The sequence below is a fragment of the Winogradskyella eckloniae genome (assembly GCF_013249045.1).
GTDB lineage: Bacteria > Bacteroidota > Bacteroidia > Flavobacteriales > Flavobacteriaceae > Winogradskyella > Winogradskyella eckloniae.
In genome coordinates this window covers 230,685-288,355 of sequence record NZ_JABRWP010000003.1, presented here as the reverse complement: position 1 = coordinate 288,355, position 57,671 = coordinate 230,685, and the positions used below count along the sequence as shown (strand labels likewise).

The 57,671-nt window shown below is 33.5% G+C and carries 53 protein-coding genes (2 of these 53 cut by a window edge); 33 read left to right on the top strand and 20 right to left on the bottom strand.

Annotation, left to right across the window (positions count from 1 at the left end; genetic code table 11):
• Nucleotides 1-662: the beginning of a MoxR family ATPase gene (locus HNV08_RS06600; RefSeq protein ID WP_173280383.1), read on the bottom strand. The gene continues 793 nt to the left of window position 1, outside the view; the window shows 662 of its 1,455 coding nt (coding positions 1-662); its start codon is at nt 660-662; the stop codon falls past the left edge of the window.
• Nucleotides 663-776: 114 nt separating this feature from the next.
• Nucleotides 777-1,907, bottom strand: coding sequence for a vWA domain-containing protein (locus tag HNV08_RS06595; protein WP_173280589.1), 1,131 nt, complete (start codon nt 1,905-1,907; stop codon nt 777-779).
• Nucleotides 1,908-2,029: 122 nt separating this feature from the next.
• On the opposite strand from HNV08_RS06595, the gene HNV08_RS06590 reads away from it, so the two are divergent.
• A complete protein-coding gene (locus HNV08_RS06590; RefSeq protein WP_173280382.1) occupies nt 2,030-5,287 on the top strand; it encodes a WD40/YVTN/BNR-like repeat-containing protein in 3,258 nt (1,085 codons plus the stop codon).
• A gap of 112 nt (nt 5,288-5,399) precedes the next feature.
• On the opposite strand, the gene HNV08_RS06585 is transcribed toward HNV08_RS06590, so the two are convergent.
• A complete protein-coding gene (locus tag HNV08_RS06585; RefSeq protein ID WP_173280381.1) occupies nt 5,400-6,077 on the bottom strand; it encodes a Crp/Fnr family transcriptional regulator in 678 nt (225 codons plus the stop codon).
• Between the two features lie 106 nt (nt 6,078-6,183).
• On the opposite strand from HNV08_RS06585, the gene HNV08_RS06580 reads away from it, so the two are divergent.
• From HNV08_RS06580 to HNV08_RS06535, 10 genes are all read left to right on the top strand, one after another.
• Nucleotides 6,184-8,559, top strand: coding sequence for a heavy metal translocating P-type ATPase (locus HNV08_RS06580; RefSeq protein ID WP_173280380.1), 2,376 nt, complete (start codon nt 6,184-6,186; stop codon nt 8,557-8,559).
• 73 nt (nt 8,560-8,632) lie between these two features.
• Nucleotides 8,633-8,818 (top strand): cbb3-type cytochrome oxidase assembly protein CcoS, encoded by a 186-nt coding sequence (gene ccoS, locus HNV08_RS06575; RefSeq protein ID WP_173280379.1) that lies wholly within the window; start codon nt 8,633-8,635, stop codon nt 8,816-8,818.
• A gap of 10 nt (nt 8,819-8,828) precedes the next feature.
• Nucleotides 8,829-11,036: a cytochrome-c oxidase, cbb3-type subunit I gene (gene ccoN, locus HNV08_RS06570; RefSeq protein WP_173280378.1), complete on the top strand. Its 2,208-nt coding sequence runs from the start codon at nt 8,829-8,831 to the stop codon at nt 11,034-11,036.
• 5 nt (nt 11,037-11,041) lie between these two features.
• Entirely contained in the window at nt 11,042-11,227 is a 186-nt protein-coding gene (locus tag HNV08_RS06565; RefSeq protein WP_173280377.1) for a CcoQ/FixQ family Cbb3-type cytochrome c oxidase assembly chaperone, read from the top strand.
• Nucleotides 11,224-12,201 (top strand): cbb3-type cytochrome c oxidase N-terminal domain-containing protein, encoded by a 978-nt coding sequence (locus HNV08_RS06560; RefSeq protein WP_173280376.1) that lies wholly within the window; start codon nt 11,224-11,226, stop codon nt 12,199-12,201. The genes HNV08_RS06565 and HNV08_RS06560 overlap by 4 nt, the downstream gene beginning before the upstream one ends.
• A gap of 21 nt (nt 12,202-12,222) precedes the next feature.
• A complete protein-coding gene (ccoG, locus tag HNV08_RS06555) occupies nt 12,223-13,647 on the top strand; it encodes a cytochrome c oxidase accessory protein CcoG (RefSeq protein WP_173280375.1) in 1,425 nt (474 codons plus the stop codon).
• A 109-nt stretch (nt 13,648-13,756) separates the two neighbouring features.
• Complete coding sequence (locus tag HNV08_RS06550; RefSeq protein ID WP_173280374.1) at nt 13,757-14,203, top strand: FixH family protein; 447 nt, start codon at nt 13,757-13,759, stop codon at nt 14,201-14,203.
• A complete protein-coding gene (locus tag HNV08_RS06545; protein ID WP_173280373.1) occupies nt 14,204-14,905 on the top strand; it encodes a sulfite exporter TauE/SafE family protein in 702 nt (233 codons plus the stop codon). It abuts the gene before it with no gap.
• 47 nt (nt 14,906-14,952) lie between these two features.
• Entirely contained in the window at nt 14,953-15,480 is a 528-nt protein-coding gene (locus tag HNV08_RS06540) for a hypothetical protein (protein ID WP_173280372.1), read from the top strand.
• A gap of 90 nt (nt 15,481-15,570) precedes the next feature.
• Complete coding sequence (locus HNV08_RS06535; protein ID WP_173280371.1) at nt 15,571-16,062, top strand: hypothetical protein; 492 nt, start codon at nt 15,571-15,573, stop codon at nt 16,060-16,062.
• A gap of 79 nt (nt 16,063-16,141) precedes the next feature.
• On the opposite strand, the gene HNV08_RS06530 is transcribed toward HNV08_RS06535, so the two are convergent.
• Nucleotides 16,142-16,975, bottom strand: a complete 834-nt coding sequence (locus HNV08_RS06530; RefSeq protein ID WP_173280370.1) for a universal stress protein — start codon at nt 16,973-16,975, stop codon at nt 16,142-16,144.
• Nucleotides 16,976-17,030: 55 nt separating this feature from the next.
• A complete protein-coding gene (gene hemN, locus HNV08_RS06525; RefSeq protein WP_173280369.1) occupies nt 17,031-18,395 on the bottom strand; it encodes an oxygen-independent coproporphyrinogen III oxidase in 1,365 nt (454 codons plus the stop codon).
• A gap of 142 nt (nt 18,396-18,537) precedes the next feature.
• Between hemN and HNV08_RS06520 the strand changes: the two genes are divergently transcribed.
• The 3 genes from HNV08_RS06520 (at nt 18,538) to HNV08_RS06510 (ending at nt 20,605) form a co-directional block, all read left to right on the top strand.
• On the top strand, nt 18,538-19,158 hold the full coding sequence (locus HNV08_RS06520) for a YceI family protein (RefSeq protein WP_173280368.1): 621 nt from the start codon (nt 18,538-18,540) through the stop codon (nt 19,156-19,158).
• Between the two features lie 120 nt (nt 19,159-19,278).
• Nucleotides 19,279-19,809, top strand: coding sequence for an RNA polymerase sigma factor (locus HNV08_RS06515; RefSeq protein WP_173280367.1), 531 nt, complete (start codon nt 19,279-19,281; stop codon nt 19,807-19,809).
• A gap of 1 nt (nt 19,810) precedes the next feature.
• Complete coding sequence (locus HNV08_RS06510) at nt 19,811-20,605, top strand: anti-sigma factor (RefSeq protein WP_173280366.1); 795 nt, start codon at nt 19,811-19,813, stop codon at nt 20,603-20,605.
• A gap of 313 nt (nt 20,606-20,918) precedes the next feature.
• On the opposite strand, the gene HNV08_RS06505 is transcribed toward HNV08_RS06510, so the two are convergent.
• The 3 genes from HNV08_RS06505 to HNV08_RS16385 form a co-directional block, all read right to left on the bottom strand.
• Nucleotides 20,919-22,196, bottom strand: a complete 1,278-nt coding sequence (locus HNV08_RS06505; protein WP_173280365.1) for a tetratricopeptide repeat protein — start codon at nt 22,194-22,196, stop codon at nt 20,919-20,921.
• An 82-nt stretch (nt 22,197-22,278) separates the two neighbouring features.
• The gene (locus HNV08_RS16390; RefSeq protein ID WP_173280364.1) at nt 22,279-22,836 is read right to left on the bottom strand and encodes a DUF4331 family protein; all 558 of its coding nucleotides are present in this window, start codon (nt 22,834-22,836) and stop codon (nt 22,279-22,281) included.
• Between the two features lie 25 nt (nt 22,837-22,861).
• Nucleotides 22,862-23,515: a DUF4331 family protein gene (locus HNV08_RS16385; RefSeq protein ID WP_173280363.1), complete on the bottom strand. Its 654-nt coding sequence runs from the start codon at nt 23,513-23,515 to the stop codon at nt 22,862-22,864.
• Between the two features lie 144 nt (nt 23,516-23,659).
• Here HNV08_RS16385 and HNV08_RS06490 point away from each other — a divergent pair, with 144 nt between their 5' ends.
• The 3 genes from HNV08_RS06490 (at nt 23,660) to HNV08_RS06480 (ending at nt 26,092) form a co-directional block, all read left to right on the top strand.
• Nucleotides 23,660-24,850 (top strand): LETM1-related biofilm-associated protein, encoded by a 1,191-nt coding sequence (locus HNV08_RS06490; RefSeq protein ID WP_173280362.1) that lies wholly within the window; start codon nt 23,660-23,662, stop codon nt 24,848-24,850.
• Nucleotides 24,840-25,421 (top strand): hypothetical protein, encoded by a 582-nt coding sequence (locus tag HNV08_RS06485; protein WP_173280361.1) that lies wholly within the window; start codon nt 24,840-24,842, stop codon nt 25,419-25,421. Before HNV08_RS06490 ends, HNV08_RS06485 begins: the two co-directional genes overlap by 11 nt.
• 212 nt (nt 25,422-25,633) lie before the next feature.
• The gene (locus tag HNV08_RS06480; protein ID WP_173280360.1) at nt 25,634-26,092 is read left to right on the top strand and encodes a J domain-containing protein; all 459 of its coding nucleotides are present in this window, start codon (nt 25,634-25,636) and stop codon (nt 26,090-26,092) included.
• A 10-nt stretch (nt 26,093-26,102) separates the two neighbouring features.
• Here HNV08_RS06480 and HNV08_RS06475 read toward each other — a convergent pair whose 3' ends face one another.
• The 8 genes from HNV08_RS06475 to HNV08_RS06440 all read right to left on the bottom strand — a co-directional run bounded on the left by HNV08_RS06475 (nt 26,103) and on the right by HNV08_RS06440 (nt 31,224).
• Complete coding sequence (locus tag HNV08_RS06475) at nt 26,103-26,858, bottom strand: LytR/AlgR family response regulator transcription factor (RefSeq protein WP_173280359.1); 756 nt, start codon at nt 26,856-26,858, stop codon at nt 26,103-26,105.
• Between the two features lie 41 nt (nt 26,859-26,899).
• Nucleotides 26,900-27,247, bottom strand: a complete 348-nt coding sequence (locus HNV08_RS06470) for a 2TM domain-containing protein (RefSeq protein ID WP_173280358.1) — start codon at nt 27,245-27,247, stop codon at nt 26,900-26,902.
• A gap of 39 nt (nt 27,248-27,286) precedes the next feature.
• Nucleotides 27,287-27,631, bottom strand: a complete 345-nt coding sequence (locus HNV08_RS06465; RefSeq protein WP_173280357.1) for a 2TM domain-containing protein — start codon at nt 27,629-27,631, stop codon at nt 27,287-27,289.
• An 11-nt stretch (nt 27,632-27,642) separates the two neighbouring features.
• Entirely contained in the window at nt 27,643-27,957 is a 315-nt protein-coding gene (locus HNV08_RS06460; protein ID WP_173280356.1) for a 2TM domain-containing protein, read from the bottom strand.
• Nucleotides 27,958-28,014: 57 nt separating this feature from the next.
• The gene (locus HNV08_RS06455; RefSeq protein ID WP_173280355.1) at nt 28,015-29,367 is read right to left on the bottom strand and encodes a histidine kinase; all 1,353 of its coding nucleotides are present in this window, start codon (nt 29,365-29,367) and stop codon (nt 28,015-28,017) included.
• Nucleotides 29,368-29,378: 11 nt separating this feature from the next.
• The gene (locus HNV08_RS06450) at nt 29,379-30,002 is read right to left on the bottom strand and encodes a tetratricopeptide repeat protein (protein ID WP_173280354.1); all 624 of its coding nucleotides are present in this window, start codon (nt 30,000-30,002) and stop codon (nt 29,379-29,381) included.
• Nucleotides 30,003-30,020: 18 nt separating this feature from the next.
• Nucleotides 30,021-30,443, bottom strand: coding sequence for a DUF2141 domain-containing protein (locus tag HNV08_RS06445; RefSeq protein WP_173280353.1), 423 nt, complete (start codon nt 30,441-30,443; stop codon nt 30,021-30,023).
• Between the two features lie 361 nt (nt 30,444-30,804).
• Nucleotides 30,805-31,224: a nucleoside-diphosphate kinase gene (locus HNV08_RS06440; protein WP_173280352.1), complete on the bottom strand. Its 420-nt coding sequence runs from the start codon at nt 31,222-31,224 to the stop codon at nt 30,805-30,807.
• Between the two features lie 202 nt (nt 31,225-31,426).
• On the opposite strand from HNV08_RS06440, the gene HNV08_RS06435 reads away from it, so the two are divergent.
• The 3 genes from HNV08_RS06435 to HNV08_RS06425 are packed head-to-tail and all read left to right on the top strand — an operon-like array spanning nt 31,427 to nt 34,158.
• Nucleotides 31,427-32,461 (top strand): DHH family phosphoesterase, encoded by a 1,035-nt coding sequence (locus HNV08_RS06435; RefSeq protein WP_173280351.1) that lies wholly within the window; start codon nt 31,427-31,429, stop codon nt 32,459-32,461.
• A gap of 10 nt (nt 32,462-32,471) precedes the next feature.
• On the top strand, nt 32,472-33,005 hold the full coding sequence (gldI, locus tag HNV08_RS06430) for a gliding motility-associated peptidyl-prolyl isomerase GldI (protein WP_173280350.1): 534 nt from the start codon (nt 32,472-32,474) through the stop codon (nt 33,003-33,005).
• A complete protein-coding gene (locus tag HNV08_RS06425; protein ID WP_173280349.1) occupies nt 32,998-34,158 on the top strand; it encodes a peptidylprolyl isomerase in 1,161 nt (386 codons plus the stop codon). The genes gldI and HNV08_RS06425 overlap by 8 nt, the downstream gene beginning before the upstream one ends.
• Nucleotides 34,159-34,303: 145 nt before the next feature.
• Here the strand turns inward: HNV08_RS06425 and HNV08_RS06420 are convergent, their stop codons facing one another.
• Complete coding sequence (locus HNV08_RS06420) at nt 34,304-35,767, bottom strand: aminoacyl-histidine dipeptidase (protein WP_173280348.1); 1,464 nt, start codon at nt 35,765-35,767, stop codon at nt 34,304-34,306.
• 509 nt (nt 35,768-36,276) lie between these two features.
• Here HNV08_RS06420 and HNV08_RS06415 point away from each other — a divergent pair.
• The 4 genes from HNV08_RS06415 (at nt 36,277) to HNV08_RS06400 (ending at nt 42,300) form a co-directional block, all read left to right on the top strand.
• Nucleotides 36,277-37,344 carry a DUF3810 domain-containing protein gene (locus HNV08_RS06415; RefSeq protein ID WP_173280347.1) on the top strand — a complete coding sequence of 356 codons (1,068 nt, stop codon included), beginning with the start codon at nt 36,277-36,279 and terminating at the stop codon, nt 37,342-37,344.
• 185 nt (nt 37,345-37,529) lie between these two features.
• Nucleotides 37,530-40,511 (top strand): amidohydrolase family protein, encoded by a 2,982-nt coding sequence (locus HNV08_RS06410; RefSeq protein ID WP_241697190.1) that lies wholly within the window; start codon nt 37,530-37,532, stop codon nt 40,509-40,511.
• A 10-nt stretch (nt 40,512-40,521) separates the two neighbouring features.
• Nucleotides 40,522-41,835, top strand: a complete 1,314-nt coding sequence (locus tag HNV08_RS06405) for an amidohydrolase family protein (RefSeq protein ID WP_173280346.1) — start codon at nt 40,522-40,524, stop codon at nt 41,833-41,835.
• A gap of 111 nt (nt 41,836-41,946) precedes the next feature.
• A complete protein-coding gene (locus HNV08_RS06400; RefSeq protein WP_173280345.1) occupies nt 41,947-42,300 on the top strand; it encodes a hypothetical protein in 354 nt (117 codons plus the stop codon).
• 77 nt (nt 42,301-42,377) lie between these two features.
• On the opposite strand, the gene HNV08_RS06395 is transcribed toward HNV08_RS06400, so the two are convergent.
• The 3 genes from HNV08_RS06395 to HNV08_RS06385 all read right to left on the bottom strand — a co-directional run bounded on the left by HNV08_RS06395 (nt 42,378) and on the right by HNV08_RS06385 (nt 47,002).
• On the bottom strand, nt 42,378-43,178 hold the full coding sequence (locus tag HNV08_RS06395; protein ID WP_173280344.1) for a DUF6503 family protein: 801 nt from the start codon (nt 43,176-43,178) through the stop codon (nt 42,378-42,380).
• Between the two features lie 100 nt (nt 43,179-43,278).
• The gene (locus HNV08_RS06390; RefSeq protein ID WP_173280343.1) at nt 43,279-46,062 is read right to left on the bottom strand and encodes a DUF7619 domain-containing protein; all 2,784 of its coding nucleotides are present in this window, start codon (nt 46,060-46,062) and stop codon (nt 43,279-43,281) included.
• Between the two features lie 190 nt (nt 46,063-46,252).
• Nucleotides 46,253-47,002 (bottom strand): hypothetical protein, encoded by a 750-nt coding sequence (locus tag HNV08_RS06385; RefSeq protein ID WP_173280342.1) that lies wholly within the window; start codon nt 47,000-47,002, stop codon nt 46,253-46,255.
• A gap of 366 nt (nt 47,003-47,368) precedes the next feature.
• Between HNV08_RS06385 and HNV08_RS06380 the strand changes: the two genes are divergently transcribed.
• The 9 genes from HNV08_RS06380 to HNV08_RS06340 form a co-directional block, all read left to right on the top strand.
• A complete protein-coding gene (locus tag HNV08_RS06380; protein ID WP_173280341.1) occupies nt 47,369-48,166 on the top strand; it encodes a TrmH family RNA methyltransferase in 798 nt (265 codons plus the stop codon).
• Nucleotides 48,167-48,170: 4 nt separating this feature from the next.
• Entirely contained in the window at nt 48,171-49,403 is a 1,233-nt protein-coding gene (locus HNV08_RS06375; protein WP_173280340.1) for a M48 family metallopeptidase, read from the top strand.
• Nucleotides 49,404-49,471: 68 nt separating this feature from the next.
• A complete protein-coding gene (locus HNV08_RS06370; RefSeq protein ID WP_173280339.1) occupies nt 49,472-50,191 on the top strand; it encodes a 3-ketoacyl-ACP reductase in 720 nt (239 codons plus the stop codon).
• Nucleotides 50,192-50,303: 112 nt separating this feature from the next.
• A complete protein-coding gene (locus tag HNV08_RS06365; RefSeq protein ID WP_173280338.1) occupies nt 50,304-50,657 on the top strand; it encodes an SdpI family protein in 354 nt (117 codons plus the stop codon).
• A 98-nt stretch (nt 50,658-50,755) separates the two neighbouring features.
• On the top strand, nt 50,756-52,963 hold the full coding sequence (locus HNV08_RS06360) for a RelA/SpoT family protein (protein WP_173280337.1): 2,208 nt from the start codon (nt 50,756-50,758) through the stop codon (nt 52,961-52,963).
• Between the two features lie 116 nt (nt 52,964-53,079).
• Entirely contained in the window at nt 53,080-53,541 is a 462-nt protein-coding gene (locus tag HNV08_RS06355) for a Fur family transcriptional regulator (protein WP_173280336.1), read from the top strand.
• 2 nt (nt 53,542-53,543) lie between these two features.
• Nucleotides 53,544-54,824: an adenylosuccinate synthase gene (locus HNV08_RS06350; RefSeq protein WP_173280335.1), complete on the top strand. Its 1,281-nt coding sequence runs from the start codon at nt 53,544-53,546 to the stop codon at nt 54,822-54,824.
• A gap of 87 nt (nt 54,825-54,911) precedes the next feature.
• Nucleotides 54,912-56,708: an OstA-like protein gene (locus HNV08_RS06345; RefSeq protein WP_241697189.1), complete on the top strand. Its 1,797-nt coding sequence runs from the start codon at nt 54,912-54,914 to the stop codon at nt 56,706-56,708.
• Nucleotides 56,709-57,671, top strand: partial view of an aspartate aminotransferase family protein gene (locus tag HNV08_RS06340; RefSeq protein ID WP_173280333.1) — the 5' portion only. 213 nt of this gene lie beyond the right edge of the window; the window shows 963 of its 1,176 coding nt (coding positions 1-963); it begins with the start codon at nt 56,709-56,711; the stop codon falls past the right edge of the window.

Genomic DNA, 57,671 nt, shown 5'->3' with positions numbered 1-57,671 from the left:
GTAAATACAAATTGCATATCTAATGGCAATCGTAATTTAAATCCTCTTATCTGAATATCACCTTCTTGTAAAATATTAAATAAAGCGACCTGGATTCTTGCCTGTAAATCTGGCAACTCGTTAATTACAAAAATGCAACGGTTAGCTCTTGGAATCATGCCGTAATGAATGACACGATCATCTGCATAACTCAACTTTAAATTCGCCGCTTTTATAGGATCTACATCACCTATAATATCGGCAACAGTAACATCTGGTGTTGCTAATTTCTCGGCAAAGCGTTCACTTCTATGCAACCAAGTAATTGGTGTATCATCTCCTTTTTCTGCTATAAATTCTATAGCATAGCGCGAAATTGGTTCTAAAGGATCATCATTAATTTCTGAGCCTTCTACAACAGGTATGTATTCATCTAGCAAGGTCACCATCATACGTGCTAAACGGGTTTTTGCTTGCCCTCTTAAACCTAATAGATTAATATTATGCCGCGATAAAATAGCACGTTCTAATTCTGGTATCACCGTATTTTCGTAACCATGTATACCTTCAAAGGTTGTTTTTTTATTCTTTATATTTTCAATTAAATTATCTCTCAATTCATCTTTTATAGATTTAGACTGATAACCCGATTGTTTTAGTTCGCCTAGTGTTTTTATATTCATAAATTAGCCCCTTTTAATTTCCCCATAAGGAGAAAAACTCAACGTGGGAAATTGAGCTTTAATTTCCATTTTTTCTTTATGCCTTCCCTTCGGAAAGGTTAGGATGGGCTTTTTTCACCCCTTAATCCTCTTTTTTCTGTTATTCTCGTAATCTTCAAAAATCATTTCACCTAGACCTTTTAAGCCTGTGTAAAATGCTTTCCCTCTATTTGCTTGTGTAAATTCTCTTACAAACTGCATTAAATAAGGATCTTGCGCAATCATAAACGTCGTTATAGGAATATGTAAACGCCTCGCTTGTTGCGCCATTGCATAACATTTGTTAGTTATGTATGGATCTAAGCCATTACTATTTTTATAATATTGCCCGTCTGGCAAACGCAGACAACTCGGTTTACCATCTGTTATCATAAAAATTTGCTTGTTGGTATTACGTTTTCTCCGCAACATGTCCATAGCTAATTGCAAACCTGCAACGGTATTAGTATGGTAAGGCCCAACCTTTAAATATGGTAACTCTTTAATTTTTATTGGCCAAGCATCATTCCCAAAGACTAAAATCTCTAAGGTGTCTTTTGGGTAACGCGTGGTAATTAATTCAGCCAAAGCCATAGCCACTTTCTTAGCAGGTGTAATTCTATCTTCACCATAAAGAATCATACTATGACTAATATCAATCATTAACACAGTACTCATCTGGCTTTTATGAAGTGTTTCTTCTACCACCAAATCATCTTCCGTTAGACTAAAATCGCCAATACCATTATTAATCTGAGCGTTTCTAATACTTTCCGTCATAGAAACTTTATCTAGATTATCGCCAAACTGGTAGCTTCTAAAATCACCTGTATGTTCATCGCCAAGACCAACACCTTTACTTTTGTGATTACCAGAACCACTGCGTTTTATTTTACCAAAAATCTGATCTAAGGCTTGTTGTCTTATGGCACGTTCGGTTTTTGCTGTTATAGCAAGTCCTCCTTCACCTGTTCCATTAGGATCAATTTCTTCGCGGATGTAACCTTTGTTTTTTAAATCCTCTATAAAGTCATCAATGGTATACTCTGGTGTGGTAAGTTTATATTCTTTATCTAATTGACGTAACCAATCTATAGCTTCATCAAAATCACCAGAAGTATGTGTGATTAACTCCTTAAAAATTTCAAAGAGTTTTTCAAAAGGCGATTGATAAGGCGCTTCGTACGTTTTAAATACAAAACCTCTTTTATTTATTTTTTCATTCATAGCTATGTAAAAATAATGATTTTTCATTTTAAAAAATAGTCTGTAGAAGAACTTAACAACTCCTTAAGAAATCTATCAATTCTTTTGTTTAATTTTAAGCATTACTCAACCAACCACAAATAATGAAGCATTTATTCTCTTTTGTTATACTTTGCTGTGTAACCATAATTAGCGCGCAAGACTTTTCTATAGATTTAGTAAAAAATATGCATCCAAGAAACATTGGTCCTGGTGGTATGTCTGGACGTGTTACTGCTATTGATGTTGTAACTGATAATCCAGACATAATGTATGTTGGTACGGCATCTGGAGGTCTATGGAAATCTAATTCTGGTGGTATCACTTGGACACCAATTTTTGATAAAGAAGTAACAGCTTCTATTGGTGCGGTTGAAATTCAGCAATCTAACCCAAGTGTAATTTGGGTAGGAACAGGAGAAGGCAATCCTCGTAACTCCTTAAATGGTGGTTATGGCATCTATAAATCTTTAGATGGTGGAAAAACATGGTTGGCTATGGGTCTTGAGAAAACAAGACATATACATAGAATTATTGTAGATCCAACCAACCCAGATATTGTTTATGTGGGAGCCATTGGTTCGCCTTGGGGAGAACATCCAGAACGTGGTGTCTTTAAAACCACTGATGGTGGCGAAACATGGAACAAAGTGTTATATGTGAACAACAAAACAGGAGCGGCAGACTTAATTATGGATCCTACGAACCCAAATAAGTTAATCGCAACGCTTTGGGAACATAAACGCGAACCTTGGTTTTTTAATTCGGGTGGCGCAGGTTCTGGAATGCACATAACGCATGATGGCGGTAAAACTTGGAAAAAAATCACGGAAGAAGATGGATTCCCAAAAGGCGATTTAGGACGAATTGGTGTTGCTATAGCACCAAATAAACCTGATGTTATTTATGCTTTGGTAGAAGCCAAAAAAAATGCACTGTACAAAAGTGAAGATGGTGGTGATAAATGGAAAAAAATAAATGATAAAAGTGATATTGGAAACAGACCATTCTATTATTCTGAAATTTATGTAGATCCTGAAAATGAAAACAGAGTGTATTCAGTTTTCACATACGTTAATGTTTCTGAAGATGGTGGCAAAAACTTTAAGCAATTAATGCCTGCTTATGGCGTAGATAATGGTGTGCATCCAGATCATCATGCTTGGTGGATTCATCCTGAAAACGGAAAATTTATGATTGATGGTAATGATGGTGGCATGAATATCACTAAAGATGGTGGTAAAACTTGGCGATTTATTGGGAACCTTCCTGTCGCACAATTCTATCATATCAATGTCGATAATGAATTTCCATATAACGTGTATGGTGGTATGCAAGACAATGGATCTTGGAGAGGACCAGCCTATGTTTGGCGTGCCCAAGGCATAAGAAATAGCTATTGGCAAGAAATAAGTTTTGGTGATGGTTTTGACGTAATACCAGATAAAGACAATTCGCGATACGGCTGGACAATGAGTCAACAAGGCTATGTGAGCCGATATGACTGGCAAACAGGAAACAATTATATGGTAAGACCTACACATTCTGATCCTGACGTAAAATTACGTTTTAATTGGAATTCCGCTATTAACATTGACCCTTTTAATAATGCTACTGTTTACTTTGGCAGTCAGTTTGTTCATAAATCTACAGACAAAGGCGAAACCTGGACGGTTATTTCTCCTGATCTCACAACCAATGATCCTTCAAAATTAAAACAATCTGAAAGTGGTGGACTCACTTTAGATGCCACAGGTGCAGAAAACCACTGTACAGTTTTAGTTATAGAACCTTCACCTGTAGAAAAAAATATGCTTTGGGTTGGCACTGACGATGGACGCGTGCATTACACCATAAATGGTGGCGAATCTTGGACCGAAGTTTCAAAAAACATTAAAGACTTACCTAAAGGCAGTTGGATAGCGCAAATAAAAGCCTCTAACAAAAACAAAGGTGAAGCACTTTTAATTGCAAATGATTACAGAAGATTTAACTATACGCCTTATGCTTACCGCACTAAAAACTATGGTAAATCCTGGGAACGTATTGTCGATGTTGATGATGTACAAAGTTATACATTGGCTATTGTTGAAGACTTAGTAGAACCTAATCTTTTATTCTTAGGAACAGATGATGGTTTATATGTTTCTTTAGATGCTGGAGACCATTGGACCAAATGGACTGAAGGCTTTCCTACAACTTCTGTAAAAGATTTGGTTATTCACCCAAGAGAACACGATTTAGTGATTGGTACGTTTGGACGAGCGGCTTGGGTTTTAGATGATATTAAACCATTGAGAGACATGGCAAAAGACAAATCTATTATAGATGCTTCAATTAAACTTTTTGAACCACCAACAGTGTATCAAGCCGCGTATCAACAACCAACAGGAAGCCGTTTTGGAGCCGATGCTATGTATCAAGGTGAGAATAGAAAAGGTGGTGCAACGTTTTCTTATTTAATTAATAAAAAAGAAGACGTCAAGTCTGACATAAAAGCGAACGCAAAAAAAGGAGATAAAAACATTAGTGACAAGAAAATTGGGCTAAATGAAGATTCTGATGACAACAATATTGATAAAGACAAAGAAGAATCTCTAGTAAAATGGGATTCTCTAACATTAAAAATATACGATGGCGAGCGATTAATAAGAACTTTGAAAACAAAAGCACCAAAAGACAACGGGATTCATAGGTGGACGTGGAGAATGCGTGAGTCTGGAGCTGACAGACCGTCTAGAAGAATTAGAAAAAACACTAGAGAATCTGCTGGTGTAAATGTAAAACCAGGTACTTACAGAGCCGTTCTACATTATGGTGATCAAGTATCTGAAACAACTATAAAAGTAGAATCAGATCCTAGATTAGAGGTTTCACAAAAGAATATTGATGAAGTCTATGCAGCTGCAAAACAATTAGAACAATTACAACAAACCACAGCAGATGCCGTAAAACAATTAGTAGAAAGTAAGACCATTGCGGAAACGTATAAAAAAGATTTATCTAATTTAGATAAAGACACATACAAAGAAGAGATTAAAAACTCTAAGGCCTTAATTAAATCAATTAATGGTTTATTAGATAAATATTTAGGAAAAGAGGATAAAAGGCAAGGCATTACAAGAAGTCCTGTCGTTACACCATTATCGCGTTTAAGAACTGCAAGTGGCTATGTAAATGGAAGTCAAAACGGATTAACTGCAACAGAAACAACATTAATTAAACAAGCTAAGGATGCCTTAAACACATTGCTTTCGGAAACGAATACGTTTTTTGCTAATGATTGGAAAGACTATCAAAATAAAATGCAAACCGTACAAGCCAATCCTTTTAAAGCACTTAAACATTTTAAAATAGATTAATTTTAGAAACGGTCAAAAAGTCTTTATACTAACGTTTTTATTGTTCGTTTATAAAACAACAATGTGCTATGTTAACTGCATACTTTATGACAACGTAATCGTGCAACGAGATTTATTCTACACGTTTTAAGCCGTCTAAATCTTCAACCTTAATTTGCTTTCCTGTGGTAGATATTAATCCACTTTTCTTAAATTGAGATAGAATTCTAATTGCAGATTCTGTAGCTGTACCAACAAGGTTACCATAGTCTTCTCTAGAAAGGACCACTTTTAAAAATCCATTAGAATCTTTTTCGAAAGTTTTATCGAGATATATTAAAACTTCGGCCAATCTCTGCTTAACAGAGTTCTGCGCCATATCTACAATGATATTGTCTGCTAATTTCAATTCTTTAGCCATATCCTGAAGCATATCTAAAGAAAACTTAGCGTTTTTTGTTAGGTCGTTCATTACCTCATTTTTAGGTATAAAACACACTTCCATATCATTTAGTGCAATGGCTGTAAGATTAGATTTCTCATCAGTTACTAATGAGCGTTGCCCAATTAAGTCTCCTTTAACTACAAGTTTTACAATTTGGTCTTTACCATTTGCACTCAATTTAGACAATTTACAAACACCATCTTTAACACAATAAACACCATTAATACTTTCTCCTTCTCTAAAGATAACTTCGCCTTTATTAACAAACCGTGATGTTTTGCAACCAGAAATGCGAATTAAGTCTTCTTTATCTAAAGCTCTAAGAGAGTTGAACTGTCTAATAATACATTGGTCGCACTTGCTCATAATAAAAATGGTTGATTTCAAAGTTAGTCAAAACATGACAAATATCATAGTTTAAAATCAGTTCTATTGTGACTTTTGTTGCAGGTATAATTGAGCAAAAATAAATATGAAAAACAACACGTGTTTTCATTGTGGTGATGACTGTGGGAATCATCCTATAACATTTCAAGAAAAATCATTCTGCTGTAATGGCTGTAAAACTGTTTTTGAGATTTTTAACGCGAACGACTTAACATGTTATTACGATTTACAGAATTCGCCTGGTGCCATCCCAAAAGAAATTGATGGCAAATACGATTTTCTAACGCAAGACAATATTATTGAAAAACTAACGGAATTTAGAAGCGATTCTATAGAAATTACTACGCTTTACATTCCGCATATTCACTGTAGTTCTTGTATTTGGATACTTGAAAATTTAAATAAACTCAATCCTAATATATCAGACTCTCAAGTTAATTTTGGAAAAAAGACAGTACGTGTTACATATAATTCCGAAACGACCAATTTAAAATCCGTAGTCTTATTATTGAGTTCTATTGGTTATGAACCTTATATTAGTTTAGACGATTTTAACTCTAGTAAAAAGCAAATTAACAGAACGTTAATATACAAACTTGGTGTTGCCGCTTTTGGCTTTGGAAATATTATGTTCTTATCGTTTCCTGAGTATTTTGAAGTCAATGAATTTTGGCTAGAACAATACAAACCCTTATTCCGTTGGTTAATGTTTGCCTTGTCATTACCTATAGTATTTTATGCTGCTCAAGATTATTACATTTCAGCTTTTAAAGGCCTTAGAGCAAAGCTTCTTAATATTGATGTACCGATTGCTTTAGGCGTTTCCGTACTGTTTATTCGAAGTACTATAGAAATCATGTTCGATTTGGGTTCAGGATTTTTTGATAGTCTCGCAGGTTTGGTTTTCTTTCTTTTGGTTGGTAAATTCTTTCAACAAAAAACATACGAGTTTCTCTCATTTGAGCGCGATTATAAGTCTTACTTCCCTATTGCAATCACTAAGATAGATAATGACGGAAACGAAAATTCTATTCAAGTTTACGACATAGAAAAAGGCGACCGAATTCTTATTAGAAATGAAGAATTAATTCCTGTAGATGGTATATTAATCAATGGAAATGCTAAAATAGATTACAGTTTTGTGACTGGCGAATCGCAAGCGGTTTCTAAACAGTCTGGTGACAAACTCTTTGCTGGTGGTAAACAAACCAAAGGCGTAATAGAAATGGAAGCACTAAAGTCTGTAGAGCAAAGTTACCTCACACAATTATGGAGTAATGATGTTTTTAATAAAAATAAAGCAGATGGTTTTACCTCTATTACAAATACAATTAGTAGGCATTTTACAATTACATTATTAAGTATTGCGGTCATTGCCACTATTTTTTGGCTAATCACTGATGCCAGCAAAGCCATGAATGTTTTTACCGCAGTATTAATAATAGCATGCCCTTGCGCAATTGCTCTTTCTGCACCATTTACGTTTGGCAACCTTCTTAGAATCTTTGGGAAACAAAAATTTTATGTAAAAAACGCTAGTGTTATTGAGCAACTTGCCCAAATTAACACGGTAATTTTTGATAAAACAGGAACCATAACCTCCAATAAAGAAAGTAAAGCTGAATATGATGGCGATATGTTATCTGATTCTGAAAACGTAGTGCTTAAAAATTCACTAAGAGGTTCTAATCATCCATTGAGCAGAACATTATATAAGGTTTTAAAAGAAAATAATATCGTAACACTTGATGCTTTTGAAGAACACATTGGCAAAGGTATTGAAGCGAAACACAACGCTGTAAACATGAAAATTGGTTCGGCTAGCTTTGTTGGTAATCCTAATGATACAGCGCTATTAAACACTACAGTTCATGTTAGTAGTAACAACGTTTATAAAGGAAAATTTACGTTTTATAACAGTTATAGAAAGGGCGTTTCAAAATTATTTAATCAACTAAAGCAACAGTTTGATTTGGTCATTCTATCTGGCGATAACGAAGGCGAACGTGAGAATTTAAAAAAATTACTGCCAGCCAAAACCAAACTCATTTTTAATCAAAAACCAGAAGATAAACTCGATTTTATCAAATACCATCAATCCGAAGGTGCTAAAGTATTAATGGTAGGAGATGGTCTTAATGATGCAGGTGCTTTAGCCCAAAGTGATGTTGGCATTGCTATTTCTGAAGATGTGAATGTGTTTTCGCCAGCTTGTGATGCCATTTTAGATGCCACCAAATTCGAGGAATTATACGCGTACATAACCGCTTCAAAATCGGCCATAAAAATTATTAAATGGAGCTTTGTTCTGTCATTTATTTATAACGTCATAGGCTTATATTTTGCAGTAACAGGACAATTAGAACCTGTCGTTGCCGCCATTCTTATGCCATTAAGCTCCATTAGTATCGTTGTTTTTACAACTGTTGCTACCAATTTTTTAGGTAGAAAATTAAAATAATAAATGCAACATGATAAATGTCATGTTTTACCAACGCGTTGAAACGTAATTTTGAACCATAACTTCAGTAGGTATGAGTGTTATTTATATTTTATTAACTGTTAGCGTCATTGTTGGCGTCACTTTCTTTGTCATTTTTATAATGGCAGTTAGATCTGGTCAATATGACGATGACTACACACCTTCTGTACGCATGCTCTTTGAAGACGAACTTGTAAAAGAACACAACAACACATCAAAACAAACAAAAACCGACTAATTTTTTTAATATGGAAATGCAACAATTCTATTACGATAACAAAATCGTTAAAAAATTCCTCTATGCAACAATTCTTTGGGGAGTTGTAGGTATGCTCGTAGGTCTTATTTTGGCTTTTATGTTCTTATTCCCAAACATGACCGATGGAATATCATGGTTAAGTTTTGGGCGTTTAAGACCATTACACACCAACGCAGTCATCTTTGCCTTTGTTGGTAATGCCATTTTTGCAGGCGTTTATTATTCATTACAACGTTTATTAAAAGCGAGAATGTTTAGTGATGCTTTAAGCAATATCAATTTTTGGGCATGGCAACTTATCATTGTTGGAGCCGCGATTACTTTACCTTTAGGTTATACAACATCAAAAGAATATGCCGAATTAGAATGGCCTTTTGATATCGCCATCGCTGTCGTTTGGGTTGTTTTTGGTATCAATATGATTGCGACGATTTTAAAACGTCGTCAACGTCACTTATATGTTGCCATTTGGTTTTACTTAGCCACCTTTGTAACTGTAGCTGTACTTCATATTTTTAATAGTTTAGAACTCCCTGTAAGTTTATCTGGCATGAAAAGTTATTCTGTTTACGCAGGTGTACAAGATGCATTGGTTCAGTGGTGGTACGGACATAATGCAGTTGCGTTTTTCTTAACGACACCATTTTTAGGGTTAATGTACTATTTTGTTCCTAAAGCGGCTAATAGACCTGTGTATTCTTATAGATTATCTATTGTTCACTTTTGGTCATTGATCTTTATCTATATTTGGGCAGGACCACACCACTTATTATACACAGCATTACCAGAATGGGCTCAGCACTTAGGCGTTGCCTTCTCGGTAATGTTATTAATGCCTTCTTGGGGTGGAATGATTAACGGATTGCTGACCTTACGTGGAGCTTGGGATAAAGTACGTACAGATCCCGTTTTAAAATTTATGGTTGTAGCTATTACTGGTTACGGTATGGCCACGTTTGAAGGTCCGATGTTATCACTTAAAAACGTAAATGCCATTGCGCACTTTACGGATTGGATTATTGCACACGTTCACGTTGGTGCATTAGCTTGGAATGGTTTCTTAGCCTTTGGTATGATTTATTACCTCATCCCAAAATTATTTAAAACAAAACTATACTCTATAGGATTGGCTAATGTTCATTTTTGGATTGGCACTTTAGGAATTATGTTATACGCATTACCAATGTATGTTGCAGGTTTTGCTCAAGCAAGTATGTGGAAACAATTTAATCCAGATGGCACATTAGTTTATGGTAACTTTTTAGAAACTGTAACCGAAATTATGCCAATGTATTGGATGCGTGCTATTGGCGGAACGCTATACATTACTGGTATGCTCATTTTAGTTTATAATGTGATTATGACGATTGCAAAATCTGAGCACAAAGTAACCGATGAGTTAGCAGAAGCTCCAGCATTAAAACGTGTATCAAAAAAGCGCGTATCTGGAGAAGGATGGCACACCTGGTTAGAGCGTAAACCAATTCAATTAACCATATATGCAACCATTGCCATTTTAATTGGTGGTATCGTACAAATTGTACCAACGATTGTTGTAAAATCTAATATACCTACCATAACCAGTGTAAAACCTTATACACCATTAGAATTAGAAGGTAGAGACCTTTATATAAGAGAAGGTTGTGTAGGTTGCCACTCTCAGATGGTACGTCCATTTAGATCAGAAGTTGCACGTTATGGCGAATACTCTAAAGCAGGAGAATTTGTGTACGATCATCCATTCCTTTGGGGAAGTAAGCGTACTGGACCAGATTTGCATCGACTTGGAGGAAAATACTCAGACAACTGGCACTTTAATCATATGTACGATCCTCAGAGTACCTCAACAGGTTCAATAATGCCTTCCTACAAATGGTTAATCGTTGGTGAAGGTGCTAAACTCGATAAATCCATGACTGAAAAGAAAATGGAAACAATGGTAGCCTTAGGTGTACCATATACAGAAGAAGATATTGCAAACGCGCAATCAGCAATGCTAGAACAGGGCACACAAATTGAAAAAAACTTATATAGTAATCCAGATTTTGTAGCCTCTTATGAAGCTGATAAAGCAGCCGCAGGAGCAGATTTTGTAGAAATGCGAAATAGAGAGATTGTTGCCTTAATCGCTTATTTACAGCGCTTAGGCACAGATATAAAAGTAAAAGATATAATAGAAGAAAATTCTAAAAACTAAGCAGCATGTTAAAATTTGTAAAAAACCACATGGAAAGTATCACTGGCATAGAGATATACCCAATGATATCACTTCTTATATTCTTCGTCTTTTTTGTGGTGTTATTCTATTGGGTAATCACAGCTAAAAAAGATTATATAACAACCGTTAGTAACATACCATTAGACAACCAAAACCATACTGAGATATGAGACATTTAATCCCATCATACATTAGAGTACCTGTTATCTTTTTTGCCATAGCAGGACTCATAGAATACTTTGTAGATTCTGGAGACAAACCTGCTTTTATTGAGCAGCCTGTTATTCTACTCTTCTTAATATTGGTACTATTAGTATTAATTGCTATTGAAGGCATTGTGAGTTCTATGGATAATATTCTTTTTCAAAGTTTAGATGAAGACGCTAAAAAAAGATATGTCGCTTCCCGAACTAAAACACCTGAATTTACAAAACTAAAAGCCATTTATTTAAAATTACTTGGAAACCAAAAACCAATTGAAGAAGAAGGCGAAATTATACTAGACCATAATTATGATGGTATAAAAGAATTAGATAACAATTTACCACCTTGGTGGATTTACAGTTTCTATATTTCAATTGTCTTCGCTGTAATTTATATGGTCCGTTACCATGTCTTAAATGCAGATGACCAATTTGTTGAATATGAAATAGAATACGCAGAGGCAAATGCAGCTATAGAAGAATACAAAAAAACCGCAAAAGGACTAGTAGATTTTAATACGGTAGAACTTTTAACTGAAGCCTCAGACTTAAATGCAGGTAAGAAACTATTTGAATCTAACTGTGTGGCTTGTCATAAAGCAGATGGTGGCGGAAGTATTGGTCCCAACCTTACCGATAAGCATTGGATTTTAGGTGGTGGAATTAAAAATGTTTTTAAAACTGTTTCTGAAGGTGGACGAGATGGTAAAGGTATGATATCCTGGAAAAAAGAAGGCTTGAGTCCTTTAGAGATTGCGCAAGTAGCCAGTTATGTTTTACAGTTTCAAGGTACAACACCAGCAGAACCAAAAGCTCCTGAAGGCGAAATTTGGATTGATGACAATGCCGAAAGTACAGATTCAGAATCTTCAGAAAATAATGTCGAAGATTCAATTGAAAATAACGTAGAAACTGCTAAAACGGAAGTATCAAATAACTAATAATAGTTATTTAATAGAAAAATGGAAACGCCAGATAACGAAATATTTAGAGATTCAATTGGTACCATTGATGAGGAAGGGAAACGCAAATGGGTTTTCCCTAAGAAACCCTCTGGCCCACTTTATGAAAAGCGCAAACTCGTTAGCTATTTTTTATTAGCCTTTTTACTAGCTGCTCCTTTTATAAAAATCAATGGTAATCAGTTTCTATTATTTAATATTTTAGAACGACGTTTCAATATTTTTGGTTTTCCGTTTTGGCCACAAGATTTCTATCTTTTTGTAATCTCCATGTTAATTGGTGTTATTTTTATAACACTATTTACGGTAGGCTTTGGTCGTGTTTTTTGCGGATGGATTTGTCCTCAAACCATCTTTTTAGAAATGGTTTTTAGACGCATTGAATATTGGATTGATGGTGACCGTAATAAGCAAATGCGTTTAGCTCGACAACAATGGGATGCTGAAAAAATTAGAAAACGTATTTTAAAATGGTTTATCTTTTTAATTATTTCATTTGTCATTGCTAATGTATTTTTAGCCTATTTAATTGGAGGCGATAAACTCATAAAATATATAACTGAAGGCCCTTTACAACATACAAGCACACTCATTCCTTTACTCATATTTACGGCAGTATTCTATTTTATATTCGCTTGGTTTAGAGAGCAAGTTTGTATTATAGCTTGTCCTTATGGCCGTTTACAAGGTGTATTATTAGACAATAAATCTATCGTTGTGGCCTATGATCATAAGCGTGGTGAAGCCGAAAATGGCAGAAAAAAATTCAGAAAAAACGAAGATAGAGACGCCTTAGGACATGGCGATTGTATTGATTGTTCTCAATGTGTAAATGTTTGTCCAACAGGAATAGACATTAGAAACGGTACACAATTAGAATGTGTTAACTGTACCGCATGTATAGATGAATGCGACCATATTATGGAAAGCATTAATCTTCCAAAAGGGCTGATTCGATTTGCAAGCGAAGATGAAATTGAGAAAAAAGAGCCTTTTAAACTTACGGCTCGCATGAAGGGCTATATCGCTGTACTTACCATTTTAGTTGGTATTTTGGCTGGCATGCTCTTATTACGAAGTGATGTTGAAGCACGTATTTTACGTCTGCCAGGACAACTTTACGAACATAAAGACAATGGTATTATCAGTAATGTATACACGTTTAAACTGGTTAATAAAACGTCAGAAAACATAGATGATTTAGCCTTTAAACTCCGAGGTTGGGATGGAACTATTAATGTGGTCTCGACATCAGACACTTTTAAAGTAGATGCTCAAGGTATCGCAGAAGGCACATTATTTATAGAGCTGAAGCAGAGTGATCTCTCTGGAGACAAAAATGATGTTATGATTGATCTTTATAGTAATGGCGAATTAATTGAAACTACATCAGTAACCTTTTTGGGACCAAGAAGTTTTAATTAAAACACGAGGCAATTGCTTTTATAAAGAAGCTGATTAAAAAAATGAAAACCTGAAACAAATTCAGGATAACAAACAAAACAATGGAGGTTCCCAATTGGGAAGTAGAATTATGAAATTAAATTGGGGAACAGCAATCGTTATTGCATTTGCATGCTTTATTTCATTCATTATGTACTTTGTAATTAGCATGAGTACAGATAAAAAATATGACCATGATTTGGTGGTTGAAGACTATTATGGTCAAGAATTACAATTTCAAGATGATATTAATAAAGAACAGCACGCTAAAACTTTATCCACAAATGTGACGTGGAAAAAAACAAAAGAAGGCATTTTAATTTCATTTCCAAACAATTTAGAATATAAGGATATAAAAGGAAAAGTGTTCCTATATAGACCATCTAATAAGCAATTAGATTTTGAAACGCCAATTTCATTGTCTAACCATACTTTGCTCATACCTGACAATCGTTTGTTAGATGGTCGTTGGAACCTTAAAATAGATTGGAAATACAATGCTAATTCTTATTTATTTAAAAAAGACATCAATTATTAAATGTTAGTATCTGGACTCATATTAGGTTTATTGGGAAGTTTACACTGTGTTGGCATGTGTGGACCAATAGCCTTTATGCTACCAGTAGACCGTTCTAATTCATTTAAAAAAGTAAGTCAAATTGGTATTTATCATTTTGGGCGACTTTTAGCCTATAGTCTTATCGGATTAGTTTTTGGAATTTTAGGCAAAAGCTTTTACCTTTTTGGAGTGCAACAACAGCTCTCCATTGTTATTGGGCTTTTAATGATTGTTATTGTGCTTTTACCACATAAAACAATTAGCAAATACAACCTTTCTAAACCCTTATATAAACTCATTTCTAAGGTAAAATCATCTTTAGGTAAAGCCCTTAAAAAGAAAACAGCAGACACTTTTTTAACTATTGGTTTTCTCAACGGATTTTTACCATGTGGTTTGGTCTATATGGCTGTTTTTGGCGCAGTTGCTACAGGTAGTTTATTAGAAGGCAGTTTGTATATGGTTTTATTTGGCTTTGGTACTATTCCTTTAATGACCACAGCTATTTACTTGGGTAAATTTTTAAATTCCACCATAAAGCAACACATCCAAAAAGCGATTCCTGTTTTTGTCATTGGCATAGGTGTTTTATTTATTCTTCGCGGTTTAGGCTTAGGAATTCCTTACATCTCTCCTGCTCCAATAGTTGAAATGGCTTCAAGTGCAATGGAGTGTCATTAAATTCTAATGATTTCTTATATTAGTTGCTTTAACGCTAATCATCCTTAATGAGAAAAATTATAATTGCACTAATTTGCACAACAAGTTTTCTAATGTCTTCAGCTCAAAATACTAGTGTAGAAAAATCCATTTATGGCATACAAACTGGTTTATTAGGCGTTTGGGCACACAACGAATTAAAACTTACTAACGCCATTGCGCTACGAAGTGAAATAGGCTTTGATGCAGGTGCTTTTAGTGAAAGCTTTAATGAAGATACTGAATTTTTATTTGTTTTAATTCCTGCGTTGACTATTGAACCTAGATGGTATTATAATTTAAATAAGCGTGAATCTAAATCCTATAGAACTGACGGAAATAGTGGAAATTTTATCGCTATAAAAACAACCTATCATATAGATATGGTTATAGGATCTGTACCTAATCATCTCAACTTTATTAGTGATATTTCTATTGTTCCTACTTGGGGAATTAGAAGAAATTTAGGCCAACATTTTAACTACGAAGCTGGTTTAGGTATTGGATATGGCCATTTATTTGAAGAGGAAAATGTCTATGTAAAAAACACTAATTAGGTAGCTGCAAATATCCATTTAAGACTAGGTTACCGGTTTTAAAAAACGTAAAACTCTAATCCGTAATTAATGTAATTAAATCATCATATTATGAATACAACGGCAAAACATTTGAGGTCGACAAAAAGCACAATACGATCTTTATCCATTGTACATTTTGCATTGTGCACAGGTATTATCTTATTTGGTGCCATGGCTTATTTTAATACTGAAAAGGCAGTTCTCAATTTCTCAGAAACAGAAGATATTTTCTTTTATTTAGTCCCAGCTTTTGCTATAGTATTAACCATTATCAACCACTTTTTGTTTCAAAATAATTTAAAACGGGTTAAAGCAAAAACGACATTAAAAGATAAATTAACGCACTATTACACCATTAAAATAATTCAATTTGCGTTGATTGATGGACCAGCTATTTTTGGAATTGCGATATTTTTAATCACCTCTAATCAGTATTATATAATTATTTCAATGCTGCTTTTAGCGTATTTAATTCTCTTAAGACCTACCACCAATTCAATTAAAGACGACTTAAATCTCAATGCCAGTGAATCACGTGAATTTAGGGAAGCGATACAATAAAAAACGCCAAAAAAACTATTTTGACGTTTTTAAATCGATGTAATAAAACACTAACTAATATACCTACATCGATATGGCATTATATTTTAAAGGTCATCACTGGTAGTGTAGAGTGATTGGCAATATCTTCAGAAACACTGCCTTCAAAGAAATGAGCTAAACCTTTTCTACCATGTGTGGCAACGGCAATAACATCGGCACCTGTAACATTAGCAAAGTTTAAAATTCCTTTTTCTACGGAATAATCAGAAACAACCCTAACTGAGTCTATATGATCTAGATTACCTTCTGCTTTATTTAAGAATTCAGCAATTTTCTTATCAATCTCTGAAGAGCTTCTAAAGTTTCCATCTGGCGAATTAACATACACTAATTGCATTTTAGCATTGAGTTTTTCAAAAGTTTTTCTTGCGTTTTGATACGGCTTAATAGCATCTTCTGAGAAATCACTCGCAAAAACAACATTTTCAAAATCTAATAAAATAGGATTGTGTTTAACCACCAACACAGGTATCTCTGAATGACGTACTACTTTTTCTGTATTAGAGCCTATTAAGACTTCTTTTATACCACTTACACCATGCGATCCCATAACAATAAGATCTGCATTGTGTTCTTTTGCAACGTCATTAACTTCGCTCCAAACCTTAAAATGTTTAACAATAGGTGTAACATTAATGTCTTTTAAATAGGGTTTATTTAAAAAATCATCAAACTTTTGTTCAGCAAGTTTTAAATAAAACACGGCTTCTTGGCTTAGTGTATCACTAGACGAAGAAATAATAGCATTAGACAGTTCTAACATATGCAATACGATAAGTTCAGATTCAAACTTTTGAGCTAAATTAGCTGCAGCTTCTAGGGCAAATTCTGAATGTTCAGAAAAATCCACTGGTATAATAATTTTTTTCATAATCTATTTTTTATTTACTGATGACACGTTATTATTTACTATAATTTATTCTGAGTTATATGGTCATTGAAAACAACGCTGTTTCTGGTTTTTGTCGCTGTAGGCGCAAATCAAACGCCATACAAATATTTCTAATAAAGGGTTTTCCTTTTTCTGTAACAGTAACTTGATAATCTTCAAATTGTATTAACTCATCGTTTTCAAATTCCTTGAGTTTTACAAGGACGTCTGGCAATGCTTTAAACATCAATTTATCTTGATGCCATGACGTTTTAAAATTACACATCAGGTTAAGGATATGTGTTCTAATTATTAAGTCTTCCGGAACTAAGATATGACCCTTAAACACTGGTATGATATCGTTATTTACTAAGTGATAATATTCTTCTATTGATTTTACGTTTTGAGAAAACCCATACCAACTATCGCTAATTGAAGACACACCTAAGCCAATCATTGCTTGCGTTTTAGAGGCAGTGTAACCCATAAAATTACGATGTAAACTTTTTTGTTTCATAGCTTTATAAAGGGCATCATGCTGTAAGGCAAAATGATCCATACCTATTTCCTTATAGCCTATGTTTTCTAAACGTTGTTTACCCATCTCATACTGTTTTCGTTTTTCGGCAGCTGTTGGTAGATCTTTATTTTCAAAACCACGTTGTCCGTTACCTTTTATCCAAGGGACATGCGCATAACTATAAAAAGCCAATCGGTCTGGCATTAGACTTTTCGTTTTTTCTATGGTTTCTATCACGTCTAATTCGGTTTGAAATGGTAACCCAAAAATGATGTCGTGACCCACAGAAGTATAACCAATTTCACGGGCTAATTCGGTAACATTTTTTACGTTTTCAAAAGGTTGAATACGATGAATAGCCTTCTGCACTTTAAGATTATAATCTTGGACACCAAAACTCACACGTCTAAAACCTAAATTGAATAAAGTTTGCAAATGAGCTTTGGTTGTATTGTTAGGATGACCTTCAAAACTAAATTCATAATCTTCTGCCAACTCAGCCACTCTGAGCAATTCTGTAATTAAAAACTTAAGATGCTCTGGAGAAAAGAAAGTGGGTGTACCACCTCCAAGATGCAATTCTTTTATCTTAGGTTTTTCAGTTAATTCATTACAGTATAAATTCCATTCTTTTAATACCGCATTTATATAAGGTGATTCTACACTATGTTGCTTGGTAATTCTTTTATGACATCCACAAAACGTACATAAACTTTCGCAAAACGGTAAATGGATATAAAGGCTAATGCCTTCTGAGGCATTACTCTCTTTAAAGGATTGCTTCAATGATAATTTCCATTGTTTCAATGAAAAAGAATTTAAATCCCAATATGGAACCGTAGGATAACTCGTATATCGAGGTCCTGCAACATTATATTTATTAATTAACACTTGACTCATACCACTAAATCTTGAATTCAAAATTAATAGGATGGATTGGTTTAAAACATGATTTTTATCATGTTAAACAAAAATGAAATCCTAGTAACTTTATGGTTAATTACAATTATCTGCTTAACTTTACTAAAAAAATAATCACAATATGAAACGCATACAATTCTTATCATTTTTAGCCATTTTTACTTTAGTATTAACCGCTTGTAAAGAAGACAAAAAGCAGGCAGAACCAGAGACTGTAGAAAACACAGTGAAGTATGTTGTAAAGCCTGAAGCAACAACTTTAAAATGGACAGCCTATAAAACCACCGAAAAAGTACCAGTTGCTGGTGAATTTGCGACTTTAAATTTTGAAGAAAAAGTAGGATCAACACCTCAAGAAGCCTTAAATAATTTAGAATTTTCAATTCCTATTAGTAGTTTATTTACAAAAGATGACGCTAGAGACGAAAAACTGAAGGTATCTTTTTTTGGTGCTATGATGGATACAGAGATGCTAAAAGGAACAATCCGTTTTACTGAGGATAAACCGGTTGCGCAAATTTTAATGAATGGCGTCACAGCAGATTTACCATTAGACATTACTATCACAGATGAAAGACGTGTTAACCTAAAAGGGACAATGGACTTAAAAAATTGGAAGGCTTTAGATGCTCTAAACACCTTAAACAAGGTATGCTTTGATCTTCACAAAGGTGCCGATGGTGTAAGTAAAACATGGGAAGACGTAGCGATTGAAGTCAATACATACTTACGTGAAAATTAAACTACGTTAACATAAAATATTTGTACCTTTAACATCTTATAACTCATTAACTCTTAAGTTTAGAATAATTGCGGTGATTTACTTCCCCTTATCTGCATTACATTCTAGAATATATTTCTTATGGCAGATTTAGACACATTAGTAAATCAATTTCAGAACAAAAACCAAGTGGCGTTTGAAAAGCTTTACAGTATGTATAATAAAAGTATACATGGTGTTGTATACAATATTGTAAAGGATACAGCTATTGCAGATGAAGTAATGCAAGACGTATTTATAAAAGCTTGGCATAAAGCGGACACCTACTCTTCAAAGAAAGGACGGTTTTTTACTTGGATATTAAATATTGCACGGAATGCTGCAATAGATAAGACACGATCCAAGGCCTTTAAGCAATCAAAACAAAACCTAAATGCCGATTTTTTCGTAGATATCATAGCGGGTCATGATAATTTAGATGACAGTACAGATGCCATTGGTATTAAAAAATTTGTAACCCAATTAGGAGAAAAGTGTAAAGCGGTTATTGAACTTTTATATTTTAAAGGTTTTACACAAAAGGAAACCTCAGAAGAATTACAAATGCCTATAGGTACGGTAAAAACAAGAAACCGAAACTGTATACAACAATTAAGAGATATGGTATTGTAATATGGATATAAAAGCATACATAGAAACAGGTATTTTAGAGCTTTATGTAGCTGGCCAACTTTCTGAAGCAGAAAATCAGGAAATCTACGGTCTTTTACAGCAGCATCCTGAGTTGTTACAAGAGGTTTTAGAGATTGAAAATGCTATAGTGAAACTAACAGCTGCAGTATCACCACATGCAATTGACTTTGATTCTTTTAAAGGAAAATTAAATGAAACAGATACTAAAGTTGTGGATCTTAAACCTAAGAAACCAAATTGGATATCTTATACAGGTTGGGCGGCATCAATAATTTTGGCTGGTGGCTTATTATGGACGCTAAACCAAAAAACAGCATTAGAATTACAATTACAAACGGCTGAAACCGATAAAATTTATTTAGAAACACAAATAGAGGATGCCAAAACAGATCTTGCTGCGACTAAAAATTGGTTAAGGGTAATACGTGATAAAAATATTATTACAGTACCATTAGGTGGCCAAGGCGATTTCGCTACAAGTTTTGCAAAAGTATACTGGAATAAAGCAGACAACACAATATATCTAGATGCAGAAGGACTTCCTAATGCACCACAAGGAAAAGTATGGCAGGTTTGGTCGCTTACATTAAACCCATTAACACCTACAAGTCTAGGAACCATTGAAGATTTTAACACAGATGACAATAAGATTTTCGCTATTACTAACGCTAACGAAAGCCAAGCGTTTGGGATAACGTTAGAGCCAACAGGCGGAAGTGCTTCTCCTACAATGGAACAGCTTTATACACTTGGTGTAATTGACACGACACCATAACATCCTTATTTATAAAATATAAACCATCACCTTATCGTGATGGTTTTTTTATTTCAATAGGTATATTCATATAAAAAAACACCCACTCTTTCGAGCAGGTGCTTTACCTAACAAAAAAACTCAAAAAACATCATGAAATTTTTCATGATTTAACCAACCCTAATCAGAGGTTAATTTTTTTTGCTAGCAACCAATCAACTTATATAATTTGCTTCCCCACAAATTAATAGCCGATTTCTTTTTAATTCATGTCCCTCATTTTTTTATCGCATTCGTTATCGGATTTCAGCAATAGGCTTTCAGATAATTTTAGCTATAAGTTTTTAATTTTTGAAGTCATTAACGGTCCTAATTCATACAAACTAGCAATCAACTCTTCCTTTAAAGGTTTTATTTTTTCAGTTTTTCCAGAAGCCTTATAAATTGCTGCAACATGATATAAAACAGCTGGCTCATAGGTTTTTCCATCAACGTAGGTTTCAATAATTTCCGTAGCTTTTTCTACATTTCCATTTTTAAAATAACTCCAGGCTAATAAATCATAAGATTGTGGTGTTGGCCTATTAGCTACTTCAGTTTTTGCAAGATCTAAAGCCAACTCTGGTGCTAATAAATTGTCTGTATAAAGCATCACATTATAGCCATTATACATAGCGCCATATTGTTTATTACTTACGGCTTTTTGATAACGCTTTATCGCCTCAGATTGCAATGTTAAATCCCTTTGAGATTCTGCTATGTCTGCTTTTAATAACTCGTAATCTGGAGCCTGATTATAACTAGAAATATGTTCTAAAATAGATAAAGCTTCTTCCGTATTCTGCTCATGAGAATACACAATCCATGCTATGCCTTTTTTAGCATAAGCATCATTGGGATCTAGCGCTAATGCCTTTAAAAAATATTGATAAGATTTTTTAATATCACCAGCATGACCATAAAAATCTGCAGAATTAGTATAAGCCCATTGCTTCATCCCTTTTAAATTAGACGATTCTGCAATCTTAGTTGCTTTTTCCATATTTACAATAGCACCATCTAAATTACCTTTATGGTCTTCCCATTTTGCCAATCGAATTAAATAATCAAAATCGGTTTCGTTTTTTATTTCTTTTAAATAAGCTTCTGCGTAGATGTAATTTCCTAACTCTAAATGCACATCAAAGAGCATTTTTTTTGTACCATTAATTTTATCGCCATTGGCTTTAGCCTTATGCAATATTTCAAGCGCTTCTTTAAATCGATGTTGCGATATGTAATTAGATGCTAAACTTTTTAGATAGGAGGTCGTTTTACCATTAGTAATAGTAATGGCTGCCAATAAATCTTCTTCGGCTTTTATTAAATAATCTATTTCGCTAGTAGCATTAAAAATCTGCGTATATGCATTTGCTCGTTTTACTAAATATGGATACTGATTTGGTGTCGCTTCTAATTTATCTGTCCAAAATTTTGCAGATGCCAATAAATCAGCTTGGCTCACTGTAGTTGTCATATATTTATTATAGTCTTCTGCATTAGTAACTTGCTTAGAGTTACAACTAAATGCAGCTAACAGTAATATAAGAGGAAGGATTTTTTTGATTATCATAATTCTAAATTTTTGAGTTTTTAATTAAAAATAATCTTGAAGCAAAGTCTGCACCTTGCTTCAAGATATGAAATGGTATGGTTTACCAAGGTGAGGCTAAGTATGGAAATGATGATAAAAATGCTTTATCGTTAGCATCTACATTATCATTTGATAATCCTGGATTTTCCGAAAAATCTTCACCACCAAAAATCAGTAGTAGCTCTACAGTAATAACATCATCAGCTAAAGCTCTGCCAGTTAAGACATTTGTACCATCATAAAATGTTGTGGTACCATCTAGAGACACATTAAGAACATCTGTTGCTAGTAAACCTGTAAATTGAGCAGATGTTAAGGTTAATGCATTAGCATCTGTTGGTTCATTATAAGCAGGACTTAATCCTTCTAAATTAGCCTGAAACATAGATTGAAATGCTGCACCTTGCTCTGAAGGCACTGTTGTATTAAAAGCATCTTTCGTGCCACTAGACACAAATACCGTATTTACTGCTGGTCGTCCCATTTGATCTTCTTGTATATATGTACCGCTAAAATCTGGACCACTTGGCACAATTACATCATCGTCATCACTACAATTATAAGCTGTCATTGACACTAAAATTGCAATGGCAAAAAGTTTTATATTATTAATTTTCATCTGTAAATATTTTTAAGTTTTGTTATTATTTTCTTTTAGATTCTACCCAAGTATTAATAGTTCCTGAGCTACCAATCATAGATTTTGGTACTTCTACAACTACAGACATAACATTTGTACCAGCAAAGGTATCTGTACCAGGATTGTTAAAGCTCGAAGCATTACCACCAATTATTTGTCCGTATTGCGCAAAATCCATAAAGAATGGATCATCTCTAGGGCCTGCAAAGAATTTCATACCATTTGCATTTTCTACAATTGCAGAGGCTCCATAAGCTGTAATATCAACAGAAGCCATATTAGGCGTTGTCGTTGCTATTGTACTATTTAATCCTGTTTGGCTAGGCGTCACAGGACCAAAGAAATACATTTTACCATCTCTTGGAGTTGCTTGTATTACCAAATCTTCAACATTATCACCATTGGTATCAATATTAAATTCTATGAGTACATTTTCATCAAATGCTGCATTTTGAGTGTCACTCCCAGAACCCAATAGACCTTGAACATTTGCGACAAAAGCAATGTTGGCTGCGTCTTCACCTTGAAAGGCATAAAAATCCGTGATGTCACTAGTTCCACCTTGTACTGCTGGAGCATCGATATGATCCGCAGCAATGGCAACAAATGTTGCAATACCTAATATTGCTGTTGCGATTAAAAATTTTGTTTTTTTCATAATTTTTGAGAATTTGTTAATTAATTGTGTCTCTGTTCTACCTACGAAAAAATGTAAAGGGTGGTTTTAAAAAAAGTTGTTAATGAAATAAATGATTCATTTTTCGTCATAATAATTTAAATTTGTGGGTACAAATCGAATGTTATGAATCCATCAGCTAATGGCTGGATAAAAAAACTACTCAATCAAGTTTCAAAAACGACGTATTCTGAAACCAATAATTATGAGTTTTACAATCGCTTAAAACAAGCGGGATTTATTTATGGCAGCAATATTAAAGTTGTACTAGATATTGTTAAACCCTTTGATTTTACTGAAGAAGAGCGTTGTAAGATCAATCTACTCCTTACCTACTATTTCATTTATAGCAAAGTAAATCCTGAAGAAGATTTTATTAATAGTCTTATTAGATATTACAAAACTATTAGTGCACAAAAACGCTCATTTTTTGAAGAATTATTTGGCGATAAAACACCAGATAGTTTGCTCGAAAAGATGATCCATAAGCGTATTCATATCGATGATAATATTATTTCAAAAAGTTTTAATTATTTTCTAATTAATGCTCTTTTGTTTGTGGATATTTTAGGATATCAACGTTTTCTTAAAGTAGAAACTAATATTAAATCTTACGTAAATTCATTAGAATCTGCTCTAGAAACTATAGTTTTCTCGGTAATTGATAATAAGTCCGAAAAAACAGAGTATGATGAAAATCTAATAAAGTTATTTGAAGGCTCAATAAGGCATAAAAATTCAGAATTGCCATCTTATAATGATGCTATTTCTGTAATTACAGAACCATTTGAAAAACTATATGTTATTGATTTGGTGTGCATGGCATCTTGGTCAGATAAAATAATTGATACCGAAGAACGCGAATTCTTATTGCGATTAAAAAATGACTTAACCTTAGATAATGACGTCATAGCACAATCGGTTAACGATATTAATCTTTTTTATGACGAACATAAAGACGATGTTGCCTTTTTAAGTTCTAAAAACTTAGCACAAAGTTTTTACGACAATAGCAGCAAAGTCGTATCTAAACTCATTACGCGTAACAGTAAACGATTAATTAAGGAATTGTCTGAAAGTAAAGAAGCCATGACGCTATTAGCGCAATCGACACAACGAAACCTAAGCGATGATGAGCAGAAAAAAATTCAAACACAGTTATTAGACATATTTAAGTCCATACCTAGTTTAGCCATTTTTATGTTACCAGGAGGCATGCTGCTGCTCCCTTTATTTGTGAAGTTTATCCCTAAATTGTTGCCTTCTGCTTTTGACGAAAATAGAATTGAGGATAAAGATGAATCAAATGAAGATTAAGTTAGCAGAACGACAAAAGATACTTGTATTACTCTTCATAGTGTTTATAAGTATTGGATGTTCTGAAAATAAAATAACCAACACGCAACTTGTAGAAAACTATTATGATGGCTTTCAATCTTCTAATTTTCTTCAAGTTAAAAATGTTATTGATGACAGTCTTACCACAGTATATGGCGACTACATAACTAATTTCACAAAAGAAAATTATTATAAGCAATTTAAATGGGATTCTGTTTTTAAGCCAGATTACAAACTAATTTCCTTAAAAAAATCTGAGAAAGCAATCATAGCTACTGTATCTATAAGTTGTTCAAAGTTTGAATTTTTAAAGAACAATCCCATGATTTGTAATTATGAGTTTCAATTTAAGTCAGGGAAAATAACAAGGATAGAAGAGCTCAACTGCAGAAATATTAATTGGGATGTTTGGGCCAATCAAGTAAATGATCTTGTGGGTTGGATTGAGATTAATCATCCTGAATTAGATGGTTTTGTACATGATATGAGTCTGCAAGGCGCTCAAAATTATTTAAAAGCCATTGCTTTATATAATAATGCGCAGCATTAGGTTTTAAGACTAAAACTCAAAATGAAGGTCAAACCACGTCTTTGGTTGTCAACTAATTTTCAACTTTCTTTGTGCGTATATGACCTCAAAAAAAATAGCACTAGAGCTACACTTTTTAGCGGATAATATTAATTTACACCATCTGATAAAACAAAAATTGTAACAAATAAGACGTATCGCCTACTAATACACTAAACAAAACATTGATTACCATGAATAATCACTATGAGTTACTAAAAATTGAGACGACTGCAAATCTTGAAACCATAAAAAAAGCATTCCGAAGAGAAATTGCCATTTATCATCCTGATAACAATAAAACACCTGAAGCCGCAGAAAAATTTGAAGCTTTAGTTGAAGCATTTGATATATTATCTACCATAGAAAAAAGAAAAATATATGATGAACTGCTACAAGCAAAACAGAATAACGTACCTATTGTTATTGAACATAAAGCGCAATATACAGAATGGCAAAAAGAAGCCAAATCAAAATCTAAAACCTATAGCGAGTTAAGTTTTCCAGATTTATTTTTGTTAGACATTTTTATAGAAGCTGGTGTTGAAGGAGCTATTTTAGGCGCTGAAACTTTAGACGGCATAGGAGATTCTGCAGAAGGCATTGGAGAAATACTAGGCGATATTGTTGGCGGAATATTAGACGGCATATAACAGTCTGTATTTACTCTAACCAATTTTTAAAATCCTTAACACGTTCTCTAGCAACTATAATTTGCTGCTCATTAAAGCGGTTTAACTTTATCTCTAGTCTAGAATTAGTATAGCTAACAATATCTTTTATGGCATTGATATTTATATAGAATTTTCTACTAATACGGAAAAATACATCTGGTTCTAATTCGTCTTCAAGCTGATCTAATGTGGCATCTAACAAATAATTTCGTCCTTCACTAGTAAACGCATAAGTTCCTTTGTTTTCACTGTAAATACATTCTATATCTTCAATATTTATAAGCTTTAAATGCTGACCTACTTTTACTGAAAAGCGTTTTTTATACTCGCGTTCTAAAGGATTTACCAGTAGGTTCTTAATGTCATTAAAATCTAAAGTAACCGACTGTTTTTGAGGCGTTCTACCTTTGTATTTATTAACCGCTGTTGTTAAATCATCCTCATCTATGGGTTTTAATAAATAATCGATACTATTAAGTTTAAAAGCTTGTAATGCATACTCGTCATAGGCTGTGGTAAAAATTACGGCCGATTTAATTTCCACTGCTTCAAAAATCTCAAACGACAAACCGTCACTCAACTGAATGTCTAAAAAAATTAAATCTGGGTGAACGTTATTTTTAAACCATTCTATAGATTCCTCTACAGAATGCAACATAGTGTTTGCATTTAAATTTACTGCCTTGAGCATGCGTTGCAAACGTCTTGCTGAAGGTTTCTCGTCTTCTATAATTATAATATTCATAGTATTCTGTACTTACTTAAGATGCTTTGGTCTATTCTGTTTTATTCCCAGAATGTAGACTCTTCTTCTTTTTCTTCTTTTAAAAATCCTTTAATTTTTTCGTCTTCCCAATTTTTATTAAAAATTTGCTTTCTTTTAAAAACGTTTATACCATGTAAACTGATGAAAACGGTCCATGCGACTAATACACTTAGATTTAAACTTATTATATTGTTTTTATAAGGTCCGGAAACTATATATAAATTATACAAAAGTAGAGCGACCACCACAAGATACAGTGCTAAATGAAGGTAAAAAATCTTAACACGTCTAACTTTTTCTTTAGCCTTTCTATAAATTTCTTTTTCTTGAGACGTCATAGTTTCAGTAATTTGAACGTTTTTTTTCATATTAGTTTTTCTCAGACTGTACTGTCTAGATGGCTTAAACTACTCCCAATGTTTGCGTTCTTTCTCCATATACTCTTCAATTTTCCTCTGCTCCCAATTTTTTCCAAACAAAAAATTTGTACCAAAAACTCCAAGAAAATGAAACAGTAAACCAATGCCCCAAAAAACTGCTGTGGCATAAGGTCCAAAACCAGTAAATCCATCACTAGAGTTCACGCCAATTAATATAATTAAGAATACATTTACAACTACGTAAACAGCTAAGTGCCAATAAAAACCAACAATTGCATCAACTTTTTTCTTAGCTCTTAAATACGCTTCTTCTTTTCTAAAATCCCGAGTATCTTCACGGTCTTCATAAGGTTCTATATGGTATTTTTCCATTGTATTAGTATTTAATCATTTTGTAATTCGTCTTTCATATACTTTTCAATTTTGCGCTCTTCCCAATCGTCACCCACTATAAGCGGAAGGCCAAATACAGAAAACGCATGAATAGCAAGGACTATGCCCCAAACCATCCAAGTCATTAAGGTTGATAAATCAAAGAAAGCCTCATTAAAAGTTTCTCCATTATTCATGTTGTTCATGACTTTAACAGCCGTAATAACCGTATTTATGAGGAGATATACGATAAGATGATTGTAAAAACGCTTCAGTTTTTCAACTTTGTTTTTAGCCTTCATTAATTTAAAATCTTCTGTTTTCATTGTATGGTCTTGTTTACTCTTTTTTATAATCCACAATAGATGATTAGATCTTCACCTTTAATTCCAGCGGCTTTTTTGATTCTCTTTGCTCATATATTCTTCAATTTTACGTTTTTCCCAACTAGAACCTAAAGCGCCATCATCTACAAAAACGCGGTATGCCTGAAAAACCAAACTTAAACCCCAACCAAATGCCGGAAACCAAAACCATTGTATCGTATAGTACGAATAGGTGTACCAAATAAATACTAAAAACGGAATAACAAATACATAAGAAATTAAACTGTAATAAAAAGCTTTTAATTCTTCTACGCGTTTTCGTGCTTTTACATAATCGTCATTAAGACGCGTTTGTGATTTTTGTGTTGTTCTCATAACTGATATTTGTTTTGTGAGCATAGGAATTGCAACTGCAAAGTCCTTTTCTCTTTGATTGATGTGTACTTTTCGTTTAGATAATAAACTGTAACGTTGCTTAATATTTTCTAGTCCAACTCCACTACTCTTTTTTACAATTTGTTTGGGTTGCAGATTATTCATCACTACCAAATGATTTCCATCTTCGTAAATGGTTACATGCAAAGGTTTATTCGAAGTAACCATATTGTGCTTTACTGCATTCTCTAAAAGTAATTGTAAGGATAGTGGCACTACTTTACTCTCTGGATTTGATGCTTTATCAGGAATTTCGAAAATAATACTATCCTCAAAGCGCATTTTTAAAAGCGACATGTACGTTCTAGCAAAATTTAATTCCTCATCTACAGTTACCAATTCTTTACTTTTTTGCTCTAAAACATAACGATAGACCTTAGATAATGAGGTTGTAAATTTTTGCGCATTTTTAGGATTTTCTTCAATTAAACTCGTTAATACATTAAGACTGTTAAATAAAAAATGTGGATCTAATTGGTTTTTTAGAGCATCGAATTTTGCGCTAGCTGTACCTGCAATAACCTTTTGCTCTTTTATTTTATTTTTTTGGTACTTGTTATAAAAATAAATAACATGAAAAATAGTAACAATTGTCAGAGTGATCCATAGCCCAAAGGAATACCCTTTCCATGATTCGTTGTTTATAAAGGTTTCAAAATCATAATCATACAACACCATTGCAGTGAAAAGTCTCAATATAAAGATGCCAATAATTGTAATATTTGTACTCCCAATTATGCCATATATAATGCGTTTTATGGTATCACCTGTTTTCCAGTGACGTTGTTCCATATAATTAAAAAACGCCATATTAGAATAGCCTAATACAAAGGCATAGAGCTGATAAAACCCAAAGTCAATTAAAAACTCATTAACGGATTTAAAGTTAAAACCTCCAGAAAATAAGTGTCCTACTACAAATACACCTGTTCCTATAGTAAACGTTAATGCGATTTTTTTTAATGACTTTTTCATCTTAGAATTAATTATGCTTTACATTCCTTTGCAACATATTCTGCGCGCTCTTTTCCCCAATTAGGATAAAACGCACTCTTTGGTTTAAAGGTATCAAAAAGTTTTATTGATGTCTCAATCTCTTCACAAAATGGTGTCGTATCTTTCCCAAAGTATTTAGCACTATTTAAGTTCCAGTCTGCTTTACAAAAGGTTGCTCTTGGATTTTCTGGTTCTAGTTCTAAAGCTTTATTATATAATTCTGTGATTTTCGCGCCATATTTCATACCGTAAGTCATGCCATCAAAAACCACCCAATTGGTATAAATCTGTGCTTGCATAATTAATATCTCTGCATTATCCGCACTAATTGCTGTTGCCAAATCTAAATGCTCTTGTGCTTTATTTAATTGTGCTTTTAAAACTGTTTCATCCTTTTCTTCCCAACTTTTTAAACTGTTAATTTGAGCTATATAATAACTTGGCAACCATTGATCTGGCTCAGCTTTCGCTATACGCTCAAACATATTTTCTGCCTCGTCAGTCTTTCCGTTTTGCCAAAAATCAAAGGCTTTAGTCATACCTTTATCAAAGGTTGTTTGTGCTTGTGTTACTGCTACTAAAGCAAGAAACAAGATGGTTAATCGTTTTTTCATAATGTTAGTCTTTATTAATTATAGTGATATTAGTATTGTTTTATCTGTGCTTAGTTGAAACTTTGCATCGTCCCATTTTGGAGGTCCCATAAATCCTGTGGCATTGTTAGAACAGCCATAATCTTCAGTAGGTATTCCAAAAAAATTGGTATCCATTTTTCCATTATCATTTTCATCATGAAAAATGGATACAGCATATGTACCTTCTGGTATATCCTTAAATGTAACCGAACAAGCGTTATTCTGTATAGCACTTATTTCACCTTTATAAGTAGTCTCTAAAAAACCGGTTGCAGAATTGTAAAGCGCAATAAACATTTTACCATCATCGTTTTGAGCCTTATTGACCTTTACGGTTATGGTAAAATTATTTTGAGCTTCAAGTTGAAAACTAAAAATTCCAATGAGTGTAATAACAATTATTTTTACGAGTCTATTCATGATTATTGGTTTTGTTTGATACAAATATCTCACAGAAGTGCTAATTATTAAAACCCGACTTACCGAATTGTAAAATATTAATGATGAATTGTATTTTATTCATTAACCTATAATATTTAGGGATAAACGTATTAATCTTATCGCGATGATCTTGATGATTCAAAGACTTTACATACATTTTAATAGCACTAATACGCCAACGTGTTATCGCCAATACTTAATTAAGTACCAATAGAATATTGTATAAACAGTTTAGATAATACGAACCTGATGTCTTTTTCCCAACTAAAATTGAAAACATTAAGAACAAAAAAAGACCATCTGTTTAGATGGTCTTTAATAATATATAATGTTTTTTTGCTTAAAACATATCTCTGCCAGCAAAATGGAATGCACTCTCAATAGCTGCATTATCATCGCTATCACTTCCATGAACTGCGTTTTCGCTAATTGAATCTGCAAACATGTTACGTATAGTACCTTCTGCTGCATCAGCAGGATTAGTAGCACCAATTAAAGTTCTAAAATCTTCAACCGCATTGTCTTTTTCTAAAACAGCTGCTACGATTGGTCCACGAGTCATATATTCTACTAACTCTCCAAAAAACGGACGTTCGCTATGAATTCCGTAAAATTCTTCAGCATCAGCCTTAGTCATTTGTGTTAATTTCATTGCTACGATTCTAAAACCAGAAGCCGTAATTTTTTCTAATATTGCACCAATGTGTCCTTTTTCAACAGCATCAGGCTTTAACATTGTAAATGTTCTGTTAGTTGCCATGTATCTTTTTTTAAATATGCTGCAAAAGTAATGTATTTCTTTAATTAATCAAGTCCTACACTTATTAAATTAGCTTCACTATTAAGCCTCTTTATAATAATCGAATTCACAAGGAATTACTTCATAATTTTAATAAAATTTTATCATTTGAAATATAAAATTTCGGTGTTATAAAATCTAAAAAAACGTATCTTCGCCATCTATGATAAAAGCGCAGATTTCAGAATTAAAAACACTATTAAGTTCACCTAAGAACATTGTTATTGTACCACATAGAAATCCAGATGGAGATGCTATGGGTTCTACACTTGGCTTGTATCATTATTTAAAATTATACAATCACAATGCAACAGTAATTGCTCCCAATGATTATCCTGATTTTTTAAAATGGTTACCAGGTGATGACACGGTTTTAAAATTTGAAACTCAGCAAGACGCTTGTATGCCGCTTATTGCAAAAGCAGACTTAATCTTTACCTTAGATTTTAATGCATTCCATAGAGCTGGTCATCAAATGGCAGTTGCGTTAGAAACTGCGTCAGCGACAAAGGTTATGATAGATCATCACCAGCAACCAGATGATTATGCAAAATATATGTATTCTGATGTTTTAATGTCTTCAACTTGTGAAATGGTGTATAATTTCATTGACATGCTTGGTGATACTCAAAAAATAGATGCAACTATGGCAACGTGTCTCTATGTAGGCATAATGACAGATACAGGATCCTTTAGGTTTCCGGCCACAACCACTAAAACGCATCAAATTATTGGAAGTTTAATTGAAAAAGGCGCTAATCATTCTGAAATTCATAATAATATTTATGATTCTAACAGTTACAGCCGTTTACAGTTATTAGGAAGAGCCATGCAAAACCTAAAAGTAATACCAGAATTAAGAACAGCATATACAACGTTATCACAAGCAGAATTAGACGAATACAACTTTAAAAAAGGAGATACTGAAGGTTTTGTGAACTATGGCTTATCATTAAACGGCATCATTTTCGCTGCCATTTTTATTGAAAACAAAAACGAAAATATCATTAAAATATCGTTACGAAGTAAAGGCACGTTTTCTGTAAATGAATTTTCTAGAGCACATTTTCATGGAGGAGGTCATACAAATGCAGCTGGTGGACGCAGTGAAACAGACTTAGAAAGTACTATAAACAAATTTATTAGTATATTACCGCAGTATAAAAACGAATTGTCCCAAACCCAAAATGGGCTTTAAATTAATTAATATGAAAAACCTACTCATTTTATTCGCCATTGCAATGGTCAGTTTTGGCTGTAAATCTCCAGAAGCAAGACTACCAGAATCTGTTCAATCTGGTTCATTTTTAAAAGCTTCAGCAGAACGAAACAAAAAACTAAACGAGTTAGAGCACAAACAAATACAAGATGTTATTAATAGTAATCCAGACCGAAATTATATCGCTTCTAAAAGTGGGTTTTGGTATGCTTACACAACTCAAATAGAAAATGACACAGTACAACCACAGTTTGGAGACGTAATAGATTTTACCTACGATGTTTCTAATATCGAAGGCGATGAGATCTACGCAAACACAAACAAAACCTATGTTATGGACAAAGAAGAATTGTTCACAGGTTTGCGCGAAGGCCTTAAACTTCTTAAACCTACAGAATCAGCTACATTTATTTTTCCATCCCAAAAAGCTTTTGGGTATTATGGAGACGAACATAAAATAGGAACAAACATTCCTTTAATTTGCGAAGTAACTTTAAACACAATTATTAAAACAAATGATTAAAAAAACGCTTACAGCTATTGTTGTACTATTATTATTTGCAAACATTTCTTGCCAAGTACAATATCCTAATTTAGACGATGGACTTTATGCAGAATTTGTAACCACAAAAGGTACAATGGTTGCCAAATTATATTACAAAAAAACGCCTGCTACAGTTGCCAACTTTGTTGCACTAGCAGAAGGAAATCATCCTTTAGCAAAAGATGAGTATAAAGGAAAACCATATTATGATGGTACAACTTTTCATAGAGTAATAGATAATTTTATGATTCAAGGTGGAGACCCAACAGCTTCTGGAATGGGTGATCCTGGTTATAAATTTGATGACGAATTTCATCCAGATTTAAAACATGATAAACCAGGCATCTTATCTATGGCTAATGGTGGACCAAATGGTAATGGAAGTCAATTTTTTATAATGGAAAGACCAGATCCAAGGTTAGATAACAAACATGCCGTATTTGGAGAACTAGTTATGGGTATTGAAATACAAGATTCTATTTCTAATGTCAAAGTAATTGACCCAAGAACTAGAAACCATAAGCCTGTTGAAGATGTTGTGATAACAAAACTAAATATTATTAGGAAAGGTGCTGAGGCAAAATCATTTGATGCGCCTAAAGTTTTTACGGAAGAATTACCTAAAATAAAAGAAAAGCAAGCTCAACTTAGAGAAGAATACAAAAAGCAAGCTGAAGAATTAGCAAAACAAGCGCAAATTGCTTTCTTAAAGAAGAACGAGAACTTAAAAGGTAGAAAAATTGAATCACCAACTGGTATGGCCATGATTTTCACACACGAAAGTGATGGTGTTACACCAGAATCTACAGATCGTGTAAATATTGAATGTGCTGGTTTCTTAGAAAACGGTGAGTTATTTTGGACAACTTGGAAAGATGTTGCTGAAAAGCATGGGAAATATGATGAGCGTGCTGACAATGCTGGTCGTTACACCTCTTTTGATATGCCTTACAATAAAACGGCTGGTTTAATCGCTGGTTTTAGAGAAGCTATGCTTAATATGAAAATTGGCGATAAAGCAAGAGTATTTATACCTTATTATTTAGGTTACGGAGAACGAGGAAATCCTCCTGTAATTCCACCTAGTGCTAACCTAATTTTCGATATTGAATTAGCAAGTATTAAAGAATAGTTTTATACTCAGATTATAAATTAAAAAAAGCAACTACTATAACCTTAGTAGTTGCTTTTTTATTTCAGTTAATTGAGACCTGTCAGGTTTTTTCATCCTTACCATAATATCGACAAGGTTTTGGAAACCTTGCAGGATTATTAAATTAAGCTTTCGGAATATGCTTTAAAATCTCTAATACAAACTCCCAATACTTCTGAGCCGAAGAAATCTGAGCACGCTCGTCAGGTGAGTGTGCGCCTTTAATATTTGGCCCAAAGCTAATCATATCCATGTTTGGGTAATTAGTTCCTAGAATTCCACATTCTAGTCCTGCGTGACAAGCTGCAACATGAGGCTTTTCTCCATTGTTTAAACGCTCGTAGATAGGAACCATAACTTTTAAAATATCAGAATCCATATTTGGTGCCCAACCAGGATAATCGCCAGAAAATTCTACTTCGCAACCTGTTAACTCAAAAGTAGCACGCAAGGTATTTGCTAAATCGTCTTTTGTACTGTCTACAGAACTACGCGTTAAACAACCAATTTTAATCGCGCCATCTTTTACAATAACTCTGGCGATGTTATTAGAAGTTTCTACTAAGCCTTCAATATCTGGACTCATTCTGTAAACACCATTGTGTGCAGCATACAATGCTCTGGTTAAACCTTCTTGAACACCTAAATCCATAATTTTTTCAGGCAGTTCTGTTTTAGAAACTATAATTTCTAAATCTGGTTCCATGGTTTTAAATTCTACTTTAAGCAAATCAGCAAAATCTTTCATTTCAGCTTCAAAAGCAGCTTCATGTACAGCGTCTATGGCAACAATAGCATTACTTTCTCTTGGAATAGCATTTCGTAAACTTCCACCATCAATTTCAGAAATTCGTAATCCGAAGTTTTCAAAACCATCAAATAATAGACGGTTCATTAATTTATTGGCATTTCCTAAACCTTCATGGATTTGCATACCTGAGTGTCCGCCTTGCAATCCTTTAACAGTAATCGTATAACCAATTTTAAATTCTGGTGTTTCTTCTTCTTTGTATTCTCTTGTTGCTGTCACATCTACACCTCCTGCGCAACCTACGCCAATCTCATCATCTTCTTCGGTATCTAAATTTAAAAGAATCTCGCCTTTAAGCAAACCACCTTTTAAACCTTGCGCACCTGTCATTCCGGTTTCTTCGTCAATTGTAAATAATGCTTCCAATGCAGGATGCGCAATAGCATCACTTTCTAAAATTGCCATAATAGTGGCAACACCTAAGCCATTATCTGCACCAAGTGTGGTTCCTTTTGCTTTTACCCAATCGCCTTCTACAAACATCTCAATTCCTTGCGTATCAAAATCGAAAACAGTATCGTTATTTTTTTGGTGCACCATATCTAAATGACTTTGCATTACAATAGGCTTTCTGTCTTCCATACCAGCCGTTGCAGGTTTGCGGATAATAACATTACCGACTTCGTCTTCAATAGTTTCTAGACCAAGATTATTTCCAAAATCTTTTATAAACTGAATCACACGTTCTTCTTTTTTAGAAGGTCGTGGTACAGCGTTTAAATCTGCGAATTTATTCCAAAGTTGTTTGGGCTCTAAGTTTCTTATTTCTGAACTCATAGTATGGTCCACAAAAGTGGATATCTTTTAAGTTAATAATTCATTTTTTAGTTGTGCAAATTTACAAAATATGAAGCAGTCTTTATTGGGATAACCAATAATGATTTAACTTTACTAATATATCATTAAGACATAACACGCATAGGACAAATAAGTAATGACAAAACGGAACCTGAAAATTCTAAAATATTATATAATTAGCGTAATATGTATTGTCGGTTGTTTCTTTCTAGAACATTCTAACATCATACCGCAACTTGTTAAATACGCAAATAATAATCGTTATAAGGGGTTTGGAACATTTTTTATAACAGGGTTATTCAAATATGGATTACTTTTCGTTAGTATTAGTACTATTTTAATCTTGAGTTTCTTATTAATCAAAGAAAGAATTAAAGAAAAAGAATAAATCAAAAACTTTTCTACTTTACCTTATCGCAACTTTGCATCTTTGAAACTTTGCAACTTTCAAACTTCCCAAGCTTCCAACTTTTCCCTAAATTTGAAACATGCGCAAAAACAAAAAACTAATCCTTGTTATTTTCTTCGGAATTCAGTTGCTGATTTTATCTCAATTAAAGCATTTTCCTGAATTTGTAGAACAATTTTACAGCAATGGAATTTATCAGTTTTTATCTAAACTATCGCGTTATGTTTTCGGCTGGCTACCAATTTCTATAGGCGATATATTTTACACTTTAGCTAGCATTTATCTAATAAGATGGCTAATTGTCAGTAGAAAACGTATTGTAAAAGACACTAAAAATTGGTTATTAGATATTGGTGCCACCTTATCACTCGCCTATTTTGCATTTCATATGCTTTGGGCTTTCAATTATTACAGACAGCCATTGTACAAGTCTTTAAATCTTGAAGCAGAATATACCACAGAGCAACTCATCACATTTACAGAACGCTTAATTACAAAATCTAATTCACTTCAAATTCAACTTGCAAAAAACGACACTATAAAAGTTGAATTACCATATTCAAAAACAGAGGTTATAGCTATGGTTAAAGATGGTTATCAACCCTTATCTGAAGAATATCCGCATTTAGAATACCATCCAAAAAGCATTAAAAAATCTATTTACAGTTTGGCGTTAACGTACATGGGATTTTCGGGTTACATCAATCCGTTTACCAATGAAGCTCAAGTAAATGGTTTAATTCCAACCTATAAATTCCCAACGACATCCTGTCACGAGGCTGCACATCAATTAGGTTATGCCGCCGAAAATGAAGCTAACTTTATTGGCAGTTTAGCTGCCATTCATAATAAAGACACTTATTTTAAATATTCTGGTTATACGTTTGCCTTGCGTTACTGTTTAGCTGAAGTTTACAAACGAGAACCAGAACGCTATGAAACCATATTACCAACCTTAAACAAAGGTATCTTGAAAAATTATCAAGAAAATCAGGACTTCTGGAACGCTTATAAAAACCCAATTGAGCCCATTTTTGAAAAAACCTTTGACAATTTCCTTAAAGCCAACAACCAATCTGCTGGTATGAAAAGCTATAGCTACGTCGTTGCCCTTTTGGTTAATTATTATGAGGACAAAACTTTGTAACACTTCTAAAAGGTAAGGTTGAGCGCAGTCGAAACCTCATTCAAACACAAAAAGTATTATTGCTTTACATACACCACACTCAGCATGGCATAAAGTGCGTAATAAAAGTTAAATCAATCATTTTATAATTCATCTTCAAACTTAAATTCCTATCTTTAAAATCATTAAACCAACCCATATATTTTATGTTAAAACATTACTTACGACTGCTCGTACTGATGTGCAGTTTTTCATTATTTGCTCAAGATTACTTTCCTAGTAATTCTGGTGTCATAGCAAATAACACTAATTACACAGCATTTACAAATGCAACGATACATGTGTCGCCAACCGAAGTGATAGACAATGCCACACTTCTTATTAAAGATGGAAAAGTGGTCAGCGTTGGTCAATCGGTTGCAATTCCGAAGAACACCACAACCATTGACCTCTCTGGTAAAACTATTTATCCTTCTTTTATTGATTTATATACCACATTTGGTGTAGAAAAACCAAAAAGACAACGAGGAGAATCTCAATATGGACCTAGCCGAAGCGGTTTTTACTGGAACGACCACGTGATGCCAGAACAAGATGTCATGACAACTTTTAAGTACGATGAAAAGTCTGCTACAGAATTACTAAATTTAGGTTTCGGAACCGTAAACACGCATTTTCCTGATGGTGTTGTGCGCGGAACTGGTGCTTTAATTGCATTAAATAACAATGCAGATAATGCCATGCGTATTATGGATAGCAGAACGTCTCAGCATTTTTCATTTAGTAAAAGTGCCAAATCTAATCAGTCTTATCCATCTTCAATTATGGGAAGCATGGCCTTATTAAGACAAATGTATCTTGATGCCGATTGGTATGCCGCAGGCCATATTGATACTAAAGATTTATCCTTAGAAGCCTTAAATAAAAACAAGAATTTATTGCAGATTTTTGAAGCTGGCAGCAGAATGAATCTTTTGCGTGCCGATAAAGTTGGCGATGCTTACAATATACAATACACCATTTTAGGTGGTGGCGACGAGTACGAACGTATTAGCGAAGTTAAAGCAACAAATGCAACCATCATTCTACCCTTAGATTTTCAATTGGCTTATGACGTTGAAGACCCTTTCTTAGCAAACACCTTGTCTTTAAGCGATATGCGTTCTTGGAATCAAGAACCACACAATCCGAGGTTATTAGCAGAAAACGGTATCAATTTCACGTTTACAACGCATGGTTTAAAATCTAAAAAGTCATTTAAAACCAACCTAATGAAAGCCATAGAAATGGGACTTTCTAAGCAAAAAGCACTAGAGGCTCTAACGACGGTTCCAGCTTCATTATTAGGAAAATCAGATGTTTTAGGGACTTTAAAAACCGGTAGCTACGCTAACTTTTTAATTACAGATGGCGATATTTTTGAAAAGAAAACCAAACTATACGAAAATTGGGTTCAAGGTACTGCTAATGTAATTTCTGATATGAGCAAAACAGATATTGATGGCGATTATACTTTCAAAATTAATGGTTCGGATTACGAATTAAATATCTCTGGTAGTACTAGTAAACCTAAGGCTAAAATTAAAAATGACGACAAGGAATTAGGGACTAAAATGAGTTATAAAAATGATTGGGCAACCTTAACATTTAAAACAGCAGACAGCACAAAACATGAATTTATTAGAATTGTTGCTAACGCTGCAAATCATAATTCTTTGAACGGAAAAGCCATACTACCTAATGGTAATGAAATGCCTTTCAATGCTATAAAAGCAAAACAAAAGGAAGATAAAAAAGATGGAAAAAAGCGACATGACGTTGTAAAGGAAACCCCTTTTATGAGTCCTATTTCGTATCCTAATTTAGCCTATGGTTTTGAAGAAAAACCTAAATCTGAAACTTTATTATTTAAAAACGCCACCGTTTGGACAAATGAAAAGGAAGGTGTTTTAGAGAACACAGACGTTTTAATAAAAGATGGAAAAATTTCTAAAATTGGCAAAAATCTTTCAAGCAAAAAAGCGAAAGTCATTGATGCTACTGGTAAACACATTACTGCTGGAATTATAGATGAACATTCGCATATTGCAGCGTCATCTATAAATGAAGGCGGACAGAATTCTTCTGCAGAAGTAACTATTGAAGATGTTTTAGATGATGAATCCATTGAAATTTATAGAAATTTAGCAGGTGGTGTTACTTCGATTCAAATTTTACATGGTTCGGCAAATCCTATTGGTGGACGTTCTGCTATTATAAAATTGAAATGGGGCGAATCTGCTGAAAACTTAATCTATGATAATTCGCCAAAGTTTATAAAATTCGCTTTAGGAGAAAACGTAAAACAATCGCGTATGCGAAGAAATTCGCGTTTCCCACAATCTCGTATGGGTGTTGAGCAAGTATTCATCGATTACTTTACTAGAGCCAAAGCTTATGATGATTTAAAGAAAAGTGGCAAACCATACCGAAAGGATATTGAAATGGAAACATTGGCCGAAATTTTAAATAGCGAACGCTTTATTTCGTGTCATTCTTATGTGCAAAGTGAAATAAATATGTTAATGAAGGTGGCAGAACAATTCGACTTTAAAATTAACACCTTTACGCATATTCTTGAAGGTTACAAAGTAGCCGATAAAATGAAAGACCATGGTGTTGGTGGTTCTACTTTTAGCGATTGGTGGGCTTATAAATACGAAGTAAATGATGCCATTCCGTACAATGCAGCAATTATGCACAATGCAGGTGTTACTGTGGCTATAAATTCTGATGATGCTGAAATGTCTAGACGACTCAACCAAGAAGCTGCTAAATCAGTAAAATATGGTGGTATTAGTGAAGAAGAGGCTTGGAAATTTGTGACTTTGAATCCGGCGAAACTTTTACATTTAGATAATCGTGTGGGAAGTTTAAAAGTTGGAAAAGATGCTGATGTAGTCTTATGGACAGACCATCCATTATCTGTATATGCCAAAGCTGAAAAGACAATTATTGAAGGTGTTACTTATTTTGACCTTAAAAAAGACAAGCAAATGCGCGAAGCGATTAAAAAGGAAAAAAGCGAGTTGATTAATCTAATGCTTCAAGATAAAAACAAAGGGTTAAAAACCCAACCTGTTAAGAAGAAAGAAGATAAATTAATGCATTGCGATACCATGGATAATGAACACCATGCTGTACACTAAAATATTAGATATGAAAACTTTAAACAAAATACATATAGCCTTATTTTTATTGTGCATTACATTAAGTTTTGCACAGCAAACGCCTGCACCAAAGCAAACCAAAGATTTTGCTATTGTTGGTGCAACCGCTCATATTGGCGATGGAACCGTTATTAAAAACAGCATAATTGTAGTCAGTAACGGAAAAATAACAACCATTGGACCAGAAGCATCTACACCACTTACAAAACAAGCCATGGCTATTATTGATGGAAAAGACAAGCATGTCTATCCTGGATTTATTGTCGCTAATGGCACATTAGGATTAGTAGAAGTAGATGCTGTAAAAGCCTCTGTAGATTTATCGGAACTTGGAACTTATAATCCGCACATTAGAAGTATTATTGCCTACAACACAGAATCTAAAGTTGTGGAATCTATGCGACCAAATGGTGTGTTGCTAGGACAAGTTGTACCAAGAGGAGGACGCATTTCTGGTACCTCATCAGTCGTTCAGTATGATGCTTGGAACTGGGAAGATGCAGCAATCAAAATGGATGATGGTATTCACATCAATTGGCCAAGCAGTTTTAGTCGTGGTCGTTGGTGGTTAGGCGAAGATGCTGGTTTAAAACCTAATAAAAATTACAACAAACAAGTTACTGAATTAGAAGCTTATTTTACAGAATCTAAAAGCTACAATAAAGGCGATAAAAAGGAATCGCATTTACCGTACGAAGCTATGTCTGGATTATTTGATGGTTCAAAACGTTTATACATTAATGTAGATGACGAAAAAGGTATTACTGACGCTGTTAATTTTGCTAAAGCACAAGGTGTTTCTAAAATTACTATTGTTGGTGCTTACCAAGCCGATAAATTAACTAGCTTCCTAAACGAAAATAATGTATCTGTTTTTCTAAGACGTGTACACACCAGACCAGAATTAGAAGATGACGATTACGATTTACCATTTAAACTCGCCAAAACTTTAGTTGACGCAGGCGTTTTGGTGGCTTTAGAACCTAGCGGACAAATGGAACGTATGAATTCTAGAAACCTTCCATTTTATGCTGGTACAACGGTTGCTCATGGTTTAACAAAAGCACAAGCGTTGCAATTAATAACTGAAAATCCGGCTAAAATATTAGGCATTGACGATTTGTATGGCACGCTTAAAGTGGGTAAAAGTGCAACTCTTTTTATAAGTGAAGGCGATGCTCTAGATATGCGAACCAATATATTAACACACGCATTTATCGATGGCAGAAGCTTAAGTTTAGAAACACACCAAACCAAACTTTGGAAACGTTATTCTGAGAAACTTAATCAGCCAGATAAATAGTTATAGTTTACACTTCTAAAGTCCCCTCAAGGGGACAGTCCTAGCAAGTTTAATCTATGGATTGTCCCCTTGAGGGGACTTTAGGGGTGTTTTTGTATAAATCAATAATTAATGAGTAGAACTATTTTTATTTTCTTCACGTTAATCTTATTCTCTTGTCAAAACGATGTAGAGCTTTTAAGGATCACTGGAACTGTTAAAAATAAAATTACAAACCTGCCCATTGCCAACATGAAACTCAAGATGAAATGTTGGTATTATGGAAATAATAGTCCAGACCAAAGTTATACAGGTAAATATGATACTATAATGCAGACTGATAATAATGGAGAGTACACAGCATATTTTAAAAAAGGAGCATTTCTATTTATTGAAACTAATGATTCTATATTTGAAAAAATTGAGGCTTCAAAACATTTAAAATGGAGCAACTATACCATAGATATTGCTATGAAACCTAAATAAAAAAAGCGAGCCATTGGGCTCGCTTTTTTTAATTCATTCAGAATGAAGTGAAAACCCTCATCTGTAATTAATGCACTTTATTCAATCACTTTTGCACCTTCTGGTTGCATAAATAATTTTGCATCTGGCGCTTTTTCAGAAAGTACTACATCTGTAAAAGCAACTGTATTTCGTTTTTCTGTTGGTAGGTTGTTTTCATATTTATACCAATCTATACTTGCTGGTACAACTAAGCCATTAACCGTTTGCCAATTGTTATATCTTATAAAATGAAAATCTTCACTGCCTCCATCTTTTCCAAAAGTAACCGTATAACCTAACCATTCCATTTTTCCCGTGTCAGCATCATAAAAAATCTTGTATTGGTCATTTGAAGATTCGCCTATACCATCTTCGTAAGAAATTAAAATTCCAGGATACGATTTACCTTCAAAAACCAATGGTTCTGTAGTTTCGTAATTAATACCATCATCAGCTAAAACAAAAGGCATGGCATAGAAATAAAACATTAAACCTTTATAAAATTTTGGCTTTCCTTTATATTCTTTTCCGTCTTTTTCACTAACCCAAAGTGTTGTACCATCAAATCCTTGTGTATAATTTGGTGTATCAATTTGTTCTGCTCTTGTTTTTAAGTTTTCAGTAATCACTTCTTTTCCTGTTGGTTTATCAATAGAGAAAGACAGTGTTTGCATTTTATTCCATGCTTCTATAGTTCCGTGAGCCTTAAAAACTTTAGAGATAGATTCTGGATAAATACTCGTTGTGATTTCTTCTGCTGCAACAGATTCAGTCATCTGTTCTGTCTCTTGTTTTGTTTCGTTTTTACATGCCACAAAAAGCATTGCAATGGCAAATAATTGTATTATTTTTTTCATGTTTTAATTTTAAGTTGAAGGGTTTGACGTAATTAATTTACTAACATTACAAAAAAAGCTTCCGAAATTATCTGAAGCTTTTTTAAATTCAATAAGCACTCTATTTAGTGACCATTAGTTTTTCAATAGTCTTCGCGTTTCCTATGGTTAATTCAACAAAATACAATCCACTTTCTAAAATTGAAATATCTAAAGTTGAAGATTGTTCTTGAATCTTGATATCTTTCAAAATCATTTTGCCTTGAATATTATAAATGTTTATCAATCCATCAGCTGGATTAGAATTTGAGATTTGAATGGTCACTTCTCCTTTTGCAGGGTTTGGAAGAAGAGTAAACCCTGTTAAATCAAAACCTGCTACGGATAATGTTTCAACAAATTCAGTTTGAAAGGTATTGGTAATAATTGGTGCATTATAATCGAAATAAATAGACGCTGTGTTTTCAATAATATCTCCAATGGCATATCCAGGATTTGGTTTTATTTTAAAATAAACATAACCATTACTTCCTTCTGCATCATCTTGCTCTGCTGGTAAATTTATATCATCAAAATACCATTCTAAACTATTACCAGTTCTGGTGACCTGATAATCATGACTAGAACGCAACATTTGGAAGCTACTTTCATCTAATTGACTATCCAAAACATCTTCAATTCTAACAAAAATGGCTTCTGCTGTGCCTACATTTTGAAAACGTATGGTATAATACAAAAACTCATCTGAAGTTACGAAATCGTCATAAACGATATCTTTTCCATGAGACTCCATTTTATCGTTGGGATCGTATGACCCAATGACTATTTCAGATAATTGAGATGTATTATTATCATCAAAAACATCATTACTGCTCGTTACGTAGGTTATAGTATTCGTTACTAATTCTCCCAATTCTATAGTTGCCGGACAATTTAAATTAACTTCAATAATTTCGCTAGCACCTGCCTCTAAATTCAAAAAATCAATTGTAAAACCAGTATCAGTTGTAGTCATAGAATAATTAGGATTTAGATTAACATTGTTAATAGTTAACGCATCATCTAGGGTAAACTCAATTGTGCCAGCACTGATTGGAAAACTGCTTAAATTTTCTAAAATAATTAAATTAGAATGATCAAATCCTGGTCTTGGATTACTTGATTGATTAACGAGATAAACCGCAACATCCTCACAACTCTGTGTATCTAAAACAGGAAAGTTTACAGTGGTAATATCACCTATGTTAGCACTAAGATTATTTATAGTGGCCGTACTAACAGTATAACAACCTAAATCCTCATCATAAACATTAAAAGAGATATCATAACTATCTGTTTCGTTTGTAACGATTATAGAAAAATTACCAATCGATGTATTGACATAATTTATTTCACCATCATTATTTTTCTCATAGGTAAAAAAGCCATTTGTAAAATCTGTTTCACCTGTATCGAGTAATCCATTTGTATTAGCATCATTAAATGCTTTTACATTTATTAATCCGATATTGTCGCAAAGTTCACCAATATCAAAACTGGCGGCATTAAAAAACACAGCACTATCGTAACCAGCATCTCCAGCATCAGCAATTACTAATTTTATATGATAAGGTTCACCAATATTTACTTCAGATTGTGCATTAAAAACGACAGTTCTACCATTAAAAGCAATAGGTGGATCACCATATGGCGTATAACCTCCAAAATAATTTTCATTTTCTGCAGGACAAGTATCATTTTCTGGATGAATTGTTCCTACAGAAATTGGAATTTCTGTACCTGGAATAACGGCAAGATTAGTAGTAACACCATTAGCATCCGTTAATAAAAATGCAAAAGCATCTGAAAACTGACATTCAAAATCACCGCCATCATACTCTTCAGAAGCCATTAAGAACTCAAAATTAATTTCATTAATGATGGGTATAAAATCAAACTCAATAACTGTGGCATTAAACGAGTTAATACCCGTTACAGCTTCTAAATCCGCATCACCTTGCCATCCTGTTGTTCCGCCAATTGCAACACTATCATTTGGTCCAGATGCAGAACTAGCATGTCCTGTAGAGATTACAATACCTTCTTCAAAAGGAAACAAATCGCTTTCATTTGTAAAATATCCTATTCCATTAGGTTCATTGGTACCCAAACTAGATCCTGTAGAATATGTGATATTAAAAACAGGGCTACAATCACCATCAACTAAAATATCGGTAACGAGTTCTTCTGTAGTGAACGCATTTTCAACAACAATAACATTTTGATCGCCTACACATGGAACTGCGAAAATATCTAATAACGTTATAGCGTAACAACCAGAAGTCACATTTTCAACTCGTACATAAATTGTTTGAGGATTATAAATATTACTATAGGATGTTGGCATTAGGATTTGATTTATTTGCATTTCAGCATCCATTTGCGATTCATAATACGATAAAGTCATATTTGTATTTCCTCCTGTTATTTCATTCTCATTTATAGTTAAATCAAATACGGTAATCTGGTCATTATCGTCATCACAAACCTCTAATGCTGTTGGCTGATTAGGCATCGGAACAGGGTTCACGATTAAATTAACTGTGGTTAATGCTGCATTTTGAGTGTCGTTGTCTTCTACCCTAATGTATATCGTTTGATAACCACTTACAATATTGGCGTAAGGTGATGGCACTGGATTAACATTATTTTCTGCATCTGTTTGGGTTTCGTGATACGTGACCGTATAGTCATTTGCACTTTGAGAACCTAATACCTGCGCGTTTAAAATTGTTAAATCAAATAACGCAAAACCATCATTATCGTCATCACAGACTGCTAAATCATTAGGTTGGTTAGCAACTTGAGCAAACATTGATGTTACTGAAAATGCGCAAAGAAAAAAGAAAAGTAATTTTTGTTTCATATTTGGTTGGGTTAATGATTCAATTATAAAACAAGTTAAACAAAAAAACACCTAAAGCCATAAATAATGACATTACATTTTACGGGCTTAATTTCTATAACTACTCATAAAACAAAAAAATCCGAATAGCTTAACTAAAACTTGGTATAAAACTCGTATTTATAAAAATGAAGATTTAAACAGGATTCTATTATTGATAAGACACATTAGCTAGAGATCGATATCGTTGCTCTTTGTCAGAGTTATATACAGGTACTACGTTAAACAGTTTTGATTTTGTGCTTTTATAATATGTAATATCTCTAAGTTGTCTTCTCATAAATTCTGAGGTATTATAAACTTCATAAACAAGGAGCTTATTATGCCTGCCTACTTTCGATTTTGTTTCTATTCTTATTTTAGAAATCAAATCATCTATTTCTTCAGGATATTTTAAGCTCATCGTTTTAGTTGACGACAAATGCGTATTACTCTCATAAACAACCCAATACATGGTTTTTTCTTCAGTTTGATTCTCTATTATTTTTTCCTTAGACACTAAATGCTCATCGTTTAGATGAATAGCAGTTTTAGTTACTTTATTCCGCTTTGCATTAGCTATAATTTCCATAAAATCGATGTCTGCACTTATAGTTTTAGTTTTCTCTATATACATTACAATCCAGTGTCGTGTCACTTTAGCTTGCACAACATAATTTCCAATGGGTACATGGCTTAATCCTATTCTGGCCTTAACACTATCTATTTTTATGGTTTCAAAATAATTTTCATTTAATATATCTATTTGATGAATCTTTAAAGTCTTACTTTCTAAAATAAGACTATCACCATGGCTATTTAATTTTTGTAATTGTAATAGGTCTCGCGCTGTAGGATTCTCATTTTTTTGAAAAATAATTTCTTGACCATAGGAAAACAAACCCATTGTTAAAAAAAGCATTAGGCAATATTTCGTAATCATTTTATTCATTTTCAAAAACTTATATATTAGAATTAAAGGTTATCGTCTACATCTTTAAACCAATAAGGTGGCACCTAATTGTTTCAATAAAACTGCAGAGGTTCTTATTATTTTTTATAACACAACAATTGCTCCAAAAAACACATTCAACCGTTTTTATTTACATTTTATATTTATTTTTCGCTTAAACACATTCTATTTTGCACGCAAAACTTCATGCCTTTAGAGACTTATGACTTATCTTTAAATAATGCGATTTAACCCAGTAAATTTTTAACTTTACCATTCTATAAAAAGCATCAACTTTTAATAAAAAAGGAGCTCTAAACGCGATATACATTTTATATGAACAAGATTATAACAAGTGCACAAAACCCATTAATTAAGCAACTCGTTCTTTTAAAAGAAAAATCTAGAGCTAGAAAAAAAACACAACAATTTTTAATTGAAGGCAAACGCGAATTATCTCTAGCCATCAAAGGCGGTTATAAGGTAAAAACACTTTTATTTTTTCCTGATTTATTCTCAGAAAGTGAAGCTAAAGCCATGTCTCAATATGACATAGATATTATTGAGATTTCTAAAGACGTATTTCAAAAATTAGCGCATAGAGATACTACTGAAGGTGTCATTGCAGTTGTTTATAGCAAAACTCACACGCTTGAAGACTTAAAACTCACCTCTAAAAATCCGCTAATTTTAGTTGCCGAAGCTCCAGAAAAACCAGGAAATATTGGCGCTTTATTGCGAACTGCAGATGCGGCCAATGTAGATGCCGTGATTATTGCTAATCCAAAATCAGATGTATACAATCCCAATATTATTCGCTCTAGTGTTGGTTGTGTGTTTACCACGGAAATTGCAATGACGAACTCTTCTGAAGCCATTGAATTTTTAAAGCACTACAATTTCAATATTTTTTCAGCAATCTTACAAGAGTCAAAGCCTTATCACATGCAAGATTACACCTTACCAACAGCCATCGTAGTTGGTACAGAAGCCACAGGATTAACTCAAGAATGGCGAGATGCTGCCACCCAAAATATTAGCATACCTATGCAAGGCGTAATTGACTCTATGAATGTTTCCGTTGCTGCCGGAATTCTTATTTTTGAAGCCAAAAGACAACGCGATTTTAAATAACAGAATGACTGCAAACACACTTTTCTACATCATCATAGCCATTATAGTCATCAACTTTATTATTGATAAAGTTTTAGATGCCATAAATGCCAAACATTACAATGACCCAATTCCAGAAGCTTTAAATGATGTTTATGATGAAACTGAATACAAAAAATCCCAAGCCTATAAAACCGTAAATTATAAATTTAGCCTAATAGCGTCTGTATTTTCTTTTGTACTTACTTTAGGTTTTCTATTATTAGATGGATTTGAATATGTTGATGGTTTAGCCAGACGTTTTTCTGAAAATCCAATAGTCATTGCATTAATATTCTTTGGAATTATTATGATTGCAAGTGACATTATCACTACACCATTTGGTTATTATAAAACCTTTGTTATTGAGGAAAAATTCGGATTTAATAAAACCACAAAAAAGACTTTTATTTTAGATAAACTGAAAGGCTTACTTATGACTGTTCTTCTTGGAGGTGGTATTATTTCCCTAATTGTGTGGTTTTATCAAATAACAGAAAATCAATTTTGGTTATATGCTTGGGGCATTATTACAATTTTCACTGTGTTTATGAATATGTTTTACTCCAAACTTATTGTGCCATTATTCAATAAACAAACACCTTTAGAGGACGGCGAACTGCGCACTAAGATTTCGGCTTATGCAGCATCTGTAGGCTTTAATCTCGAAAAAATTTTCATAATAGATGGTTCTAAACGCAGCACAAAAGCCAATGCGTATTTTTCGGGTTTTGGAAGTGAAAAACGCGTTACACTTTATGATACCTTAGTCAATGACTTAGATGACGAAGAGATTGTTGCCGTATTAGCTCACGAAGTTGGACATTACAAACGAAAACACATCATTTTTAATTTAGTTTCTTCAATACTTCTCACAGGTTTAACGCTGTTTATTCTGTCTATTTTTGTTTCAAACCCATTATTATCTCATGCCATTGGTGCGGAAGAACAGAGTTTTCATGTGGGATTAATTGCTTTTGGCCTGTTGTATGCTCCTATTTCTGAACTTACCAGTTTAATAATGAATTATATGTCTCGGGTTTTTGAATACCAAGCAGATGATTACGCAAAAAACACCTACAAGGCGGAGCCTCTCATGAGCGCATTAAAAAAATTATCTAAGAATAGTCTCAGTAATTTAACCCCTCACAAAGCATACGTCTTTATGCATTACTCGCATCCTACGCTTTTAGCGCGCATAAAAAATCTTATGGCATAACTTCACATAATTATAACATATATTACCTCGGGATTTTAATAACTTTGAAGAAAAGAAATAAAACAATTATGACAGAGTTAAAAAATAGAAAAGCAATCATAACTGGAGGAAGCAGAGGTCTAGGAAAAGCAACAGCTATTGCATTTGCTAAAGAAGGTATTGATGTCGCCATTACTGGCCGAAATGAAGACGCTTTAAAAGCTACAGTTTCAGAATTAGAAGCCCTTGGTGTTAACGCAACCTACACTGCCTTTGATGTGAGTAATTATGATGAGGTTAAAAAAAACATTTCAACATTAATTACCGCTTTAGGTACTGTAGATATTTTAGTTAATAATGCTGGTATTGCCGCTTTTGGGTCGTTTATGGATATGGAAGTCAGCCAATGGACTCAAATTATACAAACTAACGTAATGGGCATGTACTATGTTACTAAAGAAGTTTTACCACATTTAATTGATAAAAATGAAGGCGATATCATTAACGTATCATCAACGGCAGGCTTAACTGGTAATGCAACCGTTTCTGCATATTCAGCATCTAAATTTGCTGTAATTGGCATGTCGCAATCCTTAATGAAAGAAGTAAGAAAAAACAATATTAGAGTTTGCACACTAACACCAAGTACTATAGCATCTGATATGTCCATTGGATTAGGCATTGCAAATGAAAATTCTAAAGACAGTGTTTTACAGCCCGAAGATTTTGCAGAGCTCATCGTTTCTGGTTTAAAATTACCAAGACGTGCAATGATGGCCAACGCTTCATTATGGTCTACAAATCCATAATAGTTATTATCATAAAAACGCAACAAAACCCACTAAATTGTGGGTTTTGTTAGTTAATATAAATATGGTATCTTGGTTTATTCTCAAAATGAATTAGAACGACTTTTAAAATATGATTACAGACAATCCTTTATTTATTATTCCGTTTTCAACTGGACTAATTTTCTTAGTTATTGGATTTATTATGCTAAAATTCCCGCCAAAAAAAATCAATACGCTTTACGGTTACAGAACTGTGGCTTCAATGAAATCTCAAAAGCGTTGGGATTTTTCTCAAATCTATTCCGCAAAAGAAATGATAAAAATTGGAGTTGTACTGCTCCTTTTTAGCAGTATAGGATGCTATGTGTTTCCTGCCGAAAAAATAGCCATGCTTCTAGGACTTGCTTTCTTAATATTAGCAGTAATCATTTTAATTTTTCGTGTTGAAAACAAACTAAAATCACAGTTTTCTAATGAGGAATAGTCTAGGTTACAACTATAAACGCAATTAATCTCCCTAATTTTAGAAATTTCCTTCAAAAAAATAATGGTCTATTAAAAAGCTTTTACTACTTTAGTTCTATGACTGAAGAAGCCATAGAATTAGAAAATAAAGCGATAACCAAAGCTTACAAAGAGTTACTAAAAGTAAGCTATCAAACTTTAACGGATGAGGATAAGAAATTAATTCGTCATGCCTTTGAGGTTGCTGTTGATGCGCATAAGGATCAACGTCGTAAATCTGGTGAAGCATATATTTTTCATCCTATTGCTGTAGCAAAAATTGTAGCTCAAGAAATTGGCTTAGACGCTACGTCTATTGCTGCTGCCTTGTTACATGATGTGGTAGAAGACAATCCAGATTACACCATAGATGACATGGAACAATTGTTTGGAGAAACAGTTGCCAGAATTGTAGATGGGCTCACTAAAATTTCGTCCTTAAAAAAAGACATGGATGTGTCTTTACAGGCTGAAAATTTCAGAAAAATGCTACTCACATTAAATGATGATGTCAGAGTCATTATTATTAAAATTGCAGACCGTTTGCATAATATGCAAACCATGGATTCTATGCGCTCCGACAAACAAGTTAAAATAGCATCAGAAACCTTATACATTTACGCGCCTTTAGCACATAGAATAGGGCTTTACAATATTAAAACAGAACTCGAAGATTTAGGCTTAAAATATACAGAACCTGAAGTTTATAACGATATTTTAGAAAAAATAAAGGATAGTAAAGAAGATCAGGATGCTTATATCAAAGATTTTTCTAAAGTCATAGATAACTCATTAACCAAAGAAGGATTACATTACGAGATTAAAGGCCGTCCTAAATCTATTTTCAGTATTAGACGAAAAATGGTAAAACAAGGTGTTGCCTTTGAAGAAGTCTATGATAAGTTTGCCATTAGAATTATATTTAAATCAGATGTAGCTAATGAAAAATTCTTAGCTTGGAAAATATACTCTATTGTTACAGATCACTTTACACCTAACCCAATACGATTAAGAGATTGGATTTCTTCACCAAAATCTACAGGTTATGAAGCGCTTCACATCACTGTTGTAGGACCAAAAAGCCGATGGGTTGAGGTTCAAATACGAAGTGAACGTATGAACGAAATTGCAGAAAAAGGCTATGCTGCACATTACAAATATAAAAACGCCAACGATAAGGATGATAATCTAGACTTATGGATTAACCGTCTGCAAGAAGCTTTAGAAAACAATGAAGCTGACGCTGTTGATTTTGTAGAACAGTTTAAACTCAATTTATATTCAAAAGAAATTTTTGTGTTTTCGCCAAAAGGCGATTTAAAATCACTGCCTAAAGGCGCAACACCATTAGATTTTGCATTTAGCATCCATACTGAAGTTGGTATGAAAACAAGAGGTGCAAAGGTCAATGGTAAATTAGTACCCTTAAGTCATGAATTACAAAGTGGTGATCGCGTAGAAATAATGACTTCAGAAAATGCTAAACCAAACGCTAACTGGTTAGATTATGCTACAACGGCTAGAGCCCGAAGTAAAATTAAATCTGCCCTAAATGAAGATACAAAACGCATTGCAGAAGACGGAAAAGAAATTTTAAGACGAAAATTAAAGCAACTTAAAATTACTTTAAATGAGAGTTCTATTAATGAATTAGTCAACCATTTTAAATTAAATACCTCTTTAGATTTATTTTATAGAGTTGGTATTGGCACAATAGATAATACAAAGTTAAAAGCATTTGCCTCCTCTAGAAGCAATGCTATTGTTAGCTATATTAAAAACAAAATTTACAAGCCAACAGTACCAAAAGATATTCATAAGGAAGAAATCACTTCTAAATATGATATGCTCGTTTTTGGTAAAGAGGAAGAAAAACTAAATTATACATTAGCAAATTGTTGTAATCCTATACCTGGTGATAAAGTATTTGGTTTTTTAACCATTAATGATGGTATTAAGATTCATAAAAAAAACTGTCCAAATGCCTTAAGTCTACAATCTAATTATGCCTATAGAATACTACAAGCCAAATGGATAGATTCATCACAACAGGTATACACCTCTCAACTCACATTATCAGGAATTGATGATATGGGATTAGTCAATGACATTACAAAGTTGATTTCTGAGAATATGCATGTCAACATGAAAAGCCTAAGTTTTTCAAGTGATGATGGCGTTTTTACCGGTAAAATTACGGTTGATGTCCAAAATCAAACCATGCTAAAAAAACTTATTGACAACCTAAAAAAAATAAACGGAATAGACAAAGTTTCGAGAGTTTAATAAACTCATTTTCAAAACAATAACAACAAGTTAACACTTGTTCATTTCTTTAGTTTTTAATCCTTACTTTTATAATAAGTTTCAAGTTAAATTTACTTAAATTTGTTCTTTTAATTATGAATACAACCACAGAAGAAAGTAATCAAGAAATTGTAAAACGCGTTTTTACACAATTCCTTGGAGATAAAGGTCACAGAAAAACACCTGAGCGCTACGCTATACTTCAAGAAATATACGAAAGTGAAGAACACTTTGATATAGAGTCTCTTTATATTAAAATGAAAAATAAAAACTATCGTGTTAGTAGAGCAACTTTATATAATACAATTGAATTATTGTTAGAATGTGCATTGGTGCGCAAACATCAGTTTGGTAAAAGTCAAGCGCACTACGAGAAGTCATATTTCGACAAAAATCATGATCATGTTATCTTAACAGATACAGGAGAGGTTATAGAATTTTGTGATCCGCGTATTCAATCCATAAAAAAAACCATAGAAGAGGTTTTTGATATTCAAATAACAAATCATTCACTATATTTTTACGGCAACCGTAAAAAAGACGACAAATCAAATTAAAAATGGCAGTAGATTTACTACTTGGATTACAATGGGGCGACGAAGGCAAAGGAAAAATTGTCGATGTATTCACCTCTAAATACGATATTATTGCACGTTTTCAAGGTGGCCCAAATGCAGGACACACTTTAGTTTTTAACGGAAAAAAACATGTTTTACACACCATCCCTTCAGGCATTTTTCATGAAGGAAAAGTTAACCTAGTTGGCAACGGAGTGGTTATTGATCCTGTTATTTTTAAAAAAGAACTCGATAAACTAGAAGAACAAAACGTAGATTACAAAAAATCGTTATGTATTTCTAGAAAAGCACATATCATCTTACCAACACATCGTTTGTTAGATGCAGCCAGTGAAGCCTCAAAAGGAAAAGCGAAAATTGGTTCTACATTGAAAGGTATTGGCCCAACTTACATGGACAAAACTGGTAGAAACGGAATTAGAGTTGGTGACATAGAATTAGCAGATTGGAAAGACAAATACAGAGCTTTAGCCGATAAGCACGAAGCTATGATTGCTTTTTATGACGTGGATATTCAATATGATCTTAAAGAATTAGAAACTGATTTTTTCAGTGCTATTGAAACTTTAAAAAGCTTAGAATTTATTGATTCTGAAGAATATGTACACCAAGCACAACAATCTGGTAAATCTATTTTAGCAGAAGGTGCTCAAGGCTCTTTATTAGACATAGACTTTGGTACGTATCCATTTGTAACCTCATCGAATACAACTGCTGCAGGTGCATGTACTGGTTTAGGTGTTGCGCCAAACCAAATTGGTGAAGTTTTCGGTATTTTTAAAGCCTATACAACACGTGTTGGTTCTGGGCCTTTTCCAACAGAATTGTTTGACAAGGATGGCGAAACTATGGCAAAAGTTGGTAATGAATTTGGAGCAACAACTGGTCGTCCTAGACGTTGTGGCTGGTTAGACTTAGTGGCTCTACGCTACGCTTGCCAAGTTAATGGTGTTACACAATTAATAATGATGAAAGGTGATGTACTTTCTGGCTTTAAAACCTTAAAAGTATGTACAGCATACAATTATAAAGGCGAAACTATCACACATTTGCCATATAATATTGAAGAAGAAAATGTGACGCCAATTTACACAGAAGTAAACGGTTGGGCAGCTGACTTAACTGGTATGACAGAAGCTTCGCAATTACCAGAAAACCTAAATGCTTACGTTGAATTTTTAGAAAAAGAATTAAATATTCCTATTACTATAGTTTCTGTAGGTCCAGATAGAAAGCAAACCATTGTGCGTAAAACAGTATAGAGATTTAACATTTTTATTCTGTTAAAAAAAACGTTAACATATACGAATACAATTCTATTAAGTGTTATTTTGTAAAAATATATGACTTTGAAACGTTTTAAATTTCTAATCTTATTTGTTTGTCTAGTCGTTGGTTTTATAAACTTTGCGCAAGAAAAGCAAAAAATAACTGTAGAATATTCTGGTAACACATCCACTTCTCCAGATGTTGAGGATGGTGCATTAGTTTTTTTAAGGGATAAATCACAACAAGTACACTTTATACACAAAGGTGTAAATGTTTGGTGTGATAAGGCCATATATTATGAAGACCAAGATTATCTTGAAGCGTTTAGCAATGTTGTAATGAAACAAGGCGACACCATTAATATGGTCGCTAAATATGTGGAGTATAGTGGAAAAACGCAACGCGCTTATGCAAGAGGCAATGTGGTACTCACAGAACCACAATCTACGCTTAAAACAGATACACTTCATTTTGATAGAATTAAGCAGCAAGCCTATTATAATACAGGAGGAACCGTTGTTAGAGACTCATCAGGAACAATTACAAGTAAAATAGGGCGTTATTACATGTCTGCTAGTAAATATCAATTTGTTCAGGATGTGGTTTTAGTCAATCCTAATTACACGTTAAATACAGAACGACTCGATTTTTTTACTGAAAATGGATATGCTTACCTTTTTGGCCCTTCAACAATAACTGGAGAAACAAGCAAAATTTATTGTGAACGTGGTTTTTATGACACCAATAAAAATGTTGGTCATTTTCAAAAAAAGGCTAAAATAGATTATGACAATCGAACTGTTGAAGGAGATAGCTTGTATTTTGATAGGACAAAAAGTTTTGCTTCAGCCACCAACAATATTACCGTCACTGACACCCTTAACAATAGCATAGTAAAAGGGCATTATGCAGAGGTTTGGCGCGAAAAAGATTCTGTTTTTATAACAAAACGAGCTCTAGCCATTACCATTCAAGAAAGAGATTCCGTGTATATGCATGCAGATACGCTTATGCTTACTGGTAAGGAAAACAACCGAATAACAAGAGCGTACTATAATGTAAGGCTGTATAAAAGTGATATGGCTGGCAAAGCAGATTCCGTTCATGTAGACCATAAAAAAGGGCTTACTCAAATGATTAACCTTAGCCGATTTAGCACAGGAGATGCATTTTCAGCAAAACGAAAACCTGTTTTATGGAATCTAGGCAACCAAATGACAGGAGACACCATACATTTAATTTCTAATGTTATTACAGAAAAATTAGATTCATTAAAAGTGTTTGAAAATGCATTTTTAGTAAGCAAAGACACTATAAGTGAAGATGGTTTTAACCAAATAAAAGGAAAACGCCTAATAGGTTTGTTTAAGGACAATGAACTCTATAATGTAGACATTATAAAAAATGCAGAAGTAATTTATTACTTAAGGAATGACAAAAATGAATTGGTCGGAATCAACAAATCGAAATCCGGAAGCATAAATATTCAAATAGAAAATCAAGAAATTGTAGAGACACGTTTTATTAACCAAATGGATGCTCAATTATTTCCAGAATCCGAATTTCCAAAAGCAGGAAAACGCTTAAGAGGATTTGATTGGCGAGGCGAAGAACGACCAAACTCTGTAGAAGACCTTTTTAAAGATGATCCGCCTTTAGAATTACCAACAATAAAAGGACTTGATGCCTACGTACCACCTGAAGAATTTATTGATGACGAAGTCACTAAACGCATCAATGATGCCGGAAAGGCGACACCAAAAAAAGAAAATAAAGCTGCCCGTAATTTGCCTAAAAAAAATACGGTTACACCTTTAACGGAACGCGAGAAAAAGCAAAAAGCCTTAAACGAAGAAGCTACTAAAGCAGGTCAATAATTGAAAAACGACTTTTTTAAATATCAAGCCCAAACAACACCACATCCATTGGCAATGGAAATTAAATATGCCAAAGGCTCTTATATTTATGACACCAATAATAAAGCATACCTCGATTTTGTAGCAGGCGTTTCTGCCTGTAGCTTAGGTCATGCTCACCCGAAAGTCGTAGATGCTATAAAAGCCCAAGTAGACAACTACATGCATGTGATGGTTTATGGTGAATATATACAGCAACCTGCTGTAGAATTGACCAAGTTATTAGCAAAACATTTACCAGATCATATAACATCTACGTATTTAGTAAACTCAGGTACAGAAGCCATAGAAGGCAGTATAAAATTGGCAAGACGCTACACCAATCGCTCCGAAATTATTGCAGCGAAAAATGCATACCATGGTAATACATTGGGCTCTTTAAGTTTAATGGATTTTGAAGAACGTAAAAAACCGTTCTACCCATTAATTCCAGATATAAAGCATATAGAATTTAATTTAGAGATCGACCTGCTTAAAATTACGGAAAATACAGCAGCTGTAATTTTAGAAACCATACAAGGTGGTGCAGGTTTTATTGAGCCTAAATATGATTATTTACTAAAAGTACAGCAACGCTGTAAAAAAGTAGGTGCTGTTTTTATACTCGATGAAATTCAACCAGGAATAGGAAGAACTGGTCAAGTCTTTGGTTTTAACCATTATAATGTTCTACCAGATATCGTTGTAACAGGAAAAGGCTTAGGAGGCGGAATGCCAATTGGCGCTTTTTCTGCTTCAAAACAAATGATGGACACTTTAAGTGACCAACCCGAACTAGGTCACATCACAACATTTGGCGGAAATCCGGTCATTGCAGCAGCAGCTTTAGCCACATTAAAAGAGATTACTACATCAAATATAATGGCAGAAGCCTTAAAAAAAGAACAATTAATTAGGCAACATCTGCAACATAAACACATCAAA

Excerpts from the sequence above, each read along its gene's own strand:
- HNV08_RS06465 (WP_173280357.1), bottom strand. The coding sequence starts at position 27,631 with ATGGAAAAATACCATATAGAACCTTATGAAGACCGTGAAGATACTCGG.
- HNV08_RS06490 (WP_173280362.1), top strand. The coding sequence starts at position 23,660 with ATGAATCCATCAGCTAATGGCTGGATAAAAAAACTACTCAATCAAGTT.
- HNV08_RS06435 (WP_173280351.1), top strand. The coding sequence starts at position 31,427 with ATGATAAAAGCGCAGATTTCAGAATTAAAAACACTATTAAGTTCACCT.
- HNV08_RS06400 (WP_173280345.1), top strand. The coding sequence starts at position 41,947 with ATGAGTAGAACTATTTTTATTTTCTTCACGTTAATCTTATTCTCTTGT.
- HNV08_RS06385 (WP_173280342.1), bottom strand. The coding sequence starts at position 47,002 with ATGCTTTTTTTAACAATGGGTTTGTTTTCCTATGGTCAAGAAATTATT.
- HNV08_RS06390 (WP_173280343.1), bottom strand. The coding sequence starts at position 46,062 with ATGAAACAAAAATTACTTTTCTTTTTTCTTTGCGCATTTTCAGTAACA.
- HNV08_RS06405 (WP_173280346.1), top strand. The coding sequence starts at position 40,522 with ATGAAAACTTTAAACAAAATACATATAGCCTTATTTTTATTGTGCATT.
- gldI (WP_173280350.1), top strand. The coding sequence starts at position 32,472 with ATGAAAAACCTACTCATTTTATTCGCCATTGCAATGGTCAGTTTTGGC.
- HNV08_RS06470 (WP_173280358.1), bottom strand. The coding sequence starts at position 27,247 with ATGAAAAAAAACGTTCAAATTACTGAAACTATGACGTCTCAAGAAAAA.
- HNV08_RS06370 (WP_173280339.1), top strand. The coding sequence starts at position 49,472 with ATGACAGAGTTAAAAAATAGAAAAGCAATCATAACTGGAGGAAGCAGA.
- HNV08_RS06480 (WP_173280360.1), top strand. The coding sequence starts at position 25,634 with ATGAATAATCACTATGAGTTACTAAAAATTGAGACGACTGCAAATCTT.
- HNV08_RS06360 (WP_173280337.1), top strand. The coding sequence starts at position 50,756 with ATGACTGAAGAAGCCATAGAATTAGAAAATAAAGCGATAACCAAAGCT.
- HNV08_RS06550 (WP_173280374.1), top strand. The coding sequence starts at position 13,757 with ATGAAATTAAATTGGGGAACAGCAATCGTTATTGCATTTGCATGCTTT.
- ccoN (WP_173280378.1), top strand. The coding sequence starts at position 8,829 with ATGGAAATGCAACAATTCTATTACGATAACAAAATCGTTAAAAAATTC.
- HNV08_RS06425 (WP_173280349.1), top strand. The coding sequence starts at position 32,998 with ATGATTAAAAAAACGCTTACAGCTATTGTTGTACTATTATTATTTGCA.
- HNV08_RS06560 (WP_173280376.1), top strand. The coding sequence starts at position 11,224 with ATGAGACATTTAATCCCATCATACATTAGAGTACCTGTTATCTTTTTT.
- ccoS (WP_173280379.1), top strand. The coding sequence starts at position 8,633 with ATGAGTGTTATTTATATTTTATTAACTGTTAGCGTCATTGTTGGCGTC.
- HNV08_RS06530 (WP_173280370.1), bottom strand. The coding sequence starts at position 16,975 with ATGAAAAAAATTATTATACCAGTGGATTTTTCTGAACATTCAGAATTT.
- HNV08_RS06515 (WP_173280367.1), top strand. The coding sequence starts at position 19,279 with ATGGCAGATTTAGACACATTAGTAAATCAATTTCAGAACAAAAACCAA.
- HNV08_RS06540 (WP_173280372.1), top strand. The coding sequence starts at position 14,953 with ATGAGAAAAATTATAATTGCACTAATTTGCACAACAAGTTTTCTAATG.
- HNV08_RS06415 (WP_173280347.1), top strand. The coding sequence starts at position 36,277 with ATGCGCAAAAACAAAAAACTAATCCTTGTTATTTTCTTCGGAATTCAG.
- HNV08_RS06420 (WP_173280348.1), bottom strand. The coding sequence starts at position 35,767 with ATGAGTTCAGAAATAAGAAACTTAGAGCCCAAACAACTTTGGAATAAA.
- HNV08_RS16390 (WP_173280364.1), bottom strand. The coding sequence starts at position 22,836 with ATGAAAATTAATAATATAAAACTTTTTGCCATTGCAATTTTAGTGTCA.
- HNV08_RS06580 (WP_173280380.1), top strand. The coding sequence starts at position 6,184 with ATGAAAAACAACACGTGTTTTCATTGTGGTGATGACTGTGGGAATCAT.
- HNV08_RS06590 (WP_173280382.1), top strand. The coding sequence starts at position 2,030 with ATGAAGCATTTATTCTCTTTTGTTATACTTTGCTGTGTAACCATAATT.
- HNV08_RS06545 (WP_173280373.1), top strand. The coding sequence starts at position 14,204 with ATGTTAGTATCTGGACTCATATTAGGTTTATTGGGAAGTTTACACTGT.
- HNV08_RS06535 (WP_173280371.1), top strand. The coding sequence starts at position 15,571 with ATGAATACAACGGCAAAACATTTGAGGTCGACAAAAAGCACAATACGA.
- HNV08_RS06365 (WP_173280338.1), top strand. The coding sequence starts at position 50,304 with ATGATTACAGACAATCCTTTATTTATTATTCCGTTTTCAACTGGACTA.
- HNV08_RS06350 (WP_173280335.1), top strand. The coding sequence starts at position 53,544 with ATGGCAGTAGATTTACTACTTGGATTACAATGGGGCGACGAAGGCAAA.
- HNV08_RS06375 (WP_173280340.1), top strand. The coding sequence starts at position 48,171 with ATGACTGCAAACACACTTTTCTACATCATCATAGCCATTATAGTCATC.
- HNV08_RS06445 (WP_173280353.1), bottom strand. The coding sequence starts at position 30,443 with ATGAATAGACTCGTAAAAATAATTGTTATTACACTCATTGGAATTTTT.
- HNV08_RS06585 (WP_173280381.1), bottom strand. The coding sequence starts at position 6,077 with ATGAGCAAGTGCGACCAATGTATTATTAGACAGTTCAACTCTCTTAGA.
- HNV08_RS06520 (WP_173280368.1), top strand. The coding sequence starts at position 18,538 with ATGAAACGCATACAATTCTTATCATTTTTAGCCATTTTTACTTTAGTA.
- HNV08_RS06595 (WP_173280589.1), bottom strand. The coding sequence starts at position 1,907 with ATGAATGAAAAAATAAATAAAAGAGGTTTTGTATTTAAAACGTACGAA.
- HNV08_RS06565 (WP_173280377.1), top strand. The coding sequence starts at position 11,042 with ATGTTAAAATTTGTAAAAAACCACATGGAAAGTATCACTGGCATAGAG.
- HNV08_RS06460 (WP_173280356.1), bottom strand. The coding sequence starts at position 27,957 with ATGAAAACAGAAGATTTTAAATTAATGAAGGCTAAAAACAAAGTTGAA.
- hemN (WP_173280369.1), bottom strand. The coding sequence starts at position 18,395 with ATGAGTCAAGTGTTAATTAATAAATATAATGTTGCAGGACCTCGATAT.
- HNV08_RS06395 (WP_173280344.1), bottom strand. The coding sequence starts at position 43,178 with ATGAAAAAAATAATACAATTATTTGCCATTGCAATGCTTTTTGTGGCA.
- HNV08_RS16385 (WP_173280363.1), bottom strand. The coding sequence starts at position 23,515 with ATGAAAAAAACAAAATTTTTAATCGCAACAGCAATATTAGGTATTGCA.
- HNV08_RS06510 (WP_173280366.1), top strand. The coding sequence starts at position 19,811 with ATGGATATAAAAGCATACATAGAAACAGGTATTTTAGAGCTTTATGTA.
- HNV08_RS06505 (WP_173280365.1), bottom strand. The coding sequence starts at position 22,196 with ATGATAATCAAAAAAATCCTTCCTCTTATATTACTGTTAGCTGCATTT.
- ccoG (WP_173280375.1), top strand. The coding sequence starts at position 12,223 with ATGGAAACGCCAGATAACGAAATATTTAGAGATTCAATTGGTACCATT.
- HNV08_RS06450 (WP_173280354.1), bottom strand. The coding sequence starts at position 30,002 with ATGAAAAAACGATTAACCATCTTGTTTCTTGCTTTAGTAGCAGTAACA.
- HNV08_RS06355 (WP_173280336.1), top strand. The coding sequence starts at position 53,080 with ATGAATACAACCACAGAAGAAAGTAATCAAGAAATTGTAAAACGCGTT.
- HNV08_RS06410 (WP_241697190.1), top strand. The coding sequence starts at position 37,530 with ATGTTAAAACATTACTTACGACTGCTCGTACTGATGTGCAGTTTTTCA.
- HNV08_RS06485 (WP_173280361.1), top strand. The coding sequence starts at position 24,840 with ATGAAGATTAAGTTAGCAGAACGACAAAAGATACTTGTATTACTCTTC.
- HNV08_RS06455 (WP_173280355.1), bottom strand. The coding sequence starts at position 29,367 with ATGAAAAAGTCATTAAAAAAAATCGCATTAACGTTTACTATAGGAACA.
- HNV08_RS06440 (WP_173280352.1), bottom strand. The coding sequence starts at position 31,224 with ATGGCAACTAACAGAACATTTACAATGTTAAAGCCTGATGCTGTTGAA.
- HNV08_RS06475 (WP_173280359.1), bottom strand. The coding sequence starts at position 26,858 with ATGAATATTATAATTATAGAAGACGAGAAACCTTCAGCAAGACGTTTG.
- HNV08_RS06380 (WP_173280341.1), top strand. The coding sequence starts at position 47,369 with ATGAACAAGATTATAACAAGTGCACAAAACCCATTAATTAAGCAACTC.